56 protein-coding genes, 1 tRNA gene and 1 other RNA gene (2 of these 58 cut by a window edge) are annotated in these 56,563 nt (G+C 58.0%); 29 read left to right on the top strand and 29 right to left on the bottom strand.

Annotated elements, in window-relative coordinates; all coding sequences use genetic code 11:
* Positions 1–157: the 3' end of a hypothetical protein gene (locus J5J10_RS17845; protein WP_211930889.1), read on the top strand. It extends 167 nt beyond the left edge of the window; the window shows 157 of its 324 coding nt (coding positions 168–324); its start codon lies beyond the left edge, outside the window; the stop codon is at positions 155–157.
* Between the two features lie 4 nt (positions 158–161).
* The gene (gene dnaJ, locus J5J10_RS17840; protein WP_208548059.1) at positions 162–1,313 is read left to right on the top strand and encodes a molecular chaperone DnaJ; all 1,152 of its coding nucleotides are present in this window, start codon (positions 162–164) and stop codon (positions 1,311–1,313) included.
* 44 nt (positions 1,314–1,357) lie between these two features.
* On the opposite strand, the gene J5J10_RS17835 is transcribed toward dnaJ, so the two are convergent.
* Positions 1,358–1,561: a SlyX family protein gene (locus J5J10_RS17835; protein WP_211930888.1), complete on the bottom strand. Its 204-nt coding sequence runs from the start codon at positions 1,559–1,561 to the stop codon at positions 1,358–1,360.
* A gap of 14 nt (positions 1,562–1,575) precedes the next feature.
* Positions 1,576–1,866: a hypothetical protein gene (locus tag J5J10_RS17830; protein ID WP_208548057.1), complete on the bottom strand. Its 291-nt coding sequence runs from the start codon at positions 1,864–1,866 to the stop codon at positions 1,576–1,578.
* A 147-nt stretch (positions 1,867–2,013) separates the two neighbouring features.
* Between J5J10_RS17830 and recF the strand changes: the two genes are divergently transcribed.
* From recF to J5J10_RS17815, 3 genes are read left to right on the top strand one after another with little or no spacing between them, the layout of a single operon-like run.
* Positions 2,014–3,141 carry a DNA replication/repair protein RecF gene (gene recF / locus J5J10_RS17825; protein ID WP_211930887.1) on the top strand — a complete coding sequence of 376 codons (1,128 nt, stop codon included), beginning with the start codon at positions 2,014–2,016 and terminating at the stop codon, positions 3,139–3,141.
* 40 nt (positions 3,142–3,181) lie between these two features.
* Complete coding sequence (locus J5J10_RS17820) at positions 3,182–3,934, top strand: molybdopterin-synthase adenylyltransferase MoeB (RefSeq protein ID WP_211930886.1); 753 nt, start codon at positions 3,182–3,184, stop codon at positions 3,932–3,934.
* Between the two features lie 5 nt (positions 3,935–3,939).
* A complete protein-coding gene (locus tag J5J10_RS17815; RefSeq protein ID WP_211930885.1) occupies positions 3,940–4,425 on the top strand; it encodes a GNAT family N-acetyltransferase in 486 nt (161 codons plus the stop codon).
* Here the strand turns inward: J5J10_RS17815 and J5J10_RS17810 are convergent.
* On the bottom strand, positions 4,422–5,426 hold the full coding sequence (locus J5J10_RS17810; RefSeq protein ID WP_211930884.1) for a D-glycerate dehydrogenase: 1,005 nt from the start codon (positions 5,424–5,426) through the stop codon (positions 4,422–4,424). The genes J5J10_RS17815 and J5J10_RS17810 overlap by 4 nt on opposite strands.
* A gap of 234 nt (positions 5,427–5,660) precedes the next feature.
* On the opposite strand from J5J10_RS17810, the gene J5J10_RS17805 reads away from it, so the two are divergent.
* A complete protein-coding gene (locus J5J10_RS17805; protein WP_246745889.1) occupies positions 5,661–6,155 on the top strand; it encodes an SH3 domain-containing protein in 495 nt (164 codons plus the stop codon).
* Here the strand turns inward: J5J10_RS17805 and J5J10_RS17800 are convergent.
* On the bottom strand, positions 6,148–7,140 hold the full coding sequence (locus tag J5J10_RS17800; protein ID WP_208548051.1) for an adenosine kinase: 993 nt from the start codon (positions 7,138–7,140) through the stop codon (positions 6,148–6,150). The two genes, J5J10_RS17805 and J5J10_RS17800, sit on opposite strands and share 8 nt — an antisense overlap.
* 329 nt (positions 7,141–7,469) lie before the next feature.
* Between J5J10_RS17800 and J5J10_RS17795 the strand changes: the two genes are divergently transcribed.
* Positions 7,470–8,414, top strand: a complete 945-nt coding sequence (locus tag J5J10_RS17795) for an AEC family transporter (protein ID WP_211930883.1) — start codon at positions 7,470–7,472, stop codon at positions 8,412–8,414.
* Positions 8,415–8,472: 58 nt separating this feature from the next.
* Here the strand turns inward: J5J10_RS17795 and J5J10_RS17790 are convergent, their stop codons facing one another.
* On the bottom strand, positions 8,473–9,036 hold the full coding sequence (locus tag J5J10_RS17790; protein WP_208548049.1) for a cytochrome c family protein: 564 nt from the start codon (positions 9,034–9,036) through the stop codon (positions 8,473–8,475).
* Between the two features lie 153 nt (positions 9,037–9,189).
* On the opposite strand from J5J10_RS17790, the gene J5J10_RS17785 reads away from it, so the two are divergent.
* Together J5J10_RS17785 and J5J10_RS17780 are read left to right on the top strand one after the other, a co-directional pair.
* The gene (locus tag J5J10_RS17785; RefSeq protein WP_211931288.1) at positions 9,190–9,942 is read left to right on the top strand and encodes a 3-deoxy-manno-octulosonate cytidylyltransferase; all 753 of its coding nucleotides are present in this window, start codon (positions 9,190–9,192) and stop codon (positions 9,940–9,942) included.
* A gap of 19 nt (positions 9,943–9,961) precedes the next feature.
* A complete protein-coding gene (locus J5J10_RS17780) occupies positions 9,962–10,813 on the top strand; it encodes a prephenate dehydratase (RefSeq protein WP_211931289.1) in 852 nt (283 codons plus the stop codon).
* A 20-nt stretch (positions 10,814–10,833) separates the two neighbouring features.
* Here J5J10_RS17780 and nudC read toward each other — a convergent pair whose 3' ends face one another.
* Positions 10,834–11,787, bottom strand: coding sequence for an NAD(+) diphosphatase (gene nudC, locus J5J10_RS17775; protein ID WP_211930882.1), 954 nt, complete (start codon positions 11,785–11,787; stop codon positions 10,834–10,836).
* Complete coding sequence (locus J5J10_RS17770) at positions 11,784–12,194, bottom strand: HIT family protein (RefSeq protein ID WP_211930881.1); 411 nt, start codon at positions 12,192–12,194, stop codon at positions 11,784–11,786. Before J5J10_RS17770 ends, nudC begins: the two co-directional genes overlap by 4 nt.
* A gap of 88 nt (positions 12,195–12,282) precedes the next feature.
* Between J5J10_RS17770 and ffs the strand changes: the two genes are divergently transcribed.
* The 3 genes from ffs to J5J10_RS17755 all read left to right on the top strand — a co-directional run bounded on the left by ffs (position 12,283) and on the right by J5J10_RS17755 (position 14,687).
* Positions 12,283–12,379: signal recognition particle sRNA small type (ffs, locus tag J5J10_RS17765), an RNA gene on the top strand.
* Between the two features lie 75 nt (positions 12,380–12,454).
* A complete protein-coding gene (locus J5J10_RS17760; RefSeq protein WP_211930880.1) occupies positions 12,455–14,329 on the top strand; it encodes a DNA polymerase III subunit gamma/tau in 1,875 nt (624 codons plus the stop codon).
* Positions 14,330–14,363: 34 nt separating this feature from the next.
* Positions 14,364–14,687 carry a YbaB/EbfC family nucleoid-associated protein gene (locus J5J10_RS17755; protein WP_208548044.1) on the top strand — a complete coding sequence of 108 codons (324 nt, stop codon included), beginning with the start codon at positions 14,364–14,366 and terminating at the stop codon, positions 14,685–14,687.
* A 40-nt stretch (positions 14,688–14,727) separates the two neighbouring features.
* Here the strand turns inward: J5J10_RS17755 and J5J10_RS17750 are convergent, their stop codons facing one another.
* Complete coding sequence (locus J5J10_RS17750) at positions 14,728–16,161, bottom strand: phosphomannomutase (protein ID WP_211930879.1); 1,434 nt, start codon at positions 16,159–16,161, stop codon at positions 14,728–14,730.
* Between the two features lie 499 nt (positions 16,162–16,660).
* On the opposite strand from J5J10_RS17750, the gene J5J10_RS17745 reads away from it, so the two are divergent.
* The 3 genes from J5J10_RS17745 to J5J10_RS17735 all read left to right on the top strand — a co-directional run bounded on the left by J5J10_RS17745 (position 16,661) and on the right by J5J10_RS17735 (position 19,373).
* Positions 16,661–18,223 carry an alkaline phosphatase family protein gene (locus tag J5J10_RS17745; protein ID WP_211930878.1) on the top strand — a complete coding sequence of 521 codons (1,563 nt, stop codon included), beginning with the start codon at positions 16,661–16,663 and terminating at the stop codon, positions 18,221–18,223.
* A 27-nt stretch (positions 18,224–18,250) separates the two neighbouring features.
* The gene (locus J5J10_RS17740) at positions 18,251–18,877 is read left to right on the top strand and encodes a ribonuclease D (RefSeq protein WP_211930877.1); all 627 of its coding nucleotides are present in this window, start codon (positions 18,251–18,253) and stop codon (positions 18,875–18,877) included.
* Between the two features lie 190 nt (positions 18,878–19,067).
* Complete coding sequence (locus J5J10_RS17735; RefSeq protein ID WP_211930876.1) at positions 19,068–19,373, top strand: hypothetical protein; 306 nt, start codon at positions 19,068–19,070, stop codon at positions 19,371–19,373.
* Here the strand turns inward: J5J10_RS17735 and J5J10_RS17730 are convergent.
* Complete coding sequence (locus J5J10_RS17730) at positions 19,357–20,739, bottom strand: nicotinate phosphoribosyltransferase (RefSeq protein WP_249116770.1); 1,383 nt, start codon at positions 20,737–20,739, stop codon at positions 19,357–19,359. The two genes, J5J10_RS17735 and J5J10_RS17730, sit on opposite strands and share 17 nt — an antisense overlap.
* A gap of 264 nt (positions 20,740–21,003) precedes the next feature.
* On the opposite strand from J5J10_RS17730, the gene J5J10_RS17725 reads away from it, so the two are divergent.
* The gene (locus J5J10_RS17725; protein ID WP_211930874.1) at positions 21,004–22,638 is read left to right on the top strand and encodes a hypothetical protein; all 1,635 of its coding nucleotides are present in this window, start codon (positions 21,004–21,006) and stop codon (positions 22,636–22,638) included.
* Between the two features lie 71 nt (positions 22,639–22,709).
* Here the strand turns inward: J5J10_RS17725 and rpsA are convergent, their stop codons facing one another.
* Together rpsA and cmk are read right to left on the bottom strand one after the other, a co-directional pair.
* The gene (gene rpsA / locus J5J10_RS17720) at positions 22,710–24,413 is read right to left on the bottom strand and encodes a 30S ribosomal protein S1 (RefSeq protein ID WP_208548037.1); all 1,704 of its coding nucleotides are present in this window, start codon (positions 24,411–24,413) and stop codon (positions 22,710–22,712) included.
* 149 nt (positions 24,414–24,562) lie between these two features.
* Complete coding sequence (gene cmk / locus J5J10_RS17715; RefSeq protein WP_211930873.1) at positions 24,563–25,189, bottom strand: (d)CMP kinase; 627 nt, start codon at positions 25,187–25,189, stop codon at positions 24,563–24,565.
* Positions 25,190–25,447: 258 nt separating this feature from the next.
* Between cmk and J5J10_RS17710 the strand changes: the two genes are divergently transcribed.
* From J5J10_RS17710 to J5J10_RS17700, 3 genes are all read left to right on the top strand, one after another.
* Positions 25,448–25,834 carry a TIGR02300 family protein gene (locus J5J10_RS17710; protein ID WP_208548035.1) on the top strand — a complete coding sequence of 129 codons (387 nt, stop codon included), beginning with the start codon at positions 25,448–25,450 and terminating at the stop codon, positions 25,832–25,834.
* A 149-nt stretch (positions 25,835–25,983) separates the two neighbouring features.
* Positions 25,984–26,059: transfer RNA gene (locus tag J5J10_RS17705), tRNA-Ala, on the top strand.
* Positions 26,060–26,150: 91 nt separating this feature from the next.
* On the top strand, positions 26,151–26,945 hold the full coding sequence (locus J5J10_RS17700; protein ID WP_211930872.1) for a YdcF family protein: 795 nt from the start codon (positions 26,151–26,153) through the stop codon (positions 26,943–26,945).
* A gap of 4 nt (positions 26,946–26,949) precedes the next feature.
* On the opposite strand, the gene J5J10_RS17695 is transcribed toward J5J10_RS17700, so the two are convergent.
* Positions 26,950–27,408 carry a hypothetical protein gene (locus tag J5J10_RS17695; RefSeq protein ID WP_211931287.1) on the bottom strand — a complete coding sequence of 153 codons (459 nt, stop codon included), beginning with the start codon at positions 27,406–27,408 and terminating at the stop codon, positions 26,950–26,952.
* Between the two features lie 102 nt (positions 27,409–27,510).
* Here J5J10_RS17695 and J5J10_RS17690 point away from each other — a divergent pair, with 102 nt between their 5' ends.
* Positions 27,511–28,146 carry a trimeric intracellular cation channel family protein gene (locus J5J10_RS17690; protein ID WP_211930871.1) on the top strand — a complete coding sequence of 212 codons (636 nt, stop codon included), beginning with the start codon at positions 27,511–27,513 and terminating at the stop codon, positions 28,144–28,146.
* Positions 28,147–28,159: 13 nt separating this feature from the next.
* Here J5J10_RS17690 and irrA read toward each other — a convergent pair whose 3' ends face one another.
* Entirely contained in the window at positions 28,160–28,579 is a 420-nt protein-coding gene (irrA, locus tag J5J10_RS17685; RefSeq protein ID WP_208548032.1) for an iron response transcriptional regulator IrrA, read from the bottom strand.
* Between the two features lie 302 nt (positions 28,580–28,881).
* Here irrA and fabA point away from each other — a divergent pair, with 302 nt between their 5' ends.
* From fabA to fabI, 3 genes are read left to right on the top strand one after another with little or no spacing between them, the layout of a single operon-like run.
* Positions 28,882–29,397, top strand: coding sequence for a 3-hydroxyacyl-[acyl-carrier-protein] dehydratase FabA (gene fabA, locus J5J10_RS17680; RefSeq protein ID WP_211930870.1), 516 nt, complete (start codon positions 28,882–28,884; stop codon positions 29,395–29,397).
* Between the two features lie 39 nt (positions 29,398–29,436).
* Positions 29,437–30,660 (top strand): beta-ketoacyl-ACP synthase I, encoded by a 1,224-nt coding sequence (gene fabB / locus J5J10_RS17675; RefSeq protein ID WP_211930869.1) that lies wholly within the window; start codon positions 29,437–29,439, stop codon positions 30,658–30,660.
* Between the two features lie 4 nt (positions 30,661–30,664).
* Positions 30,665–31,471 (top strand): enoyl-ACP reductase FabI, encoded by an 807-nt coding sequence (fabI, locus tag J5J10_RS17670; RefSeq protein WP_211930868.1) that lies wholly within the window; start codon positions 30,665–30,667, stop codon positions 31,469–31,471.
* Positions 31,472–31,983: 512 nt separating this feature from the next.
* Here the strand turns inward: fabI and J5J10_RS17660 are convergent.
* The 11 genes from J5J10_RS17660 to rimP all read right to left on the bottom strand — a co-directional run bounded on the left by J5J10_RS17660 (position 31,984) and on the right by rimP (position 44,780).
* Complete coding sequence (locus J5J10_RS17660) at positions 31,984–33,018, bottom strand: AraC family transcriptional regulator ligand-binding domain-containing protein (RefSeq protein ID WP_349252081.1); 1,035 nt, start codon at positions 33,016–33,018, stop codon at positions 31,984–31,986.
* 93 nt (positions 33,019–33,111) lie between these two features.
* Positions 33,112–34,128 carry a class I SAM-dependent methyltransferase gene (locus J5J10_RS17655; RefSeq protein WP_211930866.1) on the bottom strand — a complete coding sequence of 339 codons (1,017 nt, stop codon included), beginning with the start codon at positions 34,126–34,128 and terminating at the stop codon, positions 33,112–33,114.
* Between the two features lie 72 nt (positions 34,129–34,200).
* Positions 34,201–36,345 (bottom strand): polyribonucleotide nucleotidyltransferase, encoded by a 2,145-nt coding sequence (gene pnp / locus J5J10_RS17650; RefSeq protein ID WP_211930865.1) that lies wholly within the window; start codon positions 36,343–36,345, stop codon positions 34,201–34,203.
* Between the two features lie 301 nt (positions 36,346–36,646).
* Positions 36,647–36,916: a 30S ribosomal protein S15 gene (gene rpsO / locus J5J10_RS17645; protein WP_208548025.1), complete on the bottom strand. Its 270-nt coding sequence runs from the start codon at positions 36,914–36,916 to the stop codon at positions 36,647–36,649.
* A 149-nt stretch (positions 36,917–37,065) separates the two neighbouring features.
* Positions 37,066–37,995, bottom strand: a complete 930-nt coding sequence (gene truB / locus J5J10_RS17640) for a tRNA pseudouridine(55) synthase TruB (RefSeq protein ID WP_211930864.1) — start codon at positions 37,993–37,995, stop codon at positions 37,066–37,068.
* Positions 37,996–38,008: 13 nt separating this feature from the next.
* A complete protein-coding gene (rbfA, locus tag J5J10_RS17635; RefSeq protein WP_211930863.1) occupies positions 38,009–38,413 on the bottom strand; it encodes a 30S ribosome-binding factor RbfA in 405 nt (134 codons plus the stop codon).
* A 95-nt stretch (positions 38,414–38,508) separates the two neighbouring features.
* The gene (locus J5J10_RS22710; RefSeq protein WP_211930862.1) at positions 38,509–39,123 is read right to left on the bottom strand and encodes a YcxB family protein; all 615 of its coding nucleotides are present in this window, start codon (positions 39,121–39,123) and stop codon (positions 38,509–38,511) included.
* Between the two features lie 5 nt (positions 39,124–39,128).
* Positions 39,129–41,765 (bottom strand): translation initiation factor IF-2, encoded by a 2,637-nt coding sequence (gene infB, locus J5J10_RS17625; RefSeq protein ID WP_211930861.1) that lies wholly within the window; start codon positions 41,763–41,765, stop codon positions 39,129–39,131.
* A gap of 100 nt (positions 41,766–41,865) precedes the next feature.
* Positions 41,866–42,552 (bottom strand): RNA-binding protein, encoded by a 687-nt coding sequence (locus J5J10_RS17620; protein WP_208548021.1) that lies wholly within the window; start codon positions 42,550–42,552, stop codon positions 41,866–41,868.
* Positions 42,552–44,147 carry a transcription termination factor NusA gene (nusA, locus tag J5J10_RS17615; protein ID WP_208548020.1) on the bottom strand — a complete coding sequence of 532 codons (1,596 nt, stop codon included), beginning with the start codon at positions 44,145–44,147 and terminating at the stop codon, positions 42,552–42,554. The genes J5J10_RS17620 and nusA overlap by 1 nt, the downstream gene beginning before the upstream one ends.
* Before the next feature lie 51 nt (positions 44,148–44,198).
* Positions 44,199–44,780 (bottom strand): ribosome maturation factor RimP, encoded by a 582-nt coding sequence (gene rimP, locus J5J10_RS17610; RefSeq protein WP_208552975.1) that lies wholly within the window; start codon positions 44,778–44,780, stop codon positions 44,199–44,201.
* A 232-nt stretch (positions 44,781–45,012) separates the two neighbouring features.
* Between rimP and J5J10_RS17605 the strand changes: the two genes are divergently transcribed.
* Positions 45,013–46,650, top strand: a complete 1,638-nt coding sequence (locus tag J5J10_RS17605; protein WP_211930860.1) for an MFS transporter — start codon at positions 45,013–45,015, stop codon at positions 46,648–46,650.
* 10 nt (positions 46,651–46,660) lie between these two features.
* Here the strand turns inward: J5J10_RS17605 and J5J10_RS17600 are convergent, their stop codons facing one another.
* Together J5J10_RS17600 and recR are read right to left on the bottom strand one after the other, a co-directional pair.
* Positions 46,661–47,872 (bottom strand): lytic murein transglycosylase, encoded by a 1,212-nt coding sequence (locus tag J5J10_RS17600; protein WP_249116944.1) that lies wholly within the window; start codon positions 47,870–47,872, stop codon positions 46,661–46,663.
* A 63-nt stretch (positions 47,873–47,935) separates the two neighbouring features.
* Positions 47,936–48,541 carry a recombination mediator RecR gene (gene recR / locus J5J10_RS17595; protein WP_211930858.1) on the bottom strand — a complete coding sequence of 202 codons (606 nt, stop codon included), beginning with the start codon at positions 48,539–48,541 and terminating at the stop codon, positions 47,936–47,938.
* 188 nt (positions 48,542–48,729) lie between these two features.
* Between recR and J5J10_RS17590 the strand changes: the two genes are divergently transcribed.
* Positions 48,730–48,963, top strand: a complete 234-nt coding sequence (locus J5J10_RS17590; protein ID WP_211930857.1) for a hypothetical protein — start codon at positions 48,730–48,732, stop codon at positions 48,961–48,963.
* A 28-nt stretch (positions 48,964–48,991) separates the two neighbouring features.
* On the opposite strand, the gene J5J10_RS17585 is transcribed toward J5J10_RS17590, so the two are convergent.
* From J5J10_RS17585 to J5J10_RS17575, 3 genes are read right to left on the bottom strand one after another with little or no spacing between them, the layout of a single operon-like run.
* Entirely contained in the window at positions 48,992–50,467 is a 1,476-nt protein-coding gene (locus J5J10_RS17585; protein WP_211930856.1) for an aldehyde dehydrogenase family protein, read from the bottom strand.
* Positions 50,468–50,485: 18 nt separating this feature from the next.
* Complete coding sequence (locus J5J10_RS17580; RefSeq protein ID WP_211930855.1) at positions 50,486–51,784, bottom strand: glycosyltransferase; 1,299 nt, start codon at positions 51,782–51,784, stop codon at positions 50,486–50,488.
* A 16-nt stretch (positions 51,785–51,800) separates the two neighbouring features.
* A complete protein-coding gene (locus J5J10_RS17575; RefSeq protein ID WP_211930854.1) occupies positions 51,801–52,733 on the bottom strand; it encodes a GntR family transcriptional regulator in 933 nt (310 codons plus the stop codon).
* Positions 52,734–52,945: 212 nt separating this feature from the next.
* On the opposite strand from J5J10_RS17575, the gene J5J10_RS17570 reads away from it, so the two are divergent.
* The 4 genes from J5J10_RS17570 to J5J10_RS17555 all read left to right on the top strand — a co-directional run.
* Entirely contained in the window at positions 52,946–54,013 is a 1,068-nt protein-coding gene (locus tag J5J10_RS17570) for a spermidine/putrescine ABC transporter substrate-binding protein (RefSeq protein WP_349252080.1), read from the top strand.
* A 161-nt stretch (positions 54,014–54,174) separates the two neighbouring features.
* Positions 54,175–54,984 carry an ABC transporter permease gene (locus J5J10_RS17565; RefSeq protein ID WP_211930853.1) on the top strand — a complete coding sequence of 270 codons (810 nt, stop codon included), beginning with the start codon at positions 54,175–54,177 and terminating at the stop codon, positions 54,982–54,984.
* 1 nt (position 54,985) lies between these two features.
* Complete coding sequence (locus tag J5J10_RS17560; RefSeq protein WP_249116769.1) at positions 54,986–55,765, top strand: ABC transporter permease; 780 nt, start codon at positions 54,986–54,988, stop codon at positions 55,763–55,765.
* Positions 55,762–56,563: the 5' portion of an ABC transporter ATP-binding protein gene (locus tag J5J10_RS17555; RefSeq protein WP_211930851.1), read on the top strand. Its footprint extends 257 nt past the window's final position; the window shows 802 of its 1,059 coding nt (coding positions 1–802); its start codon is at positions 55,762–55,764; its stop codon lies beyond the right edge, outside the window. The genes J5J10_RS17560 and J5J10_RS17555 overlap by 4 nt, the downstream gene beginning before the upstream one ends.

The following is a 56,563-nucleotide window of genomic DNA, read 5'->3' as shown; positions in this document are numbered from 1 at the left end:
AGCTCTCGCGCATAGCGGCGAAGCACGAAAACTCCTTGTCGACGATGCACGGGCCGCAGCTGCGGATTTCGCCAAGGACATGCAGGGGTGCGAAACGTTAAATCGCCAGAAGAATGGCAGCCATAGTGGCTTGGAGAAAGCTTTGAGAGCTTTGTAGGACCATGGCAAAAGCAGATTTCTACGAGACCCTGGGGGTCGCCCGGACCGCCGACGAGAAGGAGCTGAAAAGCGCCTTCCGCAAATTGGCGATGAAATATCATCCTGACAAGAATCCAGACGACGCTAATGCCGAGAAGAAGTTCAAGGAAATCAACGAGGCTTACGAGACACTGAAGGACCCCCAGAAGCGGGCGGCCTATGACCGGTTCGGCCACGCTGCGTTCGAGCAGGGTGGCATGGGTGGCGGAGGTGGTTTCCAGGGTGGCGGTTTCGGCGGCGGAGGCTTTTCTGACATCTTCGAAGACATTTTCGGCGAGATGATGGGCGGCGCCCGCGGTGGCCGTCAGCGCTCCACGGGCGGTCGGGAACGTGGCGCCGACCTTCGATACAATATGGAAATCTCGCTCGAGGAATCGTTCAGCGGCAAGACGGCGCAAATCCGTGTGCCTACGTCGATCACTTGCGACGTTTGCACAGGGTCCGGTGCGAAACCGGGCACCAAGCCTACGACCTGCGCGACGTGCCAAGGGTCCGGACGTGTTCGGGCCGCTCAGGGTTTCTTCTCAATCGAGCGGACATGTCCGACCTGTCACGGACGAGGCCAGACAATCTCTGACCCCTGCACAAAATGTCATGGCCAGGGCCGGGTGACGGAGGAACGGTCGCTGTCGGTGAATATCCCTGCGGGTATCGACGACGGGACCAGAATTCGTCTTCAAGGTGAAGGGGAAGCGGGACTGCGAGGTGGCCCGGCGGGTGATCTCTATATCTTCCTGTCCGTCAAGCCGCATGAGTTCTTCCAGCGCGACGGCGCGGATCTTTATTGCTCGGTGCCGATCTCGATGACCACGGCGGCACTTGGTGGCACCTTTGATGTGGCTACGCTCGATGGAACGAAGTCGCGTGTGACGGTGCCGGAAGGCACTCAGACCGGTCGCCAGTTCCGGTTGAAAGGCAAGGGTATGCCAGTGTTGCGGTCCGCGCAAACCGGTGATCTCTATGTACAGATCCGTATCGAAACGCCTCAGAAGCTGACCAAGCGGCAGAGGGAACTGCTTCAAGAATTCGAGCAGATTTCGTCCAAAGAAAACAACCCCGAATCGACGGGCTTCTTCTCGCGGATGAAGGACTTCTTCGACACGCTCAGCGAATGAGCTGCCTCCGAAGCCGGCGCAAATCCCGCCGGCTTCGTTTGTACTCAATAGTGTGGAGGCCTGGTGATCGCGGGCGCATCCAAACTGTTTTCCTCAAGCGTCAGAAAACGCTCCGTCAGGCGATCTAACTTGCTTCGCGTCTGTTCGACGACCTTCCACTGCTCGGCTAACTGATCCGAAAGCTCTTCTATGATCTTGGCTTGGTAGGCTACTGTCTCCTCAAGCCGCATCAGCCGATCATTGTCCATGTAACTGTTCTCCGCTACCGCTGTTTCTTCTTTTTGTAAGGCATCAGCATTATGGCCGATGCCGTGACGGCGGCGCCGAAGGTGAGGGCAAGCGGTATGGAAATCAGAACCGCAGGCAGAATCGGCTCGCGCGCTCTGCCGAGATGGGTCCCCAAACCACCAATGTCAAAGAAGAAGAGCATTGCTGACACGCCCAGACCAAGGAAAAATCCGAATCCGGCGTTGGTCGCAAGAAAGCGCAGCATCTCCCAGTGGTCACGGCGCGCTTCTTCGGGCGTTAGCTCTACATTAGGGTCGCGTGTCATGGCAGCTCAACCGAGGTTGTCGATCCCTAGTCTGACAGGAATTACCCGCTACGTCGATGGATGCCGGGCAACGTAGTCCTGCGACCCAATGTCTTGCCTTAGGCAAGCAGACGGCCTACGTGCTTCAAGAGGCAACAGCGATTCATCATGACACACAAGGTTTCGATCCAACGGCTGAAGCTGACGGATTTCCGCAATTACAAACATGTCTCTTTGTCGCTGGACGATCGACACGTCGTGCTCACGGGCGCGAACGGTGCCGGAAAGACCAATCTTATGGAGGCCGTTTCCTACCTGTCGCCGGGCAGAGGACTGCGGACCGCCGTTCTAGCCGATGTTGCCAATGTGGCTGGCGCTGGGGTGTTTAGCATCTTTGCGGCATTGGACGGAATGGAAGGTGATGTCGAGATCGGCATTGGCACAGAGGCGGGAGAGGAAGGCCAAACCCGACGAGTGATCATCAACGGCACTGCCGCGCGCTCCGTGGACGAACTGACAGACCACGCCCGGCTTCTCTGGCTGACACCCGCCATGGATGGTCTTTTCACGGGCTCTTCGGCCGATCGGCGACGCTTTCTCGACCGGCTTGTCCTATCCATCGATCCGGCCCACGGCAGGCGCGCCAGCGACTTCGAACGTTCTATGCGGGGACGCAATCGTCTTCTCAGCGAAGGCCGATTCGATCCCGCGTGGATGACCGGAATCGAGAGGCAGATGGCAGGGCTCGGGATTGCCATGGCACTCGCGCGCCAAGAGGTTCTCGGCCTGCTGGTGACATTGATCGAGTCGGAGCCGGGAGGAGAGGCTTTTCCCTCAGCACGTCTGGAACTGAATGGATTCATGGACGGGCAATCCGGCCGGCCGGCGGTCGACCTTGAGGATCTCTACGCGGAGATGCTGCTTGAGGGGCGGTATCGCGACGCGGCTGCCGGGCGTACTCTGGAGGGACCTCACCGTGTCGATCTGCTGGTTCGGCATGCCGAGAAGGACATGGAGGCCGAGCGATGCTCGACGGGCGAGCAAAAGGCACTTCTGGTCGGGCTCGTTCTCGCGCATGCGCGCCTCGTCTCCAACCTGACCGGCCATGCGCCGCTGTTGCTGCTGGACGAGATCGCCGCGCATCTCGACGAAAATCGCCGCGCTGCGCTTTTCGATCGGATCGACGCGATTGGCGGGCAAGCCTTTATGACCGGCACCGATGCATCGATGTTTTCAGCGTTGGGGGACCGAGCACAGTTCTTGAACGTCGATCACGGAAAGATAACATCTTTATGAAGATCAGCTCACCCGTATCCCTCTCAGGACGACTGTGCAGATGAACCCTCTGACACCCGACGAGATTGCCCGATACCAGCGCCATATCCTGCTGCCCGAAATCGGTGGCGAAGGCCAGCAGCGACTGAAAGCTGCGCGAGTGCTGGTGATCGGCGCAGGTGGTTTGGGAGCCCCCATACTTCTCTATCTGGCGGCCGCCGGCGTTGGCACGATCGGCATCATCGACGATGACGCGGTGTCGCTATCCAATCTGCAGCGACAGGTCATTCATGACACCGGCACCATCGGCCACGAAAAGTCAGAGAGCGCCGCCAGGACAATAGGCCGAATCAATCCGCATGTTCGCACAGAGCGTTTCCACGAACGTTTCACGAAAGAATGGGCAGAGCTGCATCTCGCACGCTTCCACATTGTCGTTGACGGTTCGGACAACTTTGAAACGCGCTTTTTGGCGGCTGACCTTGCGGAAACAGCGAGAAAGCCGCTGGTCACAGGAGCTGTCGGCCGGTTTGACGGGTCGCTCACCGTGCTCAAGCCATATGAACACGACGGTAGCGGCGACCTCCTCCCCGGTTACCGTGACATCTTCCCGGAGCCACCACCGGTGGGGCTGGTGCCGCCCTGCGCGGAGACCGGCGTCATCGGTGCACTGACCGGTGTCATAGGGACGCTCATGGCGATGGAAACACTCAAGCTTATTACCGCGACCGGCGAACCGCTGATCGGCCGACTTCTGCTCTATGACTCCCTTTCCGCGCGATTTGATACCATCAGGTATCGACGGAGACGCTAAGCTTCATGGACGACGATATCGTTGCGATCGGCCTCTCTTTTGACCGCTGGGAGGAGCTATTCGAGCTTATCCTAAGTTCGTTTTCCTACATGAATGGGATCATCGATCCGCCGTCCTCGGCTCTTTCGATGACGCCTCAGTCGCTTCGGGAAAAGGCCAGACAGGAGATCGGCTTTGTAGCAAGAGAAGACGACGAGCTGACCGGCTGCATTTTTTGTCGGCCGGAACCCCCGAGCTGTCTTTATATAGGCAAGCTCGCCGTCGCGCCGTCGCACCAAAACCGCGGTATCGGCACACGGTTGATGGGACGGGCTGACGATCTGGCGCGATCCATCGGCTATCGCCAGCTTCGACTCGAAACGAGAATCGAGCTTACAGACAACCACAGGCGTTTTAGATCGATGGGATTCGAACTCTTCAGCGAAGGCCGGCATAGAGGCTTTGACCGCACGACATTCATCGAAATGCGCAAGCGCGTGTCCGGGGGCTAGGTCCTGCCTGGCAATACCCGGTTCGGGGGGCGATGGCCGTCGAAAAAGGTGCGTATGTTTATGATCACCTTGTCGCCCATATCGATCCGGCCCTCGATCGTGGCCGACCCCATATGCGGCAAGAGTACAACTTTTCCCTGCTCCGCCAGCTTTACGAGCTTCGGATTGACCGCTGGTTCGTTCTCGAAGACATCGAGACCGGCTCCGGCGATCCTTCCCTCGCGAAGGCAGTTGATGAGAGCCGTCTCGTCGATGATGCCGCCACGGGCCGTGTTCACGATATAACTCGTAGGCTGCATCAGGGAGAGGCGGCGAGCTGACATAAGGTGGTAGGTGGCCGGGGTCGATGGACAATTCACCGAAACGATGTCGACCCGCGCCAACATCTGATCGAGACTGTCCCAGTACGTCGCTTCAAGCTCTTCCTCAGTCGCCGGATTGATGCGCTTGCGGTTGTGATAGTGGATGGAGAGCCCGAACGCCTTGGCGCGACGCGCAACGGCAGTGCCAATACGCCCCATTCCAATGATGCCGATGCGTTTGCCCCATATCCGGCGTCCCAGCATCCAGGTTGGAGACCAGCCGGCCCAGGCGCCCGGCTTTTCGGTCAGCACCCGCGAGCCTTCGGCAAGACGGCGAGGAACCGCCAGAATCAGGGCCATTGTCATATCGGCGGTGTCTTCCGTCAGGACGTTGGGAGTGTTGGTAACGGTGATTCCGCGCCGTGCGGCCGCGTCCACATCGATGTGATCAAAGCCGTTCGAGAAGCTCGCGATCAGCTTCAGCTGCGGCCCGGCCTGCTCGATAAGCGCTGCATCGATACGATCTGTCACCGTCGGCACGAGTACGTCGGCTGTCTTTACCGCTTGCACCAGTTGAGGCTGGGTGCGGGGGACGTCGTCGATATTCAGTTCGGCATCGAACAACTCGCGCATCCGGGTCTCAACTGCATCAGGCAGTTTCCGGGTGATGTAAACCCTGGGTCTTTTCTTGCTTGTCATGCAGAACGCCGATGCCCTGTTCAGAACCCGTTAACCAAAACGGGCGATAACTTTATGCTAGGCCAATTTCTATCAAACCCGCGTCCGAAGACAAACAAAACTCGTAGAGGTGGGCCGCAAAACTGTCTCTAGCGAGCGCTGCGGGTGGTGGGCAGGCCGAAAGCTCTATCAGTCAGCGGAACCGAAATGCCCAATGCTCTGCACCGAATCGGTCTTGTCTCCAGCGTGATAGCTATGCTCCTGATGACTGGGGCGCAGACGTCACTCGCTCAGTCCACGGCGAAGGGGCCAAGCGGGCTTCCCCTGCCTCGGTTTGTCAGCCTGAAGGCAAAGAGTGTAAACCTTCGGATAGGACCCGGCACCGACTATGCGGTCTCCTGGCGTTACCTCAAATCGGGACTTCCGGTGGAGATTATCCAGGAATACGAGAACTGGAGGCGGATTCGTGACGCCGATGGCACGGAGGGTTGGGTCAACCAGTCATTGCTGACCGGCGAACGCACGGCGGTGGCAGCGCCGTGGATGCGCGGCAACTCCGGAGAGGTGTTCGTCAACATGCGGCGCGATACGCTCGACTCCGCGGCCATTGTGGCAAAGCTCCAGCCTGGAGTCGTCCTCAAACTCGACGAATGCACCGGAAACTGGTGTCGCGCGGAAGCAGGGGGCGTTCAAGGATGGGTCTCCCAAGGAGAGATCTGGGGCGCCTATCCGGGGGAAGCGTTTAAATAAGTCCGGCCTCCCGGGCGGCTTCAGCCAGCGAGCCAAGTGGGCGCGGACCGATCTGCTGAATGACGATACCGGCCGCGAGGCACCCCAGCCTTCCACAGTCTTCCAGTGATCGGCCCTGGGTGTAGCCAAAGAGGAAGCCGGCAGCAAAGAGGTCCCCGGCGCCGGTGGTATCGACCAGTTCCCGGATCTGGATTGCGTCCACGCGAATCCGCTCGTCACCTTTAACGATGACGGCCCCCTCCTCGCTCATCGTAACCGCGGCGAGTTTGCAGTCGCGAGACATCCTATCGAGAGCGACGGAAAAGTCGTCTGTCTCGTAAAGAGCAAGTGCCTCCTGCCGGTTCGAGAATACGATGTCGACGGTGCCAGACCGCATCAGATCAAGGAATTCTTCTCGGTAGCGTGCCACGCAAAAACTGTCTGACAATGTCATCGACATCTCGCGCCCGCTCTCGTGCGCGATGCGGGCGCAATCGAGAATTGCCTGCTTGGCACGCGGCGGATCCCAGAGGTAACCTTCAAAATAGGTCACCTTGGAGGCGGCCACGACAGCCGGCTCGACATCCTCCGGCCCGAACTCCACACATGCGCCCAGATGGGTGTTCATGGAACGCTCGCCATCTTCCGTGACGAAGATCATGCTTCGTGCCGTCGGCGGCGTCGTACCCTTGGCCTTGGTTTCATAATGAACGCCTTGGGCGCGGATATCATGAGTGAAAATCTTTCCGAGTTGATCATCGGCGACTTTACCGAAATAGGCAGCCCGTCCGCCTAGGGAAGCGATCCCCGCGGCGGTATTTCCAGCGCTCCCGCCCGACGCTTCCACTGCCGGCCCCATCTTGTCGTAGAGGCTTTCGGCTCGATCGGCGTCAATCAGATTCATAGCCCCCTTCAAAATCCCATTTTCAGTCAGAAACTGGTCATCACATCGGGAGATAATGTCAACAATCGCATTGCCGACCGTAAGGACGTCGAAGCCAGTCATTTGCAAGCTCTCTGAAGAAAGTTCATCGGTCCCTCATAGCGGTTTTTTCATCGTTGGGAAGGTGAAAAGACGGAAGTCATTCCGCTGTTACATTCTCCCGCTATCAACGCGGCAAGTGAGTTCGGCGTGTTTAACGAACTCTATGGTGCGCATGATGTGCACCACAATACGTTCCGACCACGGATGAACTGGCGGAACTTTGTCCGGTGCAAAACCGGATGAGAGAAGCGGGGCTAGGCTCCGCTTTTTTCTTTTGACGCGTGCGAGATTGCGTATCCCGACATGAGGCTGCTAAGGCAGACTTCCTGCCTCCGCTGCGAAAGCCTCCCATGACCGCCATCGCCACGAACGTAGCTCCTATCTTCATACTGATATTGCTGGGGTGGATTTTGGTCCGCACCGGACTCCTCGGCGCGGGGGTAGGCGAGGCGCTTGGAGAGTTCGTCTTCAAGGTAGCTGTTCCGGTGCTGCTGTTTCAAACGATCTCGGAAGCGGATTTTCATGGAGCATCCCCCTTCCGCCTATGGATCGCCTACTTTTCCGGCGTGGCGGTTACCTGGACACTGGGTCACGTGATCGCGACACGGCTTTTCGGACGGGACGCTCGCGTGGGTGTGCTTGCAGGTGTGTCATCCGCGTTCGCGAACAACGTCTTCATCGGGCTCCCCCTTGTCGGACGTATCGTCGGTGAGGAAGGCATCGTCCCTCTATCGATCCTGCTGGCCGTTCACCTACCGCTGATGATGGTCGTCGGCACCATACTGATGGAAAATGCAGAACGGGGCGTGAGCGGCGGATCAGGTCGCGGCATTGGCCTCATCATGAAGCAGATCGCCACCAATCTGCTAAAGAATCCTTTGATTGCCGGTCTGGGAGCCGGAATTCTGGTCCATGTCACGGGGTTGCCCCTCGGTAAGGTTGGAACGAGCATTGTCCATCAGATCGCTGCCATAGCAGCGCCCGCAGCTCTCATTTCACTGGGCATGGCGCTTCACAAATACGGCGTACGTGGCAACCTCGGGATCGCAAGCGCAACATCGTTGCTCAAGCTGATCCTCATGCCCGCGGTGGTCTGGGCGGCAAGCCTGCTGCTGGGTCTCAGTCCGTCCTGGACCGCTGCCATGGTGCTGACCTCGTCGGTTCCCACCGGCATCAACGCCTGGCTCATCGCCAACAGATTTGGCGTTGGCCATGGCTTGGCCGCCTCCACAATCACATTAACGACTGCTGTCGGCGTCGTCTCTGTGACGTTCTGGGCGTGGCTCGTTCTCTAAACAAAAATGCCCGGCATTGCCGGGCATTTTTTGGTCACTCGACTTCATCCGAAACGAATCAGTTTGTAGCTGCCGGATCCGGGAGGGGCAGCGGATTGTCAGAGAGCGTGCGAAGGTAAGCAATCAAATTTGCCCGTTCGTCGTCCTTCTTCAAACCTGCAAAGCCCATCGCCGTGCCGGGAACGAATTTCTTCGGTGCCGTTAGGAAATGGTTCAGGTTTTCAAAGGTCCAGGTAACGGAGCCCCCTTGAGAAAAGTCCTTCAATGCGGCCGAATAACTGAAGCCCTCGTGGCTAGCGACAGGGTGTCCCACCACGCCGAAAAGGTTCGGGCCAACCTTGTTAGCACCGCCCTTGTCGGCGTTGTGACAGCTCGCGCACTTCTTGAACACCGCCTCACCAGCAGCCGCGTCGGCGCTTGCCAGAAGCGTGGCGATCGGGGTTTCGACCACGGCTTCGGCCTCACCAGCGCCGGCGTCAGCCGGAGCCTCGGCGACGATGGCATAGCCTTCCGTCTCCGGAGCTTCGGAGTGGAAGATGCCTTCCGACGCGATCGACACAGACATCAGCACGAAGACCGTGCCGAGCAATGCTCCCGCGCCCATATTCACGTATGAATTCATCTGCAAACGCTCCCCTTGCAGCCGGCGGATGACGAACCGGACGATCTTGAAATCGCGCGGAACCTATGTCTTTTGCTTGACAGTTGCAACACGATTATGGTCCCGAGACTGAGACTTTTTGCCACTTTTTCTCCGGCATTAGAAGGCCCTGTGATGAACTCTCATGATTTTGCAAAGACCCTCGTCCTCATACCCGCCAGGATGGCCTCCACACGCCTGCCCGGCAAACCTCTTGCCGATATCTGCGGACTGCCGATGATCGTTCAGGTGGCCAAGCGGGCGCAGGAGGCCAATGTCGGGCGGATTGTCGTCGCCGTGGACGATCAAGCAGTTTTCGATGTGGTAAAGAAGGCGGGCTTCGACGTGGTGATGACGCGCGTCGACCATCAGTCAGGCTCCGACCGGATTTACGAGGCCTTGTGCCTTATCGACCCAGACAAACATGCTGATATCATAATCAATGTCCAAGGTGACCTTCCGACCATCGAACCTGACTCGATAAGAGCGTCGCTGCGTCCGCTCGACAATCCTTCGACCGACATTGCGACACTTACGGTGGAAATCACTCATGAGGAAGAAAAGACGAATCCGAATGTTGTGAAGGTTGTCGGATCTCCCATAGCGGACGAGCGTTTGCGGGCGCTTTATTTCACACGCGCAACCGCACCCCATGGCAACGGACCGCTTTACCACCACATCGGGCTCTACGCCTACAGACGGAAAGCACTTGAGACGTTTGTCTCCCTTTCTCCCTCGACGCTGGAGAAACGAGAATCCCTTGAGCAACTGCGCGCGCTGGAAGCGGGCATGCGGATCGATGTCGAAATCATCAGCTCCGTCCCGCTTGGCGTGGACACACCGGCTGACTTGGACAAGGCGCGGCAGATACTTGCCGCCAGAGCGTAGGAAGCAGACAATGTCAGCGATGAACCAGACGAACCGGATCTCCTTCCAGGGAGATTTTGGCGCAAACTCCGACATGGCCTGCCGTGACATGTTCCCGGAGATGGAGCCTCTGCCATGTCCGACTTTCGAAGATGCATTTGTGGCCGTTGAAAACGGCGATGCCGATCTCGCGATGATCCCGATCGAGAACACGATCGCCGGCCGCGTCGCCGACATTCATTACCTTCTGCCCGAGTCCCGCCTCCATATCATCGGCGAGTATTTCATGCCGATCCGATTCCAACTTATGGTCGTTCCTGGTGGTACACGGGATGAGATCAAGACGGTGCACAGTCATATCCATGCGCTTGGCCAGTGCCGCCAGATCATCCGCTCCAACGGGTGGAAGCCTGTCGTGGCCGGCGATACCGCCGGCGCTGCAAAACTCGTTGCGGAGGTGGGAGATCGGTCGATGGCCGCCCTCGCGCCTCGCCTTGCAGCCGACCTCTACGGTCTAGACATCATCGCGGAGAATGTCGAAGACACCGAAAACAACGTGACCCGTTTTGTGGTGCTGTCTCGAGATGAGGCGCTTGCCCGGCGCTTCGACACCGAAGACCTGTTCGTCACGACATTCGTCTTCAACGTCCGAAACATTCCTGCGGCGTTGTACAAGGCCCTTGGCGGCTTTGCCACAAATGGCATCAACATGACGAAGCTTGAAAGCTATCAGATCGGTGGAAAGTTTGTCGCCACGCAATTTTACGCCGACATTGAAGGTCATCCGCACGATGCACCGGTAGAGCGAGCCCTAGAGGAATTGAGGTTCTTCTCAGAAAAGGTGCGCATACTCGGCGTCTACAAAGGACATCCGATGCGCGGTCGCCTTTGACCGCGCGGAAGTCTGCGCGGTCACTGCCAATCCAGCCAGTCGGCCATCAGGCGGTTGGCGATCGCTCCCTTGAGAGGCGCGGTCCTGGTTTCAGATCGGGCGGACAACATCGCTGCAACCTCGTCCCGGTCAAACCAGCGGCAGTCAGCAAGCTCGGCCGGGTCGAGAACCACCGATTCCGTCAAGGCCTCCGCGAAACAGCCGATCATCAACTGGTGCGGCATCGGCCATGGCTGCGATGCGTGATATCGCACGCGGCCGATTTCGATACCTGATTCCTCGAGAGTTTCCCGACGCACCGCATTCTCGATGGTTTCGCCGGGCTCCATGAAGCCCGCCAGACAGGAATACATTCCCTCAGGAAAGCGGTGATTTCGTCCCAGCAGGCAGCGGTCCTGCTTCTCGCTGACGGCCAGCATGATGACGACAGGGTCGGTGCGAGGGAATATGGCGTTCTCGCAAGCGACACAAACCCGCTTGTAACCACCGATCGCGCTCCTCATCTTTCCGCCACAGCGCCCGCAGAATTGATTGTCCCGGTTCCAATGAACGAGGCTCAGTGCCTGGGCCGCCTCGCCCAGAAGATCATCCCCCAGAAGGTCGTCACGATAAAGAGTTCGTGCATCGGCAGTCTTATATTGGTGCGCCAGATGTTCGGCAGGCTGACCGACCGGCACTGCGAGACGCGGCTCGCCGGTTGGCTGGAAGCCCAAGAGAACAGCGTTGCTAAAATCAGGAGAGAGATCCGCCAATTCATAAGGTGAGAACAGCGGGTCCAGCACCTGGTTCTCGTGCTTCAGGACCAGATGAGAACCTGACAGCGCCAGTATATGTGCGCCATCGACCTTTAAGGCTTTCTCCAGACAATCGTCTTCGCGGTGCTCCGACTGGCGCTGGAGGCCATTTCGGGCAAAAGCGGTGAGATCACTAGGCTCGGGATGGGGAGCATCGGTCGCGAACAGAGATTTGATCATGAGTGGAGAACATCCAGAAAGCGCTTATGAAACTTTTGCTCTGCATCCGCGGCGTAGGGCTCTGCTTTGCCGAACCCCCATACAGGGCCCGGCCAGTTGGGATCTCCCTCTTGACGAGCGATGACGTGGACATGGAGCTGACGCACGATGTTTCCGAGCGCGGCGATATTGATCTTCAAAGCCGACGTCGCTGTTTTCAATGCGCTGGCGACCGTCATCTGCTCGAATGTGAGAACCGCCTGGTCAAGTGGGGTTAACTCGAAGATCTCGATCACACCGGGCCGTTGCGGTACAAGAACGATCCATGGCCAGCGCCGATCATTCATAAGTCGAACCTGGCAAAGTTCAAGCGTTATCAAGAGCCTGCTGTCATGCTCCAGTCTTTCATCGAGTTCAAATGGCTTCAAGGTGCTACCTCCGATGTTTTACACCCCTTATCAGTTTTTTGGTTCATTGGCTTGCATTTGCGTTCGTTATTGCCGATATGTGGCGTCGGGAGGTTGGTGGTGGACGCGCCACTCGCCAACCGGGTCAGGTCCGGAAGGAAGCAGCCCCAACGAGCCCGGCACGGGTCGCCGTGCCAGCCTCCCACCTTCCCTTATTACCGGAAGCGCAAAAGCACCGGTACGCGCTGCCCTAGCGGGCGAATGAGGAACCGGCACCGGCCATGAGCGACGTCGAACCGACATCATCGAGCGCCAGTGTTCAGACGACAGGTTACCGCGTCCTAGCGAGAAAATACCGTCCCAAGGATTTCTCGGACCTGATGGTTGGGCAGGAACCGATGGTGCGAACGCTGACAAACGCGTTCGAGAGCGGCCGTATTGCGCAGGCCTATATGCTGACAGGCGTGCGAGGGGTCGGAAAGACAACGACAGCCCGCATCCTGGCGCGCGCCCTCAACTACAAGACACCCGAAATCGACAAGCCGACCATCGACTTGCGCGTCCCGGGCGAGCACTGCCAAGCCATCATGGAGGGCCGTCATGTCGATGTCATCGAGATGGACGCCGCATCCCACACCGGCATCGACGACATACGGGAAATCATAGAACAGGTTCGCTACCGGCCCGTCTCCGCGCGTTTCAAGGTTTACATCATCGACGAAGTCCACATGCTTTCAACGCAGGCCTTCAACGGCTTGCTTAAAACGCTCGAAGAGCCGCCGGAGCATGTGAAGTTCATTTTCGCCACCACGGAGATCAGGAAAGTTCCGATCACCGTGCTATCCAGATGCCAGCGGTTCGACCTGCGCCGCATCAGCGCGTCGGATCTCGTTGGGCTTTTCTCCACGATCGCGGCAAAGGAAGGCATTTCCGCCGACGAGGAAGCACTTGCGATGATCGCCCGTGCCGCTGAGGGGTCAGCGCGTGACGGTCTTTCGCTGCTGGACCAGGCGATCGCTCACGGCGGCGGCGTCGTCAAGGCCGATGCCGTTCGCGACATGCTCGGGCTTGCCGACCGTGCGCGCATCGTTGATCTGTTCGGGCACCTCGTTTCGGGAGACGTTGCCGGAGCCTTGGCCGAGTTTCAGGGGCAATACGAAGCCGGGGCAAACCCGACCGTGGTGTTGACCGATCTCGCGGACTTTACCCATCTCGTCACACTCCTGAAATATGTGCCTTCAACGGCTCAGGATCCGTCATTGAGTGAAATCGAGCGCACCAAGGGCACCGAGTTTTCGTCAAGCGTGGCGGTCACTACGCTATCCCGTATGTGGCAGATGCTCCTCAAGGGCATTCCGGAAGCGGAAAACTCCGCCCGTCCCGCCGGTGCGGCGGAAATGGTTCTTATCCGGCTGGCTCATGCCACCAGCCTTCCCTCGCCGGAGGACGCGGCACGCCGACTTCTTGATCTTTCTTCCACCGACAATGCGGTGACAGCGCCTCGCCCCGGCCAGGGTGGAGGGAACGGCTCTGGACCGGCCGTCATGGAAACTAGGGCCGTTGGTATGTCCGGTCCTACGGTGCAGCAGACTGCCGCCGCGCCCGTCACGCGCCTGCAAGCCGTCCCCGCCACGGCGGGAGGTCGTCCCGAAGAACTGCAGCGGCCCGAGCAAGCGACAATCGAGCCCCCCGCACCGTTCGTACCAATCACTTCGCTGGAAGACATAGCCGATCTCTGCCAGAAAAACAGAGAACCGGTGTTGCGTGCCCGTATCCGTCAATCGGTGCGACTGGTAAAGGTGGAACCCGGAAGACTTGAAATCAATCTTGAGCCCGACGCTCCCAAATCCATAGCTGCCGACCTGACGTCCAAGCTCAGGGAGTGGACCGGTATTACCTGGTGGGTGACGCTTTCGAACGAGCCAGGCATGCCGACGCTGGTGGAAGCCGAGGAACGGGCCAAGGAGCAGCGTAAAACCGATGCGCGCGCCGATCCCGATGTCGCAGCGATCCTTTCCCGCTTCCCCGGCGCAAGGATCACCGACGTACGAATTCATGCGGCAGAGGCTGAGACGGACGACGTGGTGGCGGCGCCACCCGCGACAGCTGAGTCGGCGGAGGGAGATATCCTCCCGGGCGGCGACATCGATTTCTAGGGTCAAATCCTAAAACACAACAAGGAGCACTGCCATGCGGGATCTCATGGGCATGATGGGAAAAGTGAAGGAAATGCAGGCAAAGATGGAGAAGATGCAGGCCGAGATCGCCGCTCTCGAAGTCGAAGGCAAATCAGGTGGCGGGCTTGTGACCGTTATCATGACCGGCAAAGGTGACCTTCGCGGCCTCAAAATCGATCCGTCGCTCTTCAAGGAGGATGATGTAGAAATCCTTGAGGATCTCATCGTTGCCGCCCACAAGGACGCGAAGGATAAAGCCGAAACGGTAATGGCCGAAAAAACGAAGGAAATGACTGCGGGATTGCCGATCCCGCCTGGGATGAAGCTACCGTTCTGAGCATACAGCAAGCACGTCGATGACAAGACGGCGTGCTACCCTATGCTGTGGAAGGCTGCCAGTTTGAAGCGGCCTCCAGGCCCTTTGCGAGAAGCGTGTCAGCTTTCTCTTTGTTTGCTGCCTCGACATAGCACCTCATTTCCGGTGCATTGCCGGACGGCCTGAAATGGATGACATCGCCGGTCATCAACGTTATGCGAAGCCCATCGATGTCGGTCGTTGAGGACACCTGTCCGATAGGCCGAAGAAAATCGCCCAGATTTGTGGATGAGGCGCGCAGAAATGCCATTAGCGCAGCGCTTTTCTCGTTCGGGTAATTCTCAAGCCGGTCGGCAACGGCTATCGGCAAGTTGAACTCACCGACTATTCCGGAAAGAGTCGTTTTACGCCTTGCGGCAAGTGCCAGAACCGCAAGCACCGGCACGAAGCAATCGCGGGTGGGCAGCGGCGCAATGCTGCGCCCGTCCAGATCGAACGGTGAACCAAGCATCAATCCGCCATTGGCCTCAAAGCCCAAGACAGCTTTCTGTCCATCCGCTACAGCCTCTTCCATCGCAGCGATGACAAATGGCGAACCAACCTTGGTTCTGACCACGCCGAACGAACCCGCTGCTTCGATCCCCGAGTTCGACGTCACAGGCGTGACCACAACTTCAGCAGACAAAAATCTTGCCGTTATGAGCCCCAGCAAATCTCCCCGAAGAGGCAATCCATTTTCATCGGCCACCAGTGGACGGTCGCCGTCGCCGTCTGCGGATATGATCGCATCCAGGCCATACTCGCTGGACCATGTCGCAAGTTTTTTGAACGTGTCCGGGGAAACCGCCTCGGTATCTACCGGTATGAAAGTTTCCGAACGACCCAGCGGGATGACCTCGGCCCCATAGTGTCTCAGGATGTCGACGAAAAGATCGCGCGCGACTGTGCTGTGTTGATAAACGCCTATCCTCTGTCCCGCCAAAGCTTGAGGAGGCAGAACCGACATGTTTCTCGTAAGAAAGAGCTGTTCCACGCTCTTCGAAAAATCTTCCGCAAAGCCCAGATCGACCCTTACCACCGCAGGGTCGTTTTCGAGTTGAGACGCCAACGCCGAGATGGCTGCTTCATCTTCCTTGCCGATCTCGCCGTCGGGGCGATAGAATTTTATCCCGTTACGATCCGCAGGTATATGCGATCCGGTAATCATTATCGCGCCAATTCCGTTGTTCATCGCAAACAGCGCTAGCGCTGGCGTCGGCACGGTCCCGCAATCGAGAGGAACGAGCCCAGCGCGCTTGACCGCTGAAATAACAGTGGCTGCGATTGCAGGACTCGAATCGCGAAAATCTCGCCCAATTGCAATCTTCGCTCCCGAGGCGCACAGCGTGCGGTCAAGCAAATAACGCGTAAATGCCGTCGCATAGAGTGCTGAAACCTTGCCCTCCAACTCGGCCGCCAAGCCGCGCAGTCCGCTCGTTCCGAATTTTGGTGCCACGTTGCTCACCTTTCACTGACTCAATCGACTGAGTGCGAAACGACCAAGATCGCTGCATGTTCCCCATTCGGGGATGCAAAGTAAAGAGCAAGTCTTTGATTGTTATGTGAAGATTCCGGATAGTCCGTATCCGGAAATGAAAAGAGCCTGACGCGGGAGGAGGTGCGTCAGGCTCTTAAACTCGATCGGCAATTGGGAGGAGGAGGAGTATTGCCGATCCTATCTCACGACGCTGGGAGGAGGAGTGCGTCGCTTCGATGTTGTGAATATCTTTCAAAACGCTTTGGCTGTACAGCGCCGATGCCGCAATGCAGCAATGCACTTAGCGCATATCTCGCTTAAAACTGCCGCAAATTCCGCCGCAGTTTGCCTTTTTTCGAGGCAAATCGCCCCCCAAGCGTGGAGACAACTCGATCTCGAGACGTTGTAGCCGAACTCGCTAGGCTGAATCGCCATAAAACGCTATTAATCGATCAACAATCTCAAAAAACTGACCGTCATGAAACCCAATATCCTTCTTGTGACTGCAGACCAATGGCGAGGTGATTGCCTGTCATCGGTCGGTCATTCCGTGGTGAAGACACCAAACCTCGATGCCCTCGCCGCGGAAGGTGTGCTCTTCCGCCGCCACTACGCTGGCGCAGCCCCTTGTTCTCCGGCACGTGCGTCGATCTACACCGGCCTCTACCAGATGAACCATCGGGTGTGCGTGAACGGAACACCACTGGACCGCCGTTTTGACACCGTCGCGCTCGCCGCCCGTCGGGCGGGGTATGATCCAACACTTTTTGGCTATACTGACGTTTCGCCGGATCCGCGGTCCATGCATGTTAACGATCCGCATTTGCGTTCATACGAGGGCGTCCTTCCGGGCTTCAGCGTTCGCCAGCTTCTGACGGAGGATGAGAAGCAATGGCTCAGCTGGCTTCGGGAGCGCGGGCACTCGGACGTGTGGGATCGCTCGATACACGCGCTCAAGGGCGAGCGAATAAGCAAAGCCCCCACATGCTACAGTAAAGACGAGACGCAGACCGCCTTCCTAGTCGACGCCTTTCTTCGCTGGCAGCAAGAACAGGATAATCCGTGGTTTGCTCACCTTTCATTCTTGCGGCCGCATCCGCCGTTTTGCGTTCCAGCGCCTTACAACACAATGTACTCCCCGGCAGAGGCAGGCTTGTCCAGCGCAAGGGCGGAGAGTCGCCCAGAGGAAGCTTCTGTTCATCCATTCATATCCTATGCCCTTGACCGCCCAATGCTCGAAAGCTTCGTTTCCGGTGGCGAAGGCAGGGTAGCCGACCTCACTGACGATGACTTTCGCGTCATCAGGTCGATCTATTTTGGGATGATCAGTGAGGTGGACGCGCAGTTTGGACGCATCGTAGCGGCATTGAAAGCGGCAGATGTCTGGAAAGACACTGTCGTCGTCTTCACATCCGATCACGGCGAGATGATGGGCGACCATTGGAGCCTCGGCAAAGGCGGGTTCCACGAGGGCAGCTACCACATCCCTCTGATCATTCGTGATCCAAATGAAACGCAAGGTGGCCGTCGGATAGATGCCTTTACCTCGGCTGCCGACATCATGCCGACATTATGCGAAAGGATGGGCATTGCGCCAGCCAATCACATGGACGGTCGCTCTCTCCAGCCCTTCATGCGCGGGGAAGAGAACACGGCGTGGCGTGATCATGCTTTCTGGGAGTTCGACTTCCGCGACATAGAAGGGCAGTGTCAGGAGAATCACTTCGGGCTGCCATCTAATCTATGCAATCTGTCGGTGATACGAGACCAAGACTTCAAGTACGTGCATTTTGCAGGCCTCGATCCGCTCCTGTTCGATATGCGAGAGGACCCTTTCGAACGTGTGAACCTCGCTGACGATCCGAACTTCCTTTCGATACGACTACGATATGCGGAAAAGCTACTGTCCTTGCGGGCAATGCATCTTGACCAGACACTGGCATTCACTGTCCTGACTTCCGGGGGAGCCTTTACACGCGTGCCAGACAGAGACAACCCTTTTGCGGCTGCTGACGGAGCGCCGCACGGTGTTGGACTATAACTCAATTGTTGCTTATCCGGAGTACCGATGGCCACGACAATACGCTTTCATGAAGGTGACATTTCATCCGCCGACCGCGACAGGTATGGGGAAGCCATTGCTGTAGACACCGAGACTCTGGGGCTGATCCCGCGCCGTGACCGGCTTTGCCTCGTGCAGCTTTCACCCGGCGACGGAACGGCTGACATCGTTCGGATTGCTCCGAGGCAGCAAGAAGCGGAAAACCTCGTGGCGCTGTTGGTGGATCCGCAGAGGCAGAAGATTTTTCACTATGGGCGGTTCGATATCGCGGTGCTCTTTCACACGTTCGGTGTGACGGTCAACCCGGTGTTCTGCACCAAAATTGCGTCGCGCCTTTGCCGGACATACACCGACCGCCACGGGTTGAAGGATAACCTCAAGGAGTTGCTGGAGGTCGACATCTCGAAGGCGCAGCAGTCGTCGGACTGGGGCGCTCCCACGCTCTCACCGGCCCAACTCGAATATGCTGCGTCAGACGTACTGCATCTTCACGCACTGCGCGACCGCCTGGCTGAACGTCTGGTCCGTGACGACAGGATGGAACTCGCCGAAGCCTGTTTCCGCTTTTTACCGTCGCGTTCCAAACTCGATCTTCTTGGTTGGGACGAGACCGACATATTCGCGCACAGCTGAGGCAGGCGATTTTTGCGCGGTCACCTGCCGGGTAGGTTTCGCGCCGACGGATGCCTCCCGCTTGTCACCCCGGCAAAAGGTCCCAAGTCGGCTGCTATACTCTTTTTTAACGCACCGTCCCTAGCGTCATTTGCCAATCGGATCGGCTGCCCTCTAGGGCAGCCAAAGGCCGAGCGAGGAGGCGATAGTGATGGATCTGGCGACCGACGAGCAAACCGTCTCACCCAAAGAGGATCGGGGCACCTACAACAATGTCGTCGACGATCCCTTGAAGCGAGCGCTTGAACACTATCACCAGGCAATGTCTCGGCTGGATGACGAAGAAGCCGTTCTCGTTGGGACGATCATGCAAGAAGAGGCTGTGTCCCGATCGAGCTTCCTCGATGCGATGCGCGAATTCTTACAGCCGTGGCCGGAACAGGACGAGGATCATCTATCGGCTGTCAATTCCGACGATGCGGGGCTTTATCGAATGTTCATCAACGTCTCACCGTAGCCGCAATGACGTCTTCGAATGTCCACTCCCTCAAAAGTTCGCCGTTCTGCCAGACCGGCTGAAGCAGATTCGCGCGACGCCCGAGCTCGCTCAGCGGGATATCGAACGTGTCCCCGTCGTCGGAAACCACCGCGCGACGCCCCGCCTTGATCTCACTGTCACGCAGCACAACCGGGCGACGGGCCATATCGTGCCACGTATCCTTATCGTCCTGATAGGCTGAGCACCTCATCGTAAAGGAAAAACTGTCGCGACTGGCTTTCTGGAGCAGAGATGAGCCCATGCCGAAGGAAATATTCTCCGCCGAAAATCCCATCCCCTCCAGTCGCCCGAGCACCATGCTCATATCCTGGACGGACACAGCGTCCGACTGTAACACGCGAACCTGATGGTTGATGACCTTGTAGCCCTTTGTATTGAGGTGCGTGCCGAATGCGTAAGCCAATTGCGCAACAACCTGCACCGGCGTGTCGATGGGGTCACCGCTGTCGGGCCGCACGATCAGGGTGGCGCCGGATTGCACCACCATATCGTGCAGCTCTTTGCCCCATATCTCCGAAACTGCGTTTGCGAGATCAAAGCTGTCTGACACGACCGAGTAGGCACCTGAGCCAGAAAACTGCTCTACCATATTACGAAATGCCGCAGCCTCTTTCTCGCGTCCCCAAGCCAGCATTGTGGTATGCTCCGATGCCGGCAGGGAGAAGCCGACCATCTGCGCACCATAATATCTGCGGCCGCAGACCACGGCAGCGAGCGTGTCAGTTCGTCGGAAATGAATCAGGTGGGCCAAACCCCCGATTCCAGCCTGTTCAGAGGTCGTGGTGGCTCTCGCCCCATAGTCCGCTACGCTCACGTCGAGGAGCGCCTCAGGGTTATCGCTGCTCTTTTCATAGAATGGCCTCAGCGTCTCTTTCAATCGCCTTGATAGCGATGCGATCGTAGACGGGTACCAAATAGCTCTCAGGAGGGACGTTTCGATATGTCCTGTCAGCCAGGGAAGCTGTGGATCGGTGTTTACGACCTGGGCCAGGACGGTGTCGCGTCGAACGGTCATACCTTCGGGAAGCGCCTCGATTGATAGAGGCAGATAACCACCGTGCGCGTCGATGATACGTTGCCAGCCAACCCGATCGAACGGCTGGCCGTGCAAGCCTGCAATATCTTCTGCCTCGTCAACATCATCCCGAGAGATGGGCTTGGACAGGTATTCCTTCAGGAACATCTGAAGGCCGAAAAAGACGACTTCCGGCCAAAAGGACTTGCCCCTCGTGGTTACATACCCGCTGACGCGACGGACTTCTGGCGGATACTGGAGAAAATGCCCGAGCTTGTAGCTATCCGTGTTCAAGATCAAATTCTTCATGCCATCCGCCTGCTGCCCACAATCGGCGTCCATGCGCCTGTGAATCGTCGCTACGGCTAGCGTAAGCGACACGCCGTCACGCGGCAAGCGCACCACCAAAGCACCGCTCGTTAGCGATTCGTTAACTAAATATGGATAGTCTGGAATGGAGTAATCGGGCTCATCCTCGCCTCATCATGCACGGCCGAAGTGGATAGCCCCCGCCGCATGAGCGGCGCGCGTACGCACCTGCTCGCACAGCCGTCAATCAGAAGGGAGTGCCGCATGCTGCCTCCGATTCAGATTAGTCAGAGTGGCGTTGCATACCAGGGTCGTCGGTCCGAGGAACCCGAACTTGCCTCTTCCGCAAAGACCGCATTGACCGGGACAACGGAGGCCGAAGCCACCGGCCTTGATCTGCGCTCGGCTATCGCGGGTCGGGTGAGCATCCTGCTACTCTCCGGTCCAGAGCGAGCGGCGGAGAGTTTTGCCATAATGGCTGAACTCATAGGACGTTCGCTGGGAATTCCGCGGAAGGAAGGTGAAACGCAGATCGCCTTCATGAAACGACTCGCAGAGGCATTGAACGCCCTGCCGGAATCGAAACGCCAGATTGTCGAACAACAATTGTCGCAGCTGTTCAATGGTCTGGCTCTGAAGACAATCACCTCAGCGTTTTCGGATCCCTCGGGACCGGATGCCGCAATAATGACACTGCACCTCGAGGTAGCCGATGGCGACGTCGATCACCGCTTCGCCAGATCCTCGTTTCAGGGCTACGGGATAGATGCCGACGATACCGGTTTGCAACCTAAAGCACCCGGTTTGATCACTGTCGCAGCAGCGAACGGTAACCCCGCGCAACTCCGGATTCTCGGCGTAGCGGCCGGTCCTGATATTCATGAGGGTTTGCCCGGCTCCAACACTCCGGCCGCGTTCGCCACAGCAAGACCCACAATCGAGATACGCGGAGAGGGAACGGACAGCTCGCGCTTCCACGCGGCAGATTACGCTCCGTCAGCTTTCCGCAGCGTCCGCTCGTTCTCGCAGGTCACCATTGAAATCAACGGACGGGCATCCAACCCCTCCCCGTCCGACCACCCTGCCCCGTTGGTAAACTCAACTAAAAGCGGTGATGCCAAGGAAAAGGCCGTACTGCCGCGCGACGCGGCGACAATCGCTGATGCGGATTGGCGAAGCCCACCACTGGCAACGGAGAAACCGGCGAGAACCTTGGCGCCAAGACGCGAAGATACCCATATCCATGGCGACGCAAAAACGATCGGAGAGCCAGGACCTGTGCCTGCCTTATCACTCCTACCCGTCACGGGAGAAACGGCCGACGCGGAAGATCCGTTCTCCAAATTCCTTCGCGCTTCGCTCATGTCGACAAGCCAAGCGACTCAGACTGAAGGCTCAGAGTTGCCAGAGGCTTTACGAAAGGAAGGTAATCATAGCGAAAAGTTGGCCAAAGCAACGAATAGTCTTTTCGATGTGGTCGCAGACCGACAGCCTGCTGAAAAACAAAACGGCGAGCCCGGAATGATCGAGCGGGTGGAGAAAGGTGCGGCGGCGGCAAACAACACTGACGCCATGCTGCAAACTGCGGCTCCACAACGTCCGGGGCACGAGCCAATAGGCTATCCCGTCGTCGGTTACCCGTATCTGGATGATGAAGAACCGGAGCCTCGTCGTTTGTCAAAATCTGTCCATGACGACGAAGAGAATTCTTCCGGCGGTGGCGAGCAGCCATCCTCAGGGAACGATGAGCCCGAGGAACCTTTTTCGGAATCTCGAGATGACGAGGAACTGAGTGAAGATGCCGATGGCAGCAAGACGGACGAAGCGGCGCGAGCGACGCACCTGCGTGAACCGGATAGCGCGCACGATCTCTATTGGAAAATGGCCGGCTGGGCATGAACCGCTAACGGTCATGAAAAAGGCCCGTCGATGACATCGACGGGCCTTTCTCTAACTCAGGTGACGCGCAATCAGTCGTTGTTGCGGTTCTTAAGGGCTGCACCCAGGATGTCGCCGAGCGAAGCGCCCGAGTCGGACGAACCGAACTGAGCAACGGCTTCCTTCTCTTCTGCGATCTCGAGAGCCTTGATCGACAGCATGACCTTGCGGTCCTTCTTGGAGAAGTTGGTGACGCGAGCATCGACAACCTGACCGACCGAGAAACGCTCCGGACGCTGATCGTCACGATCGCGGGCCAGATCGTTGCGGCGGATGAAGGACGTGATGTCCTCGTGGTTGACCAGCTTCACTTCGATGCCGCCATCGTTGATGCCGATGACTTCGCACGAAACGACGGCGTTCTTGCGCAGGTCGCCGGAAGCGGCGGCATCGCCAACCGAGTCCTTGCCGAGCTGCTTGATGCCGAGCGAGATGCGTTCCTTCTCGACGTCCACGTCAAGAACGACGGCCTTGACCATATCACCCTTGTTATACTCTTCGATGACCTGTTCGCCGGGACGGTTCCAGTCGAGATCCGAGAGGTGAACCATGCCGTCAACGTCGCCCTCGAGGCCGATGAACAGGCCGAACTCGGTCTTGTTCTTGACTTCGCCTTCGACTTCAGTGCCGGCCGGGTGGCTGAAGGCAAATGCCTGCCACGGGTTCTCGAGGGTCTGCTTGAGACCGAGCGAGATACGGCGCTTCGACGGATCGACTTCGAGAACGACGACATCGACGTCCTGCGTGGTCGAAAGGATCTTGCCGGGATGAACGTTCTTCTTCGTCCAGGACATTTCCGAGATGTGGATGAGGCCTTCGATGCCCGGCTCCAGCTCGACGAATGCACCGTAGTCGGTGATGTTCGTGACGGTACCGGAGATCTTCTTGCCAACCGGGTACTTGGCAGCGATGCCATCCCACGGATCCGACTCGAGCTGCTTCATGCCGAGCGAGATGCGGTGGGTTTCCTGATTGATACGGATGATCTGAACCTTGACCGACTGGCCGATGGACAGGATTTCCGAAGGATGGTTGACGCGGCGCCATGCCATGTCGGTGACGTGCAGCAGGCCGTCGATGCCGCCGAGGTCAACGAACGCACCGTAATCGGTGATGTTCTTGACGACGCCGTCAACAACCTGGCCTTCTTCGAGGTTCTGAACGATTTCAGAACGCTGCTCAGCACGGCTTTCTTCGAGAACAGTACGACGCGAAACAACGATGTTGCCGCGACGCTTGTCCATCTTGAGGATTTCGAAGGGCTGCGGGTTGTGCATCAGCGGGGTGACGTCGCGGATCGGACGGATGTCAACCTGCGAACGCGGAAGGAAGGCAACGGCGCCGTCGAGGTCAACCGTGAAGCCGCCCTTGACCTGGTTGAAGATAACGCCTTCAACGCGCTCGCCGGCTTCGAACTTGGCTTCAAGCTTGATCCAGCTTTCTTCGCGACGCGCCTTTTCGCGCGACAGAACAGCCTCGCCGAGAGCATTTTCGATGCGCTCGACATAAACTTCAACTTCGTCGCCAACCTTCAGCGTGCCGTCCTTGGCCTTGGCACCGAATTCCTTCAGAGCGATACGGCCTTCGACCTTGAGGCCAACGTCGACAACAGCGACGTCCTTCTCGATGGCCGTGATGATGCCCTTGGCAACATAGCCTTCGGCAAGATCGGTCTTGGCAAAGGATTCTTCGAGGAGGGCTGCGAAGTCCTCCCGCGACGGGGTAGAAACAGACATGGAAACTCCTAGTGGCATCCGTCTCGGATGCGGCGTGCGCCGGTGGGTTCGCGTTGTACACGGCCAGATCTATCACCCGCCTTCTCAAAGGCTTTCCGGCGCTGGGGCGATGCGATCGGCTGGTTTTGGAGACGAAGACCTCGTCTTCCCTATTTCATCATGGCCGCGTCGATTATTCCGCGCGCAGCCATAAACGCCGCCTCTATACTCATTTCCGAGGTATCTAGCAAGTGAGCATCATCAGCGGGACGGAGTGGGCTGTCGGCGCGGCCCATATCGCGTTCGTCGCGTTTGCGGACATCGTCGAAGATATCCTCCAGAACGGCCTCACCGCCCTTGCCGAGGATCTCATCATACCTGCGTCGTGCACGTATCTCTGGTGAGGCCGTCACGTAAAACTTCACTTTCGCATCCGGGCATACGATCGTGCCGATGTCACGTCCATCGAGGACCGTACCCGGCTCCCGGCTCGCGAACTGACGCTGAGCTTCCACCAACGCCCTGCGTACAGCCGGCATTACAGCAATCTTCGACGCGGCCTCTCCGATGTCATGTGCAGACAGTACATCCCGATCAAGGCCGCCTAAATCAATCCGGAGTGCAACGTCGGCCGCCACGCGCTCATCATCCAGGGGTAGGCCTGCGTCGAGCAACGCCTTCGCCGTGGCCCTATATGTCAACCCCGTGTCCAGATGATGAAAGCCATAGGTTTCAGCGATCCGTCGAGAGAGTGTTCCCTTTCCAGCCGCCGCGGGGCCGTCAACTGCGATGATCATTCCAATCCTCGTTGCTTTCCTTCCAAGTTCTGATAACCGCGAGAGCAGTTCTTGCCAAGCGTGCCCACCTTGCACGCGGCTACGGGTCCTTGGTCGAATCGTATTCAGGCGTGGGATCTGACGTTTGGCCTTGCCCCTTCAGTTTGCCTTTGACAGATGTGGACGCAACGATTAAGGGGACCGACTACAGTTTGGCCGGCCTCGCGCCGGGCTCTTGGCGCATGCCCTTATTCTTCACGACTTCATGAGGCTTTGACAGTGGCGAAGGCAGAACTTGGAACAAAACGCACTTGCCCCGACACCGGCAAGAAATTCTACGATTTGAACAAGGATCCGATCGTATCTCCTTATACCGGCAAGTCGTGGCCACTATCCTTCTTTGAGGAGAGCTCGGTCGCTGCCATTATGGAAAAGGCGGAGGAAGAGGACGTCGCGGAAGTCGATACCGAGAACACCGATGTCGAACTGGTGTCACTCGAGGACGCTGATGAGAATGGTGGCTCCGACGACCTGCCAGACATCGGCGATGATGATGTCGATCTGGGCGATGATGACGATGACACCTTCCTGGAAGCCGACGAGGACGACGATGACGACGACATGAGCGACATCATCGGCGTTTCGGGTGACGAGGACGAAGTCTAACCCACCCGCTATCTCCGGTCCGGACACACAAAAGTTTTCGGACCGGCTTTTTTGGGCTTGCGCTATCGGAAAACCGGAAGTAATAAGCCGCCACCTGTCGAGCAAGGTGTTCGGGAGGTTCCCGGAACCGGCATCGCCGGACCCTTGATGGGGCTATAGCTCAGCTGGGAGAGCGCTTGCATGGCATGCAAGAGGTCAGCGGTTCGATCCCGCTTAGCTCCACCAAATCTTCTAACATAGTCAGTTTTTTGTCCGGTGCAGAGATGGGCCTGACTAGCTAGTTGATTTGATCGAGCTGCACTGACAAACATCCCGCATGTTCTTACTATCGAAAATCAGCTGGCTTGCGATTCAGCCTCTTTCGGTCGCCTTCGCGCTACTGTTCATCGGCACCGTTCTTCTATGGCTGACATTTCGCCGGTCCGCTCTGATATGTCTCTCGTCGGCTGTCGTCATCCTGTTCGTAACCCTCTTCACCACGGCCGGCGCGTTCGGCTTGCAGGCATTGGAAGGTATTTTTCCGCGTTCGAGTGAAGGTTCTGAAGACGTCAGTTGCATGATCGTCCTTGGAGGTGCGCTGGAGACGGAAGTTTCGACCGCGCGAGGCCGGCTCGAGTTCACACAAGCGGCCGACCGATTCCTGGAGATGGCACGTCTGGCCACAGCATTTCCGGATGCAAGGATCGTCGTTTCGGGCGGCGATGGATCGTTCAGTGGCACCTATATGGGCGACGCCGAGGCTTCGGCTGTGTTCCTTCGTGGATTGGGCATAGATGCTTCCCGCGTGATCCGCGAAACCTCATCCAGAACAACGCACGAGAACGTTGAGAACACGAAGGAGATGGTCGAGAAACTTGCACTCCCTCCATGCCTCCTGATCACCTCCGCGTTCCATATGCCTAGGTCGGTCGGCCTCTTTCGCAAAGCAGGTCTTGAGGTCGTGCCTTGGCCTGTCGATTACCGAACTAGCGGCAAGGTCTCACTGAGGCTTGATTTCACCCAGCCGACCGCAAATGCACAGCTTACGTCCACGGCCGTTCGGGAGTGGCTGGGGCTTGCCGCCTACCGGCTGTCGGGTCATATCGATCAGTTGCTGCCGAGACCAGACTGAACGACTACTTTCTCGAGATAGTGAGGAATTTCGTCCCCCTGACACGCACCGTCATCTCACAGGGCTCGCTGTCGGTACGCTCGCAGTAACGCGGGTGCATCTTCAGCACGAAAACCATGTTGCCGAAGCGCTTGATGAAATCGTATCCATACATCTGCGCGGTAGCGATCATGAAGTATCCGCCCTCCTTGACCTGGAGGTAAAAATTGTAAGGGCATCCTTCCTCGCTACAGTCAGGGCCTCGATCGCCATCGCAAACAACGGCACCCTCATTGACCACCGCATCAATAATGCCATCGTTGTTGATGTCGATACGGCTGATGAAGTCGCCTTCGTACTGAACAATGTCACAACGCTTCTCGAAGTGTTGTTTCTCATAGATCTCGGGATCGTTCAGCAGTTGCTGCTGCGCCAGAGGGGGCGAAGCGCTCACCACGAGAAGAGCCAGCGCCAGTGAAAGCATCCCCACCTTTGCGGATGGCGGCCTCAATGCGGTATGCATATCCAATCGTCCTTGTGACACGAAAGCTACTCACCTCAAGTTTGGCTGCAAAAGGTTCAAAAAATGCTTCTTGAGCTGTTTGATTATGCCGGTGTTGCGGTTTTTGCCGCCACGGGAGCACTCGCTGCCTCACGGAAGCAACTGGACCTCATCGGCTTCATCTTCATGGGTTCGATCACAGGCATCGGCGGCGGAACCTTGCGGGATCTGGTGCTCGGAACGCTTCCGGTCTTTTGGGTTCTGAACCCTAACTACTTGCTGGTATGTGGAGCGGTAGCCGTTATCGTCTTCTTTACGGCGCCTCACCTTGAATCGCGATATCGACTGTTGCTTTGGCTTGATGCCATCGGACTTTCGGCCTACTGCGTAATAGGGGCAGTAAAGGGCCTGGCTGCCACCGGCTCTCCGACAGTCGCCATCGTCACCGGCACCCTCACTGCAACATTCGGCGGAATTCTCCGAGATGTCGTCGCCGGGGAACCATCGGTGCTGCTCAGACCGGAGATCTATGTAACCGCCGCCCTCGCAGGTGCCAGTGCCTTCACTGCGTGCGATGCGCTGGGGCTGGGCTTGCACCTGTCGTCGGCCGCAGGCGTTTTCACGGCCTTCACCATCCGTGGCGGTGCGCTAAAATTCGGATGGACAACCGCGAGGTACCGCTCGCGACCCGGCAGACACCCAGACGAGATACCCAAGTGATTTGGGTTAGGGACTAGGATGCCTTCGCCCGCAGCCGGATGATGACATCAACATGGGCTATTTCCATGCCCTCAGGCGGGTCAGGAAGGTTTCCGATTTCAATGTTGCTAATCGGAATGTCGAGAACCTCGTTTTGGCCTTCGACAAAAAAATGATGGTGGTCCGAAACGTTCGTATCGAAATAGGTCTTCGCGCTCTCAACTGCCAACACGCGAATTAGGCCCGCTTCGGTGAACTGATGAAGGGTATTGTAAACAGTGGCAAGGGAGACGGGAACATTTGCCGTCGTCGCTTCCTCGTGCAGTTCCTCGACCGTGAGATGGCGATCTCCCTTTGCGAACAACAGCGTTGCAAGCGCTACACGTTGACGCGTCGGGCGCAGACCCGAATGTCGCAACTTGCTTTCAATGTCGATCATCGCCATTTCATCCATACGGACGATCTCCGCTCGGTCGTTGCACCGATCTCTGTCGTGTACGGATATAACTTTGAATGGATCGCCTTTCAATACTTGACCCGCGCCGTCGGGATAAGAACGGGCCGGTTTTGCGGGATTTTTCCGTTTGGCCTCTGGTCGTAGGCGGCCTCATCCTGTATGCGACAGCGGTCAAATTGAAATACAAAGCCTGACCGAGGTCGAGGACACGGCAGCCAAGGTTGCACTTCTCATTGATCTGGTCTTGCTCTAAACCTCCGAGGGTTCATAAGGCCGACGGGAGGAGAAAAAGAAACACCATGACGACAAGACAATCCAGCTTCAACTACGAAGAAATCCTTGCCTGCGGCCGCGGCGAGCTGTTTGGCCCGGGTAACGCGCAGTTGCCCCTACCGCCGATGTTGATGGTGCACCGGATCACCGACATATCGGAGACGGGTGGCGCATTCGACAAGGGGTACATTCGTGCCGAATACGACGTGCGTCCGGACGACTGGTATTTCCCGTGTCATTTTCAGGGGAACCCGATCATGCCCGGCTGCCTTGGCCTTGATGGAATGTGGCAGCTGACCGGCTTTTTCCTTGGCTGGCTCGGAGAGCCGGGTCGCGGCATGGCGCTTTCCACCGGTGAAGTCAAATTCAAGGGCATGGTTCGACCAGACACCAAGCTTCTGGAATATGGCATCGACTTCAAGCGTGTCATGCGTGGCCGCCTCGTGCTGGGCACCGCGGACGGATGGCTTAAAGCCGATGGCGAAACAATCTATCAGGCCACCGATCTGCGCGTCGGCCTCTCGAAGGACAAGACCGCCTGATCGGCGCTCGTCCGTTTGAAAACAAAGAAGGTCTAGGAAATGAGACGGGTAGTTGTAACGGGTCTTGGAATCGTATCCTCCATCGGCAACGACGCCGCGGAAGTGACGAATTCGTTGCGTGGCGCGAAGTCGGGCATTTCGTTCTCGCAAGACTTTGCCGAGCACGGCTTCAGGTGCCAGGTTTGGGGAAGGCCGACACTCGATCCGACCGATCTTGTCGACCGCCGCGCCATGCGTTTCCTGTCCCAGGGCGGCGCATGGAACCACGTCGCGATGAAACAGGCGATTGCCGATGCCGGCCTCGAAGAAGGCGACTATGCGCAGAAAGAGCGCGTCGGCATCGTCATGGGTTCCGGTGGGCCGTCGACGCGACAAGTCGTGGAAGCGGCCGAAATTACCATCAAAAACAACAGCCCGAAGCGAATCGGTCCCTTCGCAGTGCCCAAAGCGATGTCTTCAACCGCTTCGGCGACACTTGCTACCTGGTTCAAGATCCATGGTGTCAACTACTCCATTTCTTCCGCTTGCTCGACGTCGGCCCATTGCATCGGCAACGCGGCCGAACTTATCCAATGGGGCAAGCAAGACATGATGTTCGCAGGCGGCCACGAGGATCTCGACTGGACGATGTCGAATTTGTTCGACGCCATGGGAGCCATGTCCTCAAAGTTCAATGACACACCTGAAACGGCCTCCCGCGCCTATGACGCAAACCGGGATGGCTTCGTCATTGCGGGTGGAGCGGGTGTTCTCGTTCTGGAAGAACTCGAACACGCGAAGGCGCGCGGCGCGAAGATATATGCCGAAATCGTTGGCTACGGTGCAACCTCTGACGGTTACGATATGGTCGCGCCGTCGGGAGAAGGTGCCATCCGTTGTATGCGGCAGGCGCTATCGACAGTGAAGGGCGAGGTTGACTACATCAATACTCATGGCACATCGACACCGGTCGGTGACTCCAAGGAGATTGGAGCAATCCGCGAGGTATTTGGCACCAAGATCCCGCATATACAGTCGACCAAGTCGCTGACGGGACATTCTCTGGGCGCAGCGGGAGTGCAGGAGTCCATCTATGGGCTGCTGATGATGCAGGAACGCTTCATTGGCGAAAGCGCGCATATCAACGAACTCGACCCCGAGTTCGACGGCGTGCCGATCGTGCGGCAGCGTATAGACAACGCCAAAATCGATACGGTTCTTTCGAATTCGTTCGGTTTCGGTGGCACCAACGCCACCTTGGTGTTCCAGCGCTTCAACGGGTGACTTCATGACCGGTTTCATGCAAGGAAAACGCGGCCTCATCATGGGTGTCGCCAACAACCACTCCATCGCCTGGGGCATTGCCAAGACACTTGCTGCACAAGGCGCCGAGATGTGCTTCACCTATCAGGGAGAGGCTCTTGGAAAGAGGGTCAAACCGCTCGCTGCCGAACTGGGCTCGAATTTTGTCGTGCCATGTGATGTGGAGGACATTGGCTCCGTCGACGCGGTGTTTGCAGAAATGGGAGAGCGCTGGGGCAGCCTCGACTTCCTGGTTCACGCGATTGGCTTTTCCGATAAGAACGAGTTGAAGGGTCTCTATGCCGACACGACGCGGGAAAACTTCTCGCGCACCATGGTGATCTCATGCTTCTCGTTCACCGAGGTGGCTAAACGAGCCGCAGGTCTTATGAATGCCGGAGGGTCAATGTTGACTTTGACCTACAACGGCTCACAGCGGGTAATCCCCAACTACAACGTCATGGGTGTGGCGAAGGCAGCTCTTGAAGCCTCCGTGCGCTATCTCGCAGCGGATTACGGTCCACGTGACATTCGCGTCAATTCCATCTCCGCAGGGCCTGTACGAACACTGGCTGGGGCCGGCATATCGGATGCGCGGGCAATCTACACGTGGAACCAGCAGAATGCTCCGCTGCGGCGCACCCCGACGATCGAGGATCTCGGGGGTTCTGCGCTTTATCTATTGTCTGATCTGTCGCGAGGCGTAACAGGCGAAGTGCACTACGTCGACGCGGGCTACAGCATCACATCCCTGCCGACGCTGGACAAACTCCGCAAGGCTGATACCGAGTAGCCTGAGAGAAGAAGCCTGACGCAACCTCATGCTGCGTCAGGCGATCAACCGGGGCATGGTCCGCCAGGACGAGCAAAAGCCCTCCGGCCCCGGTCTATCCGTTTTTGCCGTCAAAAATCCCGAGGCCGAGAGCCAAGCTTACCGCGTGCAATAGGTTGCGTGCGCCTAGCTTGTGCTGTGCATTTGCCAAATGCCGCTCCGCAGTCATCCTGTCCTGAGTGAGGGAGGCCCCGATATCATCGATCCTTCGCCCTTCCGCCACCTGATAAAGACACTCAACCTCAATATCCGTAAGCGAGAGACGTTGGACGTGATGCGAAAGGTGTGATTCCTGCATTCTCATTGCCGCATGACGCAACGAGCCGTATGCCGGCCGTGCGTCGTATTGATGTGTGAAGGGAAACGCCGACGCTTTCTCGCGTCGTCAACTTGGCGGGCTATATACACCCAACGGCTGAATGAGCAATTCACGTCTTACGCCAAAAACTTCACATCGCGGCCGGTAGCGTCGATCAGCCAGCCCGCCTTTCGCGCATGGCCTTAGGTGTCGTTCCAAACCAACGTGTTACAGAACGAGTGAAGGCACTGGGAGCGGAATATCCGAGCCGATAGCATATTTCCGATATTGGAAGCTCGCTGTCAGTCAGCAGGCGCAGGCTAAGGTCTCGCCTCACCTGATCGCGAATGTCATTTAGATTCGTATCATGCTCCGACAGGCGTCGCTGGAACGTCCTCTCCGATATACCGAAGTATGGAGCTATGTCTCTGAGGGAAATCGCAGGATCTGCGATCCGCAGCATCATGTAGTTGCGGACCTGATCAACGAAGCTATCGCTTCCGACAGATTCCGTCGGTCTCATAGACCGGCACTGTATGTCCATGAGATTGAACAGTTTCTCGTCTCCGCGCGGGTTGCGCAGAGACAGCAGCTCTGTCGGTACACGAATCTTGTTGATCTTAGCGCCGAAATTTATCCGCCTTGCCAGAAGCTCTTTAAAAATTTGGAGGTTACGCGGCCGAGGGCGCTCCAAATCCATCTCGACCGTCTCCCACTTGCCTGCGACGATGTCACGGAGCCGCTGCATGACAAGGGCTACAGACATATCAACATACTGATCTCTCTTGACAATCACCGGAGCGAATGTCCAAGCCAGCTCGACAAACTTCTCTCCTAAGGCCAGTTTAAAAAAGCTGGTATGCGTCGCATACTGTACGTGATCTTCCAGGAAATGCAGGAAATGGTTCACCGTCGGGGCGGCCATGAGACCATAGCCAAACGGCCCGGTGGAGCCGGCCACAAACTTTTCGGCACAACGCAGCCCAAATGCCTCGTCGTTGGACAATACGGAACAGGCCTCAAGCAACCTGCACAAGCGGTCGAGGCTGATACGTTCCGTCAGGCTCTGAAACAGTGCGGGATCAATGTCGAGTGCCCTGCAGATGGGCGCAATATCAATACCATATGACATCGCATGGGCTGACACCGCCGAGGCAATACCCGCGACGCTGGTGATCTCATCCGTCAGACTTTTCGTCAAATTTGACACGATGGCGCCCAGAGTTAACCAGCTGGCGCCGTAGGTTAAGCCTGGGGCCGTTCATTGTCGAGTGCGACGTCACATTGAAGCTAGCGCTCGATGCTAACGCTTGCCCCACAGAAGCTTAAACCTCGCGTTCCTGCAGGTTTCACCATGGCTCTTAAAGTTCTCGGCCAAAACCGCTTCATAGGGAAGCCCACGATTAGCGACAAGCATCAAAGATCCACCTGGCCTGAGGCTCGCCGCCGCAGTCCGAATGAAGGCTTGTCCGAGCCCCGGCTCTGCGGCTCGGCCCTGATGGAACGGTGGGTTCATCATGATGAGATCGAACTTCGACTTTACCGGCTCACCAACCAGGTCGTGCCAGTGAAAGCGCGCCAGCATTGCGGGATAGCCTTCGCTCATGTTTTGCTTTGCCGCTTCCAACGCAGCGTAGTCCGCCTCGAAAAGATCAATGCTAGCGGTCCGCGGGGCACGCGCGGCAAGCATCGCCGACAGATACCCCCAGGCGGCGCCGAAGTCGGCGGCATTGCCATCGAAGTCGGTGGGTAGCCGAGAGGCGAGCATTTCCGATCCCTCGTCAATCCGCTCGTGGGAAAACATGCCCGGAGCGGTGTGAAATCGCCCCTCCACCAAAACTTCGCGCGCGCTCAGCGCCTCAGCAACCGGCTGCGGATCTGACGGCACTTTGACCCAGACGGCAACACCATGGAACTTCGGCATATGCTCAGGTTGAAGTCCCAAGCCGTGCAGCCGCTTCCTGAGGGACTGGATCCCGTCTTCCTTGCTACCGGCTATCACGACCCATCCATCAGGCTTCACTCGATGCATAGCCTCCGCAACGAAGTTCTCGTTCTCGGCACGGTGGCGACCAGCCAATATCAAGGCACCGTCATAATCACTGCCGGCGATGTCGGGTCGGACCGTTGCGCCGGTGGATTGCAGTTTCAAGAATTGCGCCCGCTGCGATTGAATGCAGTCGATGTCCGCCTCGAACTCTGCGGGCCGAGCTTCGCCAGCCTCCGCGCCGAGGAAAAGATAGCGCTTTCCCTTGCCCGGCATCGGCAAGACGTCGGTTAAAAAGGGATGAAAAAGGGTCTTCAGCGTTTCACGTGACATGGCGACAGCTCTTTGGATAACGAAAAAGGCGCGGAATTTCTCCCGCGCCCCGAATTACGAATAAAGCCCGCCTTATTCGGCGGCTTCGCCTTCGTCTTTCTTCTTCTCGGCAACGATTTCCTGACCCGTTGTCTGGTCGACGACCTTCATGGACAGGCGAACCTTGCCGCGCTCGTCGAAGCCCATAAGCTTGACCCAGACCTTGTCGCCTTCCTTGACGACGTCCTGGGTCTTTGCAACGCGCTCGGACGCAAGCTGCGAGATATGGACGAGGCCATCACGGGCACCGAAGAAGTTAACGAAAGCGCCGAAGTCCGCGGTCTTGACGACCGTGCCTTCGTAGATCGCGCCGACTTCCGGCTCAGCAACAATCGAGTGGATCCACTTGCGTGCCGCTTCGATTTCCTTGCCAGAAGACGAGGCGATCTTGACGGTGCCGTCGTCTTCGATGTTGATTTTTGCACCGGTCTTTTCGACGATTTCGCGGATGACCTTGCCGCCCGAACCGATGACTTCACGGATCTTGTCGACCGGAATGTTCATCACTTCGATACGCGGAGCGAATTCGCCCAACTGGCCACGGCTTTCCGACAGCGCGTTCGCCATTTCGCCGAGGATGTGCTTGCGGCCGCCCTGGGCCTGGGCAAGCGCGACCTTCATGATCTCTTCGGTGATACCGGCGATCTTGATGTCCATCTGCAGCGAGGTGATGCCATCGGCGGTACCGGCAACCTTGAAGTCCATGTCGCCTAGGTGGTCTTCGTCACCCAGGATGTCGGAGAGAACAGCGTAGCGTTCGCCTTCGAGGATCAGGCCCATGGCGATACCGGCAACCGGCTTGGCCAGCGGAACGCCGGCGTCCATGAGAGCGAGCGAGGTGCCGCAAACGGTCGCCATCGAGGACGAGCCGTTCGACTCGGTGATCTCGGAGACGACGCGCAGCGTGTAGGGGAACTGTTCAGCCGACGGCAACATCGGACGGATGGCGCGCCAGGCGAGCTTGCCGTGACCGATTTCGCGACGACCCGGAGAACCCATGCGGCCCGTTTCACCGACCGAGTAGGGCGGGAAGTTGTAGTGCAGCAGGAAGCGTTCCTTGTACATGCCGGTCAGGCTGTCGACATACTGCTCGTCTTCGCCGGTGCCGAGCGTGGCGACCACGATCGCCTGGGTCTCGCCGCGGGTGAAGAGGGCCGAACCGTGCGTACGCGGCAGGATGCCGACTTCCGATACGATCGGGCGAACCGTCGACAGGTCACGGCCGTCGATGCGGCTCTTGGTGTCGAGGATGTTCCAGCGAACGATCTTCGCCTGCAGGTGCTTGAAGACGGCACCAACGACTTCGTTGGTGTACTTCGGCTCTTCGCCTTCAGGGAAGAAGTGTGCCTTCACCTTGGCCTTGACGGCGTCGACAGCGGCGTAACGATCAGCCTTCTGGGTGATCTTGTAGGCTGCGCGCAGTTCGGTTTCGGCGATCGAGAGCATTTCGGCTTCGAGAGCGGAATGATCTTCCGGTTCGAATTCGCGCGGCTCCTTGGCAGCCACTTCGGCGAGCTTGATGATCGCGTCGATGACCGGCTGGAAGCCCTTGTGGCCGAACATGACGGCGCCGAGCATGATGTCTTCGTTGAGCTCCTTGGCTTCGGACTCAACCATCAGAACGGCGTCCTGCGTGCCGGCAACGACGAGGTCGAGGACCGACTCGTCCATCTCGTCGAGATGCGGGTTCAGCACGTATTCGCCGTTGATGTAGCCGACGCGGGCGCCACCGACCGGGCCCATGAACGGAACGCCAGAAAGCGTGAGCGCGGCCGAGGTTGCAACCACCGACAGGATGTCGGGGTTGTTCTCGAGGTCATGCTGGATGACGGTGACGACGACCTGCGTGTCGTTCTTGTAGCCTTCCGGGAACAGCGGGCGGATCGGACGGTCGATCAGGCGCGAAACCAGCGTTTCGTTTTCCGACGGACGTCCCTCGCGCTTGAAGTAGCCACCCGGGATCTTGCCGGCGGCATAGGTCTTTTCCTGGTAGTTGACGGTGAGCGGGAAGAAGTCCTGACCCGGCTTCGGCGCCTTGGCCGAAACGACGGTGGCGAGAACCACGGTCTCGCCGTAGGTGGCCAGAACGGCACCATCAGCCTGACGGGCGATCTTGCCGGTTTCGAGCTTCAGCGGGCGGCCTGCCCACTCGATTTCGACGCTGTGCGTATCAAACATATCTTGTCCTTCATATGCGGACGTTCCTCCTGCCGATGGGGCAGGCTGGGTCGGTCTGCAATGTGCTGACGCATCACGGGCAAGACAGTGGGATGCTTCTGGCGCGGCGTCTGCCGCCTATGCATCCTTGAGGATGCGGAAGCGTCCAACAATCCTGCCCCATGACAGGTCATCGGTTGTTTTCTGGCGGCTCCGGCCCATCCGGACCACCATTTCGGCCGTCGGCATACCACCGACGTGTCATCGGATCATAAGTGTCCGACGAAAATCGGCGGGTCCCACGCGGGACCCGCCGAAACTTTTAGCGGCGAATGCCCAGACGCGCAATCAACTCGGCATAGCGGGCTTCGTTCTTCTTCTTGAGATAGTCGAGAAGGGAACGACGGCTCGATACGAGAGTGAGAAGACCACGTCGGGAGTGATTGTCCTTCTTGTGGCCCTTGAAATGCTCGGTGAGATTGTTGATGCGCTCGGTCAGAATTGCAACCTGAACTTCCGGCGATCCAGTGTCGCCTTCCTTCGTTGCATATTCCTTGATCAAGGCAGACTTGCGCTCGGCAGTAATCGACATCGGAAATCCTTTCTGGATTACGGGAAACAGGGACGCCAAAAGCCGGGATGTCGTCCAGCATTGGCCGTGAACGCGGGCACCCGAAGTGCCAGCTGCCGCCGCCTATACTCCTTTCTTTCAAGAAAGGAAAGAGCGGGCGACGGATGGGTTCAGCCGAACACCCGCCTTGGATGGAATTCTCCGCCAGCTATCTCGCCGATAGCGATGAGCTTGCCGCTCGCAAGAGCAACTGCTTCCGGTTCGGCGACCGGCGCATCACGTCCGCGAAGGATGATCGGGTTGCCCATCTTCAGCCGATGCGCCTGATCTTCAGTGATCCGGAGCTGCGGCAGGGCAGACAAGGCTTCAGCCGTATCGACAAGGAAAGCATCGAGAGCTGCAAGCCGTTCTTCCCGATCCTCGACGGCTTCCAGCGCCAAAAGCTCGGAAAGCGGCACCATCATGTCCTCGGCAAAGGGCGCGACCAAAGTTCGGCGCAACGAAGAGATGTGGCCATAGCAGCCGAGCTCGCGACCGAAGTCGCGCGCAAGCGAGCGCACATAGGTGCCCTTGCCGCATTCGACCTCGAAGTGCGCCCGGTCAGGCTCGCATCGCAGGAGCGTCAGTCGATAAATCTCAACCTCCCGCGACGGGATCTCCACCGTCTCACCCTCTCGCGCAAGGTCATAGGCCCTCTCGCCGGCGATCTTGATGGCCGAGAATTGCGGCGGGATCTGGCTGATGGTGCCGACATAGCTCGGTAGAATCGCGCGGAGCGCCTCTTCAGTCGGCCGCCGATCCGAGTACTGCGTGACTTCGCCCTCCAGATCATCCGTCGAGCGTTCTTCGCCCCAGGTCACAGTGAATTCGTAGATTTTCCGTCCATCCATCACATAGGGAACGGTTTTGGTCGCATCGCCGAGTGCGATCGGCAACATGCCCGACGCGAGCGGATCAAGCGTGCCGGCGTGACCGGCTTTCTGGGCATTGAACAGCCACTTGATCTTACCCACGGCTTCAGTCGAGCCGAAATCGACCGGCTTGTCGAGAATGAGCCAGCCCGAGATCGGGCGGCCCTTCGGCTTGCGGGGTTTGGACATCTAAGGTCTTTTCTCAGTCTTGATCTTCGTCGGAGCCGAGGTCACGCTGAACCTCTGGCGAGCGTAGCAGTGCATCGATCTTCTGATAGTTGTCGAAGCTCGTGTCATCTCGAAACCGCACTTCCGGCATGTATTTCATCTGGCGCAGCTGATTACCCAGCCGCCCGCGGATGAACTTGGCGTTCTTGTTCAGCGCGGCGATCACGCTGTCATGGTCCTTGACGCCGAGCGGCGTCACATAGGCGGTCGCGATCTTCAGGTCGGGCGACATGCGGACTTCGGAGATCGATATCACCGTCTTCTCGATCACGTCGTCGCGGACTTCGCCGCGCTGCAAGACCTGGGTGATGGCAGCGCGCACCTGCTCGCCGACGCGCAGCATGCGCTGCGAAGGCGCGGAACTTGTTGCTTTGCTCATAATCGTTTCTCAGTTGCCTTAAGAAGGCAGATGGGGATCGAACCCGGTAAGTGCCGCTGATTGCCTCTTCTTGACCCAGAGGTCAAGAGGAGGCGTCAACTTGAAGAGCGCGTTGAAGAAATGTGATCACGGCAATATGTGAGAAACTCGCGGCGGTCTTGATTGTTGAAGCCTCTGCTGGGAACCGCAATGTAGTATCGGCCACCTTCGTGGAACAACAAGATATAGGCACCATTCTCGACAATTTTGGTGGTGGTCGCCCATTCAAATTCGCAATGAAAGCCACGTATCGAGCTGCGAATTCCATCGTCGTTGACAACCTGATGCAGAGCGTAGACTTCATGTCTCTTACTTCGGTAGCCAAAACCCAAAATGAAGACAACGTTTAAGGCGACGAACGCGAACACAAAAGCCGTAACGCGCAGATACGGGTCCAAGGTGTCAAACCAATCTGCAGGCATGAAGGCAGTAGCGGCACTGCTAAGAAGAAATGCCAAGACACCTACAATGATACTGTAGAGCACAACACCCGAAAGGACGAAAAAGCTACGTGTGGCTGTGGCTAAAATATGCTTCGACTGAAGTGATGAGCTTGCGATGCGAGCTGCGGCGTCGATGTCGGTTGCGGTCCAACGATCTGAAATAAACCAAGAGCCGCCCACCTTGGAGGCGGACGGCTCTGGCAGAGTATTTGGCACTACTTTAGTCACGAATATCAGAGCGTACGCGTGACGTGTTCGACACGGAAGCACTCGATCGTGTCGCCCGCGCGGATGTCTTCGTAGTTTTCGAAGGCCATACCACACTCCTGGCCGACCGGCACTTCCGAGACCTCGTCCTTGAAGCGCTTGAGCGTTTTGAGCTTGCCTTCGTGGATGACGACGTTGTCGCGCACAAGGCGCACGCCAGCACCACGCTCGACTTTCCCCTCGACAACGCGGCAACCTGCAACCTTGCCGACCTTGGTGATGTTGAACACCTCGAGAATTTCGGCATTGCCGAGGAAGGTCTCGCGACGTTCCGGCGACAGCAAACCCGACATCGCCGCCTTCACATCATCCACCAGGTCGTAGATGATGTTGTAGTAACGGATTTCGATGCCTTCGCGTTCGGCTAGGGAGCGGGCCTGTGAATTGGCACGAACGTTGAAGCCGATGATAGCCGCACCGGACGCTTCCGCCAGCGAGATATCCGATTCCGTAACACCACCGACTGCGGAGTGCACAATACGGGCACGAACCTCGTCGGTACCCAGCTTGTCCAGAGCACCGGCAATTGCTTCAATCGAACCCTGAACGTCGCCCTTGATCACCAGCGGGAATTCCTTCACGCCAGAGGTCTGCAGCTGGTTCATCATCTGCTCAAGCGAGCCACGGGAACCGGACTGACGCGCCGCCGCCTTGTCGCGGGCCAGACGCTGACGGTACTCGGAAATTTCCCGTGCACGGCTTTCGTTTTCGACGACAGCAAACTTATCACCGGCATGCGGCGTGCCCGACAGGCCGAGGACCTCGACCGGCATGGCCGGTCCGGCTTCCTTCACGTGCTCGCCCTTGTCGTTCACAAGCGCGCGCACACGACCCCACTGCTCGCCAGCGACGATGATCTGGCCGGGCTTCAACGTTCCCTTCTGTACGAGAACGGTGGCAACCGCACCGCGACCGCGATCAAGCTCGGCTTCAATAACAGTGCCCTCGGCGGTCCGGTTCGGATTTGCCTTCAGGTCCAGAATTTCCGCCTGCAGAAGGATCGCTTCCAGCAGCTTGTCGAGGTTGGTCTTATTCTTCGCCGACACCTCGACATCAAGAACCTCACCGCCCATGGATTCGACAAACACCTCATGCTGCAGAAGCTCGGTACGGACCTTCTGCGGATTGGCAGTCGGCTTGTCGACCTTGTTGATCGCCACGATGATCGGCACACCTGCCGCCTTGGCATGGTTGATCGATTCGATCGTCTGCGGCATGACGCTGTCGTCCGCCGCGACCACAAGAATGGCGATGTCCGTTGCCTGGGCGCCACGAGCACGCATCGCGGTAAACGCGGCATGGCCGGGGGTGTCGATAAAGGTGATCTTCTGGCCGTTCTGTTCGACCTGATACGCGCCGATGTGCTGGGTAATGCCACCGGCCTCACCAGCAACGACATTCGCTTCGCGTATTGCATCCAACAAGGAGGTCTTGCCATGGTCGACGTGGCCCATGATGGTCACCACCGGCGGACGCGACTGCAGTTCACCCTCTTCGTCGGCCACGTTGAAGATACCTTCTTCAACATCCGATTCAGACACGCGTTTTACAGTGTGGCCGAATTCGGTGGCGATGATCTCCGCAAGGTCGGCGTCTATGACGTCACCCGGCTTCATCATCTGGCCTTCTTTCATCAGGTACTTGATGACGTCAACCGCACGCTCCGACATGCGCTGCGACAACTCCTGAATGGTGATTGTTTCGGGCAGGATCACTTCGCGCATGACCTTCTCGCGCGGTTCCTGCATCTGGCTGCGGCGGAACTTCTCCTGGCGGCGGCGCATCGCGGAAAGCGACCGGCCGCGTGCGCTGCCCTCCTCGTCATCGCCGACCGTCGTGATCGTCAACTTGCCGCGCCTGCGTTCATCGTCGGTTCGCGGACGAGCAGGGACCTTTGCTGGGGCCGGAGCCGCCACGCGACCACGACCCGGCCCACCACGGGGCGAGCCACGATCGTCTTCTTCCTCGTCACCGACCTTGCGGCCGCGAACGGGAAGAGCAGGGGCAGAAGGTGCCGCAGGCCTGACAGTCTCAGCCGACCGCGGTTGAGCGACAGACGGAGCCGCAGCCTGGGCCTCAGCCACGGCGGGTGCGGCCTCGCGGACCGCTTCTGCCTCGCGCTTGGCTTCCTCCGCCCGGGCGATACGTGCCTGTTCCTCTTCGGCCTGACGACGCGCTTCTTCTTGCGCCCGAAGTTTTGCCTCTTCTACGTCACGAGCCTGCGCTTCCTGGAGAGCACGCCGGCGCGCTTCCATCTCCCCTGCCGACAGGTCATGCAGCACGTTGACCCGCGGTCTTTGGTGCTGGGTCGGTTGCTGCGGCGGGCTTGGCTGGTGAACTCGCGGGGCCGGAGTCGCAGGCTGCGGACGCGGAGCCGCAGTCTGCGTCGGCGCAGCCTCAGGCGGCTTCGGCGCAATCGGAGTAATCGGCTTTTCATCTTCCGGACGATTAAGGCGACGCTTGCGGGTTTCAACCACAACTGCCTTGGTACGACCGCGACCCATATCCTGGCGCACGGTGCCCTGGCTCACGCCCGATGGCTTGAGGGTGAGGGTCTTCTTTCCCGTTACGCTGATTGTCTTGTCGTCTTTGTTATCGGTCATTCCGTTCCGTTCCTTCAGATCGGGAACGGATTGAACCGTCATCACCGATCGTACAATTCCTGTCGCATTCCGCAGAAGCCGGCCTTGGCCGGTGACCGCGTCATAGTCTCGTCGCTCCAGCAACGCGCCGCATGCCCGGCTCGCCACCGCGGTAACGCTCAAGCAGGTTTGCGCGTTTCACTACACCCTCACCCGCCTGCCCTGCAAGCGCTGCGGCATGGATAAACGCGTTCTCGCCCAAAAGAGCGTCCATTTCGTCCCCCGACAGCAGACTGTAGGACGGGATTTCCGCCTCAGTCTCCATCCCCAGATGCCAGGCCTTGCGGGCCTGGTTTATTTTTCGGACCCCATCGGCTGCCGCTTCCGTGGAGTGAAAGACAGCAATTGCCTCTCCTGTCCGAACAGCGAGTTCCACCTTGGCGGAGCCTGTCACGAACTGCCCCGCCTTTCGGGCGAGGTTCATCATTCCGGCCAACTGACTGCTCAGCAGTCGGTCGACCATCAAACCCAGTTCCGCATCGGCGACAACATCAGCCTTCAACGCACGCGCAAAAGCCTTGCGTGAGACGGCTTTGTCTACCAGGTCACGACGTGCCGTGACCCAACAGCCGCGTCCCGGCAGCTCCCTCTTGATATCCGGGACAACCCGTCCGCCGGGATCGGCAACGAAGCGGATGAGCGTCTCAGGTGTCCCCGCTTCGCGCGTGACAATACACGTCCGCTCGTTGGCTTCAGACACCTCGCCATCCTCCGGCTTGTTCGAGGGTCGCTCAGATCGAGCGACCATCAGCCTTCCTGCTCTTCGCCGTCTTGAGCCGCCGGTTCTGCGAGATCTTCCTCGGTGATCCAGCCGGCCGCCAGACGGGCCTGCACGATCATATTCTCAGCTTCGGCGCGCGAAACATCAAACTTGGAGAACAGCCCCTCATACTTCTTGGTCTCTCCGTTCTTGCGTTCCGTCCAACCAACTAGGTCGTCGGCGGCACAGCCTGCAAAGTCCTCGATCGTCTTGATGCCGTCCTCGCCGAGAGCAACCATCATCTGCGAGGTCATGCCATCAATTCCGCGCAGCTCGTCTGATACGCCGAGTTCCTTGCGCTTTGCATCCATCTCGCCCTCGATCTTCTCGAGGTATTCGCGAGCGCGGGTCTGGATCTCATTTGCGGTGTCTTCGTCGAAGCCGTCGATAGACGCAATCTCGTCGAGATCCACATAGGCCAGTTCTTCCACCTGAGCGAAACCTTCGGATGCCAGAACCTGGCCGACCATTTCATCGACATCAAGCGCGTCCATGAAGAGGTTGGTGCGCTCATTGAACTCCTTCTGGCGCCGCTCGGACTCTTCCTGCTCGGTCATGATGTCGATATCCCAGCCCGTGAGCTGGGACGCGAGGCGAACGTTCTGGCCACGACGACCAATTGCGAGCGACAGCTGTTCGTCGGGAACAACTACCTCGATACGTTCCGCATCTTCGTCCAGAACGACCTTCGACACTTCGGCCGGCTGCAGGGCGTTCACGATAAAAGATGCCGGATCCTGGCTCCAGGGGATGATGTCAATCTTTTCTCCCTGGAGTTCACCGACGACAGCCTGGACGCGCGAGCCGCGCATACCAACGCAGGCTCCCACGGGATCGATCGACGAGTCGTTCGAGATTACCGCGATCTTCGCACGCGAGCCCGGATCGCGGGCAACGGACTTGATCTGAATGATCCCGTCGTAGATTTCCGGAACCTCCATGGTGAAGAGCTTCACCATGAACTGCGGGTGAGTACGGGATAGAAAGATCTGCGGGCCGCGCTGTTCGCGCCGCACGTCGTAAACGAAGGCGCGCACGCGGTCGCCGTAGCGGAAAGCTTCGCGCGGAATCATCTCGTCACGACGGATAATACCTTCACCACGGCCGAGATCGACGATGACATTGCCGTATTCAACGCGTTTGACCGTACCATTGACGATCTCGCCAATGCGATCCTTGAACTCGTCGAACTGGCGGTCACGCTCGGCTTCGCGAACCTTTTGGACGATAACCTGCTTGGCAGACTGCGCGGCAATGCGGCCGAAGTCCATCGGCGGCAGAGGGTCGGCGATGAAGTCGCCAATCTTCGCATCAACATTCCGGTCACGAGCCAGCTCAATGGCGATCTGGGTCGAGTAATCCTCAACCTTCTCGACGACCTCAAGTAGTCGTTGCAGCCGGATTTCACCGGTCTTCGAATTGATATCGGCGCGAATGTTCGTTTCGCTGCCGTATCTCGACCGCGCAGCCTTTTGAATTGCATCGGCCATCGCCGCGAGAACGATCTCGCGGTCGATCACCTTTTCCCGGGCGACCGCGTCTGCGATCTGCAAAAGTTCGAGTCGGTTTGCACTGACTGCCATTGTCTTTTGTCTCCATCTGCCTGCCAGAATTCCGGCGGCCCTTGATGCCTGTTATTCGGATTCGTCGTTCTGGTTTGCCGCGCTCTCGCGCGCCAGCTTGTCGGCTCTGAGAGCCTCACGGATAAGGTCGTCCGTCAGAATCAATTTCGCCTCAGCGAGAGCGCTGAACGGAATGTCAACGGATGGCTGCTCACCATACGCTACCTGATCGCGCTCGATGGTAAACCCGTCATCAGCAACATTGAGAATCTTGCCGCGAAACCGCTTGCGACTATCGATCAGAATAGACGTCTCGCATTTCACGATATGACCCTGCCAACGGCTGAAGTCGGACTTTCTCACCATTGGCCTGTCTATGCCCGGCGAAGACACTTCGAGGTGATAGGCTTTATCGACTGGATCCTCCACGTCTAGAACAGGAGAAACAGCCATCGACAGTTCCTCGCAGTCCTCCACCGTCATCGTGCCGTTCGCGCGTTCCGCCATGATCTGAAGGGTGAGGCCATTCTGGTTCATAAGGCGGACGCGCACGAGCAAGAATCCCATTGCCGTCATAACCGGCTCTATTATTTCGGCGATACGCCGGTCGAGACCCGTTTCGACAACCAGTCTTGGTTCGTTAACCAGTGGCATTGCATCCGACAATCGTCATACTCCCCGGCAGCCTGCCGCATGGATCGATCGCCAACAAAAAAGAGCGGGTCCTTTCGGGCCCACTCTTCATCTGTCGATCAAGAATTTAGCCCTATATACATACCGCCCGGCGGGATTGCAAGCTTCGGCCTTTCGGTCCGCAGAATATCGATCGCTAGGGACCATCAAATCTCCGCAGTGCTAATGATACCACTTTAGACGTAACGAGCCAATGGACACCCCGGTGGCAACCAGAAAATCAATCCTTTCTCCGCTTGGAAACAGCACATTTCGCAGCATCTGGTTTGCGAGCATCGCGTCGAATCTCGGTGGGCTCATCCAGGGCGTTGGGGCAGCTTGGATGATGGCGTCCATCTCCACTTCGGAAAACATGGTGGCACTTGTGCAAGCCTCCACCACGCTGCCGATCATGCTGTTTTCGCTTGCTTCCGGAGCAATCGCGGACAGTTTTGATCGACGCCGTGTCATGCTGTCGGCCCAGATTTTCATGTTTGTAGTCTCGGCGCTGTTGACGACCTTTGCGTATCTCGATCTCATCGGCCCATGGGGGCTTCTCGCCTTTACCTTCATGATCGGCTGTGGCGTAGCTCTCAACAATCCATCCTGGCAGGCCTCCGTCGGAGACATGGTTGGCCGGGACGACTTGCCGGCTGCGGTATCCCTCAACTCAATGGGTTTCAACATCACGCGCAGTGTCGGCCCGGCCATCGGTGGCGTGATTGTTGCAACGGCAGGCGCGGCGGCGGCCTTTGCCGCCAACAGCCTCAGCTATTTTGCGCTTATGTACGCGCTGTGGCGCTGGAAGCCAGACTCCGGCCGGTCGACCCTACCCAGGGAACGCCTCGGAAGCGCGATTGCGGCGGGCCTGCGCTATGTTTCGATGTCGCCGAACCTTGGAAAAGTGTTGTTTCGCGGCTTTATGTTCGGCCTCACCGCAAGCGCGATCGTGGCGCTCCTGCCGATCGTGGCGCGCGACCTCGTTGACGGTGGTCCGTTGACCTACGGTTTAATGCTCGGCGCTTTCGGCGCAGGCGCGATCGGCGGCGCCGTCTCCAGCGCGAGGCTGAGGGAACTTCTGTCCAGCGAGGATATCGTCCGCGTCTCGTTCGCCGGTTTTGCGCTTGCGGCGGCTGTCATCGGTGCGAGCTCGAGTACTTTGGTCAGCAGCCTGGCGCTGATGATCGCCGGAGCGTGCTGGGTTCTGGCGCTGTCGCTGTTCAACACTGTTGTCCAGTTATCGACCCCCAGATGGGTCGTTGGACGAGCCCTTTCGCTCTACCAGACAGCCACCTTCGGTGGAATGGCGGCGGGAAGCTGGATGTGGGGGATGTTTGCCGAAAGCTACAGCCCCGCCAATGCGCTTCACGCCTCTAGCCTGCTGATGCTGGTCGGGCTTGCTATAGGGTTTCGCCTTCCAATGCCGGCGATGGCTTCGCTGGACCTCAACCCGCTGAACCGTTTCAACGAACCACCGCTCGCACTCGACATCAGACCCCGGAGTGGTCCTATCGTTATTCAGATTGACTATGAAATCGACGACTCCGATCTCAACGTGTTTCTCAGCCTTATGATCGAACGAAGGCGGATTCGTATCCGCGACGGTGCGCGAAACTGGACACTGATGCGAGATCTCGAAAATCCTCATCTCTGGATCGAGACATACCACACGCCTACCTGGGTGGACTATGTCCGACACAACCAGCGGCGGACTCAGCAAGATGCCGAAAACGCCGACCAGCTACTGGCCTTGCATCGCGGCGCATCAAGGCCCCGCGTGCACCGGATGATCGAACGGCAGGCAATCTCGCCATCCGACGACGTCTTCCACCAGCATATCGAGCCACATTGAACGGCGGCCCTCAACGCAGTTTTGCTTTCAGCCCGGCATCAGGAAAACAGGTGGGCTGCATGCCGTTACGGCTTTGCCAATCTCCAAGAGAGCGTCGCGTCTTGTAACCTGGAAGTCCGTCGACATTGCCGACGTCATATCCTGCCGCGACAAGCGCCTTCTGCATGGCAAGCACGTCTGAGCGCAGCATTTTGCCGACATCGCCCCACGAGGCGCCAAAAGCACCGCTGCCATACGCGATGCGATCCGCGAGATTGCCTATGAACAGGGCATAAAGATCCGAATTGTTGTATTCCTTGAGGACGTAGAAGTTCGACGTCACCAGAAACTCAGGACCATGCGTTCCTGCCGGAACCAGCATCATAAAGTCCCGATCTGTCTCGCTCTTCGGGAAAGGTTTTCCCGATAAGCGGGTTATGCCTTCCGATGACCATACCGACAACGGCTTCGTCCGATCTGGCCCCTCCTGCGCACAGGTCACCCCAGGCGGGATGCGGACTTCGAAACCCCAGTCCCGGCCACTCTGCCACCCGCTCTTTGCCAAGTAGTTTGCTATGGAGGCCAAGCTGTCCGGCACCGAGGTCCAGATGTCACGATGCCCGTCGCCATCGAAATCAACTGCGTACTTCAGAAAACTCGTCGGCAGGAACTGTGGCTGTCCAAGCGCACCCGCCCAGGATCCATACATTTTTGAGGCCGCGATATCGCCGCCATCAATAATATGCAGGGCCGAAATCAGCTCTCGGAGGAAGAGGTCTTTTCTCGTTGACATAAATGCCTTCGTCGCCAAGACCTCCAGTGCCGGGTAGGGAAGCTTCGCCTGGCCAAAACCGGATTCGCGTCCCCAGATAGCGACCACGATCTCACCGGGTACACCGTATGCCGACTCAATCTTCCTCAAGGTCGCAGCATGTTGACCGGCAAGCCGCCTGCCTGTCGCCGCCAGCCCCTGGAGTCGCTTCTCGGAAAAGTAGCTTCCCGGCGACGAAAACTCCGCCTGAGTCTGCTTGCGCTCCTTCGGTGGGCTCGTCCCGGGCGGAACCAGATCGGGAAGATCCCAATTGAGAGTGAGTCGGGCGGTTGCATCGTCAAAGCCACCACGGCTGATCCCGGCCTTCTGCGCCATCAGCCACAGATCGATCTTTACCCAGTCTTGGAACTGCCGCTCGACCGATGCCCGGTCTACGGCGAAAGAAGAACCGGACAACCAGATGAAAATCATGACGGCAGTCAACAGCAGACGACGCATGGCATCTCCTCCGTCTGTTCTTTTTCGACCTTACAGTCAGATCGTCGTTCTGGCCCGCAAGGCCGCTGATAGCGTACCCTCATCGAGATAATCGAGTTCGCCACCAACGGGAACGCCGTGGGCAAGACGAGTGATCATGACGTCCAGTCCGGCCAACTGATCGATGATGTAGTGGGCAGTGGTCTGTCCTTCGATCGTCGCATTGACCGCTATGATCACCTCGCGAACGTCACCTTCGGCGGCCCGGTCAACCAGAGTCCGGATGTTCAGATCTTCGGGACCAACACCTTCGAGCGGCGACAGCGTCCCACCAAGAACATGATAGGCGGCGTTCATCGCGCCTGCGCGCTCAAGCGCCCAGAGATCGGAAACGTCCTCCACCACGATGACGACAGACTGGTCGCGGCGATCGTCGGTGCAGACGGTACAGGGGTCGATCGTATCGACATTCCCGCACCTCGAACACACCTTCACCTTGTCATGAGCCTCACCCATGGCTCTCGCCAAAGGGCCCATCAGCTGGTCTTTCTTCTTGATCAGGTGCAGCGCCGCGCGTCGTGCGGATCGCGGTCCAAGCCCAGGCACCTTGGCCAGAAGCTGGATCAGTTTTTCGATTTCGGGACCGGTGACTCGTTTTGCCATTGGGCGCTTTTAACCGATATCGTTCCTTTACGGAATCTCCTAAGAAACGTCGACTGTCGAAATAAGGGCACCGCTATTAACCCTGGGGTCAAGGTGAGCGTCTCGAAAGATGACTTCGTCATTCGGCATTTTTTGACTCCGATGGCGTTTCCGGAATACGTCATGTCATCACCCAGGAAGGACTGACCGTGCAGATTCTCGATCCGAAACATCCATTCTTTAAACCGGCTTGGCGCCGATGGCTGACCGTGCTGCTGCCGGCCGCCTGGGGCCTCGTGGAACTTTCCAACAACGCCGTTGGATGGGCGATCGTTTTCTTTGCCGCCGCCGGCTACGCCGCTTACGAACTGCTCATCATGTACGATCGGCGGATCGCAGAGAACTCATTACCGAGCGAAGCCGAAGAGCGGGATCAAGATTGACGGCCATACCCGCTCTTCGGCTTTTTGGTCACTTTATATACCAGCCCCACGGCTCATCACTGTCGAACGAAGTGATCTGCTTCACTTCGAGGTAATTCGAGAGACCCCATTTACCGAGTTCCCTGCCGATACCGGACTGTTTGTAGCCGCCCCACGGTGCTTCCGTGAATGTCGGCTGCGAACAATTTATCCAAATGATGCCGGCGCGGAAGGCGCGGGCGACCCGCTCACAGCGCTGCTTGTCCTTCGACATCACGGCAGCGGCCAGGCCAAACCGGCTATCGTTGGCCATGCGGATAGCATCGGCCTCATCCTTGAATGGCTTGACGCAAACCACCGGACCGAAGATCTCCTCGCGCCAGACAAAATTGTCTTCGTCCATGTCCGTCAGGATCGTCGGCTCCAGGAAGTAGCCTCTATCAAGCCCAACCGGGCGTTTGCCGCCATGCGCGACCTTGGCTCCCTCGCTCAAACCGCGACCGATCATCGCCAGAACCTTGTCATGCTGTCCTTTCGAAACGAGAGGACCAAGCAGGATGCCATCGTCGAGACCGTTGCCGATGCTGATCCTTGCCGTTTCGGCGATCAGCCGTTCCATCAGACGAGGATAAATGCTTTCCTCGACTAGAACCCGGGAGGTCGCCGAGCAGACCTGTCCTTGGTTCCAGAAGATACCGAACATGATCCATTCGACTGCTTTGTCGATGTCGCTGTCGGCGAACACGACGAAGGGCGACTTGCCGCCCAACTCCAGGCTGACGTTCTTGATATCGCGGGCCGCGGCTTGCATGATTTTTGAGCCAGTCGGCACAGATCCGGTAAACGCCAGCTTGTCGACGCCGGGATGTTCGGAAAGCGGTTGCCCGGCGTCGGCCCCATATCCGGTGACGATATTCAGTACACCCGCCGGGAGACCGACCTCTTCGGCGATCGCCGCAAGTTCCAAGGCTGTCAGCGGCGTGAGTTCGGAGGGCTTCAGCACCATCGTACACCCGGCCGCGAGTGCCGGCGCGACCTTCCATGACGCCATCAACAGGGGATAGTTCCACGGAATAATGGCACCGGCAACGCCAACAGGCTCGCGCACGACCTTGGAGGAAAATCGCGGCTCCGCCAGAGAGACAGCCTCTTCGGAATTGCTGTCGAGTTCTTCGGCGAGGCCCGCATAGAATGCGAAGCAACCGGCTGTATCTTCCATATCCCAGACGGCTTCGGGCAATGGCTTGCCGTTGTCCATTACTTCGAGCCGCCCAAGATCCAGCTTGCGCTCGAGTATCTTTTCGGAGATCGCCCTCATGTACCGGGCGCGCTCGGTGCCCGACATCCTGGGCCACGGTCCGGAATCAAATGCCCGGCGCGCAGCTGCGACGGCCAAATCAATGTCTTCGGCGGTACCAGCCGGAGCATGAGCAAAGATTTCTTCGGTTGCCGGATTGATGACCGGGAAGTGTCCCCCTTTGACGGGCGCCACCCATTTTCCGTCGATGAAAAGCTTGTCCCGCATACCCTTTTCCCTTCTGGATCAGCCGGCTTTCTGCTCCGGCATTCTGCTTTTCTCAAAAAGTCCCATGATTGACGTGGCAGCTTTCTTGGTGCCCTCAGCCTGCTGCATCAACGCGGCATTCGCCTTGAGACGTTCCCGCATCGGGACGTCCTTGAGCAGTTTACATATTGCTGTTCCAAGTGCCGCTTCGTCCCAGTCGTAGCGGCCGAGGCTAAGACCCACGCCCGTCTCCTCAGCGCGACGCGCGTTGTCATGTCCGTCCCAGCAATAGGGCATGATGAGGGATGGGACGCCGAAATAAAGTGCCTCGCAGAAGCTGTTGTTGCCGCCGTGATGAATGAACAGTCCCGACTGGGCGACCACGGAGGGCTGCGGAAACCAACTATCAATGAAGACGTTGTCCGGCACTTGGGCATAGTCGTCGCGCCAGTGGCCAGCATTCACAAGAAAGCGAAACGGCAGCGTCTCGAACACGCCGATCATCCGCTTCATCATGTCGACATCCATAGCGCCGAGAGACCCGAAACTCGTTAAAACAAGCGGTGCCTCGTTGTGGCTCGCAAATCGCGGAGGCAGCCACGCCGCCTCCTGACGCACGCAACCGTTAAGGAATACAAATTTCTGCGGATCCAGCTGCTGTTGTCGTTGGTGCCGAATGATGTCTGGTGCGAGCAGGAGATTAAGCCACGGCGAAGGATCCAGAAACGATCCAGCCGCTGGCGATTTCAGTCCGCACTCCTGCAAAAAGGCCACGAAGCGTCTGTGCGCAGGCGCCGTAACCTTCTCATACGTCACGGTAAAGCGATCCCATTCCTGATCCCGCGTCTCGGCACAACCTGAAAGATAGGGTGGAACGAGAGGGTCGCCGATCTCGGTCTCGGCGCAAGAAACAATCCGAACCCATGGCACCCCGAAATTCGCGATCGCGGGAAACATGACGACGTTGTCGAGAACGATAGCATCCGGCTTCAAACGGGACAGAAGCTGCCGAAGGGGTTCCTCCGCCCGGATCGCGGTATCGACGATCGCATCCCAGGTCGGACCGACATAGGATTCCAACTGATCGAACGGCGACTGACGAAATGCGTCCTGATGTTTGGAAATGAAATCGTTCCAGTCGGTCGGGCCGGTCGGGCCGGCATCCTCAAGTTGATACTCCGGAAAGCCGTACTCCGAAAAAACACCGCTGAAGCCGGGATGGCAGATGAACACTGGCCGCGCGCCAAGCCGACGCAATTCCTGAGCGATGCCCACGCAATTCAGGGCCGCGCCGAAGCTCGCTTCAGGAAAGAGGGCGATGGTCTTGGGCTGTACCATAGGATCTTCGCAGCAGTTAGCGCGATACGAGCTTGAAGGCGGGAGGGACGCCACGGCCCGCGATTCGGGGCTTCTGCGTCTGTGAAAGCTGTATATGGACTCGCATCAAATTGGCGGCAAGTTCCATCTGTCCCCGCTCGATCTGCTCGAGTATCTGCATATGTTCAATATTCGATTGCATCAGTCGATAGTTGTTTATGTGAACCACTTGGGGGAGAGCGCGGCGCCGCCGATGGTGGCTAGCAAGGGCTTCCGCCACAAAGGGGTTTCCGCAGCCCCTGGCCACCAACATGTGAAAATCGAGATCCGTCCGCTCAAACAGGCGACGGTCGAAATTGAACTCATCCATACCCTTGAGAAGAAGCATCGACTGCCTCAACGACATCAAGGCGGATGTGTCACGCTTGAAATCGGGCAAAGTCAACGCCATCGGCTCCATGACCAGCCGATACTCGTAGCTTTTAACCGCTGCCTCAGCACTCACTGCAAATTGCTTGAGCACCCACTGCTGACCGGCGCCCCGCTCTGCGAGATTGTCCTCCGACAGCTTAATTAGCGCGTTTTGTACCGCCAGACGCGACACCGCATAGCGTCGCTGAAGTGCCGCGACTGTCTGGATCTCAGGAATTCGACCGGCCGCCAGGTCACGGAGTATGGCACCTGAGAGGTCGGCCTCCGCTTCGCGGCCCTCAGCATCATCGAGCCTCGTGATAGCGACGGGGTCGGCAGCAAGGACATAGCCACCCTCACTATCCGCGGTCAGCAATCCACGATCAGCAAGTATCTGGAACGCTTTGCGAACAGGCGTCCTAGACACATTGCAAAGCGACGCTATCGCCTGCTCCGCAAGACGCTCTCCCGGCGACATTCCCCGCTCAATGGCGATATCCAGTACTTTTTGCGCCAATTCGACATGGCGGTGATGCGGGCGCCGCTGATCCGTTGCCATGATGCTCCGTTCCTGAGTTCCAAGCACAACGTGACGAGATACGTAGCTTTAAGCAAGCCACCAATATCCAATTTTCGCCAAATTCGCAAAAGGTGAGAATCCCTATTGACGTATTTTTTTAAAAAATAGTACCGTTTATGGAAAGGCGGAAAACGACCGTGCGAAGCGGCATCGCCGAAGAGGTTGGAACAAACGAAACAAGGGAGTTTTCCGTGAAAGCGAAAGACCTTTCCGTGCTCAAGGCCGCGAGCACGCAATTCATGGCGAGCGTATTCGTTCTTGGCAGCCTGCAGGCTGCCCAGGCAGCAGATCTGGTTATCTCGAACTGGGACGGCTACATGGCGCCCGACATCGCCGACACCTTCAAGGCGGCGACCGGTATCGAGATTGAGGTGGTCAACCACGCCACCAACGAAGAAATCATGGGAAAGCTTATGGCGAGCCAAGGCAAGGGATACGACATCGTGTTCGTCTCCTCGCCGTTCGCCGAAATCCTCAATGCCCAAGGTCTCGCGGAGCCACTCGACAAGACAGCAATTCCGAACATCGCCAACCTCTATCCTGAGGCGTCTAATCTGGCCTACGACCCGGGCAACGCCTATTCAGTTCCCTACACCTGGGGCTCTACCGGGCTTTGCTATCGCTCCGATCTCGTTAAGACCGCTCCGGACAGCTGGATGAACCTGCTGCAACCGGCGGATGACCTCAAGGGCAAAACCACAATGCTCGCGACCGACCGCTGGCTGATGGCGGCCGGGGAACTCGCGAAGGGATATTCCGTCAACGAAACGGATCCGGCGAAGCTGGAAGAAGTCAAAAAGCTTCTGATCGAGGCAAAGAAGACGCTTCTCGCCTACGACGACACCACGTTCTACTCCAAACTCGTTTCCGGCGAGGCTTCGCTCGTGCACGCGTGGGACGGCTGGTGCAATTACGGTATCGGCGAAAATGCAGACATTAAGTATGTCGTGCCGAAAGAGGGCTCCGACCTTTGGATCGACACCATCGTCGTGATGAAGAATTCGGAGAACAAGGACAAGGCGATGCAGTTCATCAACTTCGTCCTGGCCGCCGAAAACCATGCCTGGGCCGCCGAGAACATCCTCTACAAGGTGCCCAACAAGGCTGCAATGGACAGCCTGGACAAGGCCCTGTTCGAGCAATACCCGAACATGGCGATGACGCCGGAAGAGCTTACTAAGTACGAACTGTTGCGCGACTTGGGCAATGCTCAAAGGGATTACTCGCGCATCGTCAGCGAAATCAAGGCTGCGAACTGAGCCTGACCCAGGCCGTCTTCTCGATGGAAGGCGGCCTGTTCCCTGTACTTATGATTATCCTCGCTTTGCTGCCGCACTGAGCTAATCCCAGAGGCGTCCCTTTCGTGTCATACCAGGCGAACAGACCGAACCTGATTGCTGCGCCGGCCTTAGGCTGGCTGATGGCCTTCATGGTAGCGCCATGCGTGTTGATCCTGAGCTATGCCTTCTTTGAGCGCGGCGTCTGGGGTGGCATCGAGTATAATTTCAATCTTGAAAACTTCGTCCGGGTTGCCGACCCCCTTTACGCCAAGATCTTTCTGACATCGGCCCGCATCGCCGGTCTTGCAACGCTCCTCGCGATCCTGATCGCTTACCCTGCCGCCTATGCGATAAGCAGAGCGCCGCGGACGCGCCAGCCGATGCTGCTGTTCTTTGCCGTTTTACCGTTCTGGTCGAACTATCTGATCCGGACCTATGCCTGGATCGTGCTGTTGAACCGGGAAGGCCTGTTCAACAATCTCCTGCGCCAGTTCGGATATAATGGAGAGCCGCTGTCGCTTCTTTACACCGAAGGTGCAGTCATCGTCGGGCTTGTCTATAACTACCTGCCATTTGTTATTCTCGCGATCTACTCGACGCTGTCGCGCCTAAACCCCGAACTGATGGAAGCCTCTCGCGACCTCGGCGCCGGGCCATTCCGAACCTTTTTCCGCGTGACCCTGCCGCTAACCCTGCCCGGCGTTGCTGCAGGTGGTGTCTTCGTCTTCGTTCTCTCGATAGGCAATTTCGTGACGCCCGCCCTGCTTGGTGGGGGGCGCTTCCAGATGATCGGCAATGTGGTCTACGACCAGTTCCTGACGGCAAATGACTGGCCCTTCGGAGCCGCGCTCGGCATGGCGCTGATCGCGATCATGGTCGCGCTGTTGATGTTCCAGGCAAAGGCAACAGCTCACGCAAGTGGCGAGCGGGCCGGCGGGAAGGATGTGTGAGATGACCAATTCGCGTCTTCCGGGCCGACTGGTTCTGGTCCTCGTCTTCAGCTTCCTCTACCTGCCGATTGCTGTGCTCGTGATGCTATCTTTCAATGAGGCTGGGTTGCCGACCACCTGGTCGGGCTTCTCGACCAAATGGTACGGTGAGCTCTTCCGCAATGCGGAGATCCTCCGTGCCGCATGGAACACCCTCATCGTCGCCATCTTCGCGACGCTAATTTCGACCGCGCTGGGTACGATGCTGGCAATCGGCATGGAGGCACGACGCCGTAAAAGCAATGGCCTGGAGGCACTCGCCTTCGCGCCCATGGTGATACCGGACATCGTGCTCGCTGTGGCACTGCTTTCGTTCTTCTCCCGACTGAACCTGACGCTCGGGCTGCATACCATCATCATCAGCCACGTCATTTTCGACCTCGCCTTCGTATGCTCGGTCGTGCGGGCAAGGCTGAAGAATTTCGACTATTCGATCGTCGAGGCCTCACGCGATCTTGGAGCCTCCGGCTGGACCACGTTCTGGCGCGTCACCTTTCCGGTCCTTCTGCCCGCAATCGTGGCAGGAGCGTTGCTCGCCTTCACGCTTTCCGTGGACGAGTTCATCATCGCTTTCTTTACCGCTGGCGCCGGACGATCCTCTATCACCCTGCCGATCCAGATCTACTCGATGATCCGCTTCGGGATCACCCCTGAGATCAACGCGCTCGCGACGATCGTCATGTGTGTCAGCGCCACCGCACTGCTCATCTCCCAATGGCTCAACAAAGAACAGATGCAATGACGGACAGCCGCTCCACAAATGAGACGATCCTGAAGATAGATGGCCTGCGCAAAAGCTTCGGTCCTGTCATGGCCGTCGATGGCGTATCGCTCGATATCCGCAAGAACGAGTTCTTCGCGCTCCTCGGTCCGTCGGGCTGCGGGAAGACCACGCTTCTACGCATGCTCGCAGGGTTCGAGAACCCTACGGGCGGACGCATCCTGCTCGAAGGAACGGATATCGCTCCCTTGCCGCCCGAAAAGCGCCCGTTGAACCTGATGTTTCAATCCTACGCGCTCTTTCCACACATGACCGTCGCCAAGAACCTTGCTTACGGCCTGGAAATGGAAAGGCTTAGCAAAAATGAGATCGACCGCCGCGTCGATGAGATCATGACAGTCACCGACCTGACGCAATTTGCGAACCGGAAGCCGGAACAGCTTTCGGGCGGCCAACGCCAGCGCGTCGCTCTCGCTCGCGCGCTGATAAAGCGACCGAAGGTCCTGCTTCTCGACGAACCCCTCGGAGCACTCGACAAGAAACTGCGTGAACGAATGCAGCTGGAACTCAAGCGCCTGCAGCACGAGGTCGGCATTACGTTCATCATCGTAACACACGATCAGGAGGAAGCGCTCGTCATGGCCGACCGCATGGCGATTCTGAGGGACGGAAAGCTTCTGCAATGCGGCTCTCCAGAAGAGGTCTATGAGAAGCCGGGAGATCGTTTCGTCGCGAATTTCATCGGCGTAATGAACTTCATAGACGGTCACATCGATACCGGCGGCCGATTTGAGGCTGCCGGTTTCAGCCTTGGTCTCG

It is taken from the genome of Ciceribacter sp. L1K23 (assembly GCF_018122705.1).
Lineage (GTDB): Bacteria > Pseudomonadota > Alphaproteobacteria > Rhizobiales > Rhizobiaceae > Allorhizobium.
The sequence above is the reverse complement of the archived record's forward strand: the minus strand, read 5'-3'. Positions and strand labels throughout refer to the sequence as shown.

Bases quoted from the DNA above. Each gene is read 5' to 3' on its own strand.
- rbfA (WP_211930863.1), bottom strand. From the start codon at position 38,413: ATGAGCAAAGCAACAAGTTCCGCGCCTTCGCAGCGCATGCTGCGCGTC.
- dnaJ (WP_208548059.1), top strand. From the start codon at position 162: ATGGCAAAAGCAGATTTCTACGAGACCCTGGGGGTCGCCCGGACCGCC.
- J5J10_RS17700 (WP_211930872.1), top strand. From the start codon at position 26,151: ATGTTCTTACTATCGAAAATCAGCTGGCTTGCGATTCAGCCTCTTTCG.
- J5J10_RS17790 (WP_208548049.1), bottom strand. From the start codon at position 9,036: ATGAATTCATACGTGAATATGGGCGCGGGAGCATTGCTCGGCACGGTC.
- J5J10_RS17735 (WP_211930876.1), top strand. From the start codon at position 19,068: ATGGATCTGGCGACCGACGAGCAAACCGTCTCACCCAAAGAGGATCGG.
- J5J10_RS17815 (WP_211930885.1), top strand. From the start codon at position 3,940: ATGGACGACGATATCGTTGCGATCGGCCTCTCTTTTGACCGCTGGGAG.
- J5J10_RS17565 (WP_211930853.1), top strand. From the start codon at position 54,175: ATGGCCTTCATGGTAGCGCCATGCGTGTTGATCCTGAGCTATGCCTTC.
- J5J10_RS17725 (WP_211930874.1), top strand. From the start codon at position 21,004: ATGCTGCCTCCGATTCAGATTAGTCAGAGTGGCGTTGCATACCAGGGT.
- J5J10_RS17620 (WP_208548021.1), bottom strand. From the start codon at position 42,552: ATGGTCGCTCGATCTGAGCGACCCTCGAACAAGCCGGAGGATGGCGAG.
- rimP (WP_208552975.1), bottom strand. From the start codon at position 44,780: ATGCCACTGGTTAACGAACCAAGACTGGTTGTCGAAACGGGTCTCGAC.
- fabI (WP_211930868.1), top strand. From the start codon at position 30,665: ATGACCGGTTTCATGCAAGGAAAACGCGGCCTCATCATGGGTGTCGCC.
- pnp (WP_211930865.1), bottom strand. From the start codon at position 36,345: ATGTTTGATACGCACAGCGTCGAAATCGAGTGGGCAGGCCGCCCGCTG.
- fabB (WP_211930869.1), top strand. From the start codon at position 29,437: ATGAGACGGGTAGTTGTAACGGGTCTTGGAATCGTATCCTCCATCGGC.
- J5J10_RS17835 (WP_211930888.1), bottom strand. From the start codon at position 1,561: ATGGACAATGATCGGCTGATGCGGCTTGAGGAGACAGTAGCCTACCAA.
- J5J10_RS17730 (WP_249116770.1), bottom strand. From the start codon at position 20,739: ATGAAGAATTTGATCTTGAACACGGATAGCTACAAGCTCGGGCATTTT.
- J5J10_RS17800 (WP_208548051.1), bottom strand. From the start codon at position 7,140: ATGACTGGCTTCGACGTCCTTACGGTCGGCAATGCGATTGTTGACATT.
- J5J10_RS17820 (WP_211930886.1), top strand. From the start codon at position 3,182: ATGAACCCTCTGACACCCGACGAGATTGCCCGATACCAGCGCCATATC.
- J5J10_RS17795 (WP_211930883.1), top strand. From the start codon at position 7,470: ATGACCGCCATCGCCACGAACGTAGCTCCTATCTTCATACTGATATTG.
- rpsO (WP_208548025.1), bottom strand. From the start codon at position 36,916: ATGTCGATTACTGCCGAGCGCAAGTCTGCCTTGATCAAGGAATATGCA.
- J5J10_RS17560 (WP_249116769.1), top strand. From the start codon at position 54,986: ATGACCAATTCGCGTCTTCCGGGCCGACTGGTTCTGGTCCTCGTCTTC.
- irrA (WP_208548032.1), bottom strand. From the start codon at position 28,579: ATGGATGAAATGGCGATGATCGACATTGAAAGCAAGTTGCGACATTCG.
- recF (WP_211930887.1), top strand. From the start codon at position 2,014: ATGACACACAAGGTTTCGATCCAACGGCTGAAGCTGACGGATTTCCGC.
- J5J10_RS17695 (WP_211931287.1), bottom strand. From the start codon at position 27,408: ATGCTTTCACTGGCGCTGGCTCTTCTCGTGGTGAGCGCTTCGCCCCCT.
- cmk (WP_211930873.1), bottom strand. From the start codon at position 25,189: ATGATCATCGCAGTTGACGGCCCCGCGGCGGCTGGAAAGGGAACACTC.
- J5J10_RS17780 (WP_211931289.1), top strand. From the start codon at position 9,962: ATGAACCAGACGAACCGGATCTCCTTCCAGGGAGATTTTGGCGCAAAC.
- nusA (WP_208548020.1), bottom strand. From the start codon at position 44,147: ATGGCAGTCAGTGCAAACCGACTCGAACTTTTGCAGATCGCAGACGCG.
- J5J10_RS17605 (WP_211930860.1), top strand. From the start codon at position 45,013: ATGGACACCCCGGTGGCAACCAGAAAATCAATCCTTTCTCCGCTTGGA.
- J5J10_RS17585 (WP_211930856.1), bottom strand. From the start codon at position 50,467: ATGCGGGACAAGCTTTTCATCGACGGAAAATGGGTGGCGCCCGTCAAA.
- J5J10_RS17810 (WP_211930884.1), bottom strand. From the start codon at position 5,426: ATGACAAGCAAGAAAAGACCCAGGGTTTACATCACCCGGAAACTGCCT.
- infB (WP_211930861.1), bottom strand. From the start codon at position 41,765: ATGACCGATAACAAAGACGACAAGACAATCAGCGTAACGGGAAAGAAG.
- rpsA (WP_208548037.1), bottom strand. From the start codon at position 24,413: ATGTCTGTTTCTACCCCGTCGCGGGAGGACTTCGCAGCCCTCCTCGAA.
- J5J10_RS17785 (WP_211931288.1), top strand. From the start codon at position 9,190: ATGAACTCTCATGATTTTGCAAAGACCCTCGTCCTCATACCCGCCAGG.
- J5J10_RS17655 (WP_211930866.1), bottom strand. From the start codon at position 34,128: ATGTCACGTGAAACGCTGAAGACCCTTTTTCATCCCTTTTTAACCGAC.
- J5J10_RS17760 (WP_211930880.1), top strand. From the start codon at position 12,455: ATGAGCGACGTCGAACCGACATCATCGAGCGCCAGTGTTCAGACGACA.
- J5J10_RS17830 (WP_208548057.1), bottom strand. From the start codon at position 1,866: ATGACACGCGACCCTAATGTAGAGCTAACGCCCGAAGAAGCGCGCCGT.
- fabA (WP_211930870.1), top strand. From the start codon at position 28,882: ATGACGACAAGACAATCCAGCTTCAACTACGAAGAAATCCTTGCCTGC.
- nudC (WP_211930882.1), bottom strand. From the start codon at position 11,787: ATGATCAAATCTCTGTTCGCGACCGATGCTCCCCATCCCGAGCCTAGT.
- J5J10_RS17755 (WP_208548044.1), top strand. From the start codon at position 14,364: ATGCGGGATCTCATGGGCATGATGGGAAAAGTGAAGGAAATGCAGGCA.
- recR (WP_211930858.1), bottom strand. From the start codon at position 48,541: ATGGCAAAACGAGTCACCGGTCCCGAAATCGAAAAACTGATCCAGCTT.
- J5J10_RS17600 (WP_249116944.1), bottom strand. From the start codon at position 47,872: ATGATTTTCATCTGGTTGTCCGGTTCTTCTTTCGCCGTAGACCGGGCA.
- J5J10_RS17580 (WP_211930855.1), bottom strand. From the start codon at position 51,784: ATGGTACAGCCCAAGACCATCGCCCTCTTTCCTGAAGCGAGCTTCGGC.
- J5J10_RS17690 (WP_211930871.1), top strand. From the start codon at position 27,511: ATGCTTCTTGAGCTGTTTGATTATGCCGGTGTTGCGGTTTTTGCCGCC.
- J5J10_RS17575 (WP_211930854.1), bottom strand. From the start codon at position 52,733: ATGGCAACGGATCAGCGGCGCCCGCATCACCGCCATGTCGAATTGGCG.
- J5J10_RS17740 (WP_211930877.1), top strand. From the start codon at position 18,251: ATGGCCACGACAATACGCTTTCATGAAGGTGACATTTCATCCGCCGAC.
- truB (WP_211930864.1), bottom strand. From the start codon at position 37,995: ATGTCCAAACCCCGCAAGCCGAAGGGCCGCCCGATCTCGGGCTGGCTC.
- J5J10_RS17745 (WP_211930878.1), top strand. From the start codon at position 16,661: ATGAAACCCAATATCCTTCTTGTGACTGCAGACCAATGGCGAGGTGAT.
- J5J10_RS17805 (WP_246745889.1), top strand. From the start codon at position 5,661: ATGCTCCTGATGACTGGGGCGCAGACGTCACTCGCTCAGTCCACGGCG.